Below are 57,671 nucleotides of genomic sequence, written 5' to 3' on the forward strand. Positions count from 1 at the left end.
GTCCGCTTCACGCCCTGAGACATTCGACAAGCTTTTTTATGGCTTCAGTAAGGGCGACTTTCGCGCTTCCAGTGCCAGCAAATACTTCGCTTCATCGTACTGGGTCTTGGTCTTCCAGCAGCGGTAAATGATCCTTATCCATTTGAAGGCCAGAGCCCGGATTGCAGACTGGTGAGATTTTCCTTTTTCTCGCAGTCCCCGATAATAAAGTCTGGCCCAGTATGATGAGTTAACCGTCTTGGCAGCCCATTCAACAAAGGTTTGCCGGACGAACTTGGCACACTGCCATCGCCAGTGAACCCAGGATTTCTGGCCACTTCGTTCTGTCACCGGTGCAATACCTGCGTAGTTTTGAATTTCTTCAGCGCTGTTAAACCGGTCACGGTTATCACCAAGTGCAGCAAGCATTCGTGGTCCCAAACACGGCCCCATGCCCGGAAGTGATTTGAACAGCCCCGAATCTGGCAATGTGTCAAACAGCGTTTCGATTCGTTCGTCATAGGTTTTGATGATTTCACTCACGACTTTAATTTGTGTCGCCAGTGCTGTTGCCATCAAAGCATTAGCCTCTATAACACTCGGGTCTGTCGTCAACGGAATGGCGTTATCAATACTCACAACACGCTGCTCGGTAAGGGCCATTGCGCGGCCACCTTTGGCATTGAGAAAGTTGCGGATCGTGTCTCGCCTGGCTCGTTTTAGTTGTTGCAGACTGGGCCATCGCATAATCAGTTCACACAATAGCAAGCTACCCCGATGTGAGAACCACTCCAGGGGCTGAGGATAATACTGTTTGAGTGTGTTGATTAGCCGGTTCACAAAACGGCGCTTATCTTCAACCAACTGACGACGCTGCTCAACCAGTTGCTGGAGTAACCGGATATCGGCATTGTCGGGTTCAATGGCTTTTATCTTTTGGGGATAACGCAGCATTAACTCTAATGCCAGCTCGGCATCCTGCGGGTCATCTTTAGCACCGCTGGGCGAGAAGGCTTGCCGGTAACGAGCCAGAGACAAAGCGTGGACGGGGAAAACGGTGATAAATGGATATTTCTGAAGAGCATACACCACGGGACCTTTCTTCAGCTCAACGGCGATAGCGATCCTGCCTTTTACCTTCTGGTGTAACTCGGTAAGCCAGACATCAAGCGCTTCCGGCGTATGTTCAATCACATGGAATGTGCGTTCACCGTTTTTAAACTGAACACAGACATCGTGCTTTTTATCTGCCCAGTCCAGACCAACGTGCGCAGCAAATTGATTAGTCTCAGTCATCACCAACTCCTTTTTATCGGGGATTGGTATGCATTCCACGCTCTTCGAAAGAAATATAGCCAGCAGTTATCTGCATGCCCTGAGTATTCGTTAGCGAACGTGGAGCACCTACTGGCTCGAAAGAAAAGCGGCGATCATCGCATGATTCTCGCTCAATATTCGTAACCAGTAAGCGCATACCCTGAATCACTTCAAAGTGTAATTCTCAGGGTGCGAATGACTATATTTCGCTCATAGCGGACCGTTCCTGCGCACATGTCTGCTATGTGGTAGAGGCAGACAATACTTACAGCACAGGGCGTTAATAAATACGGAACAGATCAACCGCAGATGCCTCCTCCTGAATGTATTAATTTTGCTATCTCGTCGGCAAAATCAGGGAACAAGTCTGGATATGGAAGCGCCTGGCAGCTGAAAGTATGAATAATAACGCCCTGACAGGATATTTTATTGCACCCTGTCAAAAGTCATACATTCTTTCCCGGTTTTTGCTTTCTCATACCGGATAACTCTATTTAAGGCTTAAGGATAACCTTCGTCCATCCTTCATCCCGCTCATCGAAGTGCTTATATCCGGCAGGAGCCTCTTCAAGCGAAAGACGATGAGAAATTATTTTGCCCGGACTGGCTTTATCGTGATGGATGAGGCGAGACAGCTGACGGTTATAGGCCTTAACGTTCGCCTGGCCGGTACGGATTGCCTGTCCTTTAAACCAGAAACTCCCAAAATCAAATGGCATCTTACCCTCTCTGGCAAGCTCCGATTCAGCCCCCGGATCCTGAGGAATAAAGACGCCAACCACACCAATTCCCCCGGTTGCTTTCGTCGACGCAACAAGACTGTTCATGGTAACAGAGTTATCTTCATGGCCATGTTTGTTACAGCACTGATAGCCAACACATTCGCAGCCACAATCCGTACCGCGTCCATCCGTCAGGTCGAGAATTTTTTGTACAGCTTCATCGCCAGTAGCATTGATGCCCGTCGCCCCCATTTTTTCAGCCAGAGCCAACCGGTCTGTGTGCGTATCAACCACAAACACCTGTGAAGCACCTTTAATGATCGCCGAATGAGCTGCCATCAAACCGACCGGCCCCGCGCCATAAATGGCCACGCTTTCACCAGGCTTCAATCCGGCAAGTTCTGTTGCATGCCAGCCGGTAGGAAAAATGTCAGAGAGCATCACATAATCATCTTCTTTTTCTGCCGCATCAGGGGGAAGAACAAGGCAGTTAAAGTCGGCAAATGGCACCCGAAGAAGTTCCGCCTGACCTCCCTCCCAGGGACCCATTTCAGCAAAACCATAAGCTGCGCCTGCCGTACCCGGATTGGTAGTGAGACAAAAGCCGGTCAGACCTTTTTCACAGTTTTCGCAAAAACCACATCCCACGTTAAACGGCAGACAAACATAGTCGCCCACCTTAATACGTTCAACGCCTGAGCCAATTTCGACCACTTCACCCAGGTTTTCGTGACCCAGAATCCGTCCCTGTTCAAAGCTGGTCCGGCCCTCATACATGTGCAAGTCCGACCCACAAATGTTGGTGGTGGTGATGCGGACGAGTACATCCGTGGGGCGGACAATTTTCGCATCCGGTACGTCTTTTACTTTTACATCATAAGGACCGTTGTAAATTACTGCTTTCATGATCTTCTCCTTCTTGCGTGCGGAAAGGAAATGCTGCCCCGCGGATTGGGGTATCAATCGAGTTTAGCTGCCATAACAGATCTCGCGATCGGCGAAAGGACGATTAGGATGTTTCTTAACTAAGTGCATTGAAGTCTGTAAGACAGGTACTTACCGATGAAGGCTGCCTGGAAAACGTAAAAACATCACACGTTAATCCGGTTTTTTTAAGCAGGCAAGGGATTACGGACAGCTTTGAGCGAGAAGCGGATAAAGTAAATCTATCTCATTTCTGCATTGTGCCAGAAGTAGACATAGGTGAATTAGGTAACCCTAGAGATGCACTTTGAATCAATGATATGAAATGCTGAAAAGGTAATTAACTAATTCAAAATTTGAATAATCAGTTATCTCTTCCATGCTTAATACGTAACCTTAGCTAAGGAGAAATTATGTTAGACGAATACAAAAAATGCATCGAAGCCTGTTATCTATGTGCAACGGCATGTGATAACTGTGCGGCTTCGTGTCTCGACGAAGAGAATCTGGAGATGATGCGCGAGTGCATAAAACTGGATATGCAGTGTGCAAATATCTGCCGTCTTGCAGCTCAATTCATGACACTAAATAGCGGGTCTGCCCAGGATCTTTGCCGTCTTTGCGCTGATGTTTGTCAGAAGTGCGGTGACGAGTGTGGAAAGCATGAACATGACCATTGTCAGGATTGCTCAAGCGCTTGTCATCACTGCGCCGAACAATGCAGAAAGATGGCCGCCTGAGAAAAACTCAAATTACCAAACCCGCTTCGGCGGGGTTTTATATTCCCGGTAATAAGTCGTAGAAGGATGAGATAGATGAGTTTAAGAGTACGGGCGGGAAATAGATCTACTCGAAAGTACTAGCCTCAATGACAAATTCTGGCACAGATTATTTGATTGGCTCAATGTCCGTTTTCGCTGACAGCGGACTGCACCCCGCCGGGGTGACCGCTTCGTGCCAGAATTGGACGTTTCCAAAATCTGCATGCACTAATCGGTGGAGAGCAGATCTCACTGCATAGCCATGCAGACGCGCAGAAATCATCAGGGGCGTTTGAAAGGTGCCGGAAACAGGCGGGAGGCCGCAGAAACGTGCTGAGGGCGCCTGCGGCGGTGCGCCCAAGGGTTGTTATGTTTAATATGGCAGAACTTTCCTGTCGCTATCATTTTGACGCCCGCTATTCGCTCATAGATATGCCTGTCGCGTTTGCGGCTTTACTTGTTATACCCAACCTGCCTGATTTTTATCGCCAGCATCCCGGAATTGAAATTATCCTGAGCAGCTCAGACCGCCGACGGAATATGCTGCATGATGGCCTGGACTGCATACTGAGGGTGGGGGAGCTGGACGATGGCGACTATATCGCAAAGGAGGTGGGAACCGTTAAAATGACGACCTGCGCCAGTCCTGCGTATCTTGATCAACACGGCACCCCGGAAACAATGGACGAGTTGCAGCAGCATCAGGCCGTCAACTGGATTAACAGCAGCAACAGACAAGTTATGCCCTGGACATTCGGGACGTCAGAGGGCTCCACCGAAATTGAACTTCCAGGCAGGCTTGTCGTGGATAACTCAGAAGCCTACATTGCAGCAGGCCTGGCGGGGCTGGGAATACTACAGGGCATGAATATTTTTTTGCAGCCTTATCTCGATCGCGGGCTGTTGGTAGAGGTTCTGCCAGATAATACGTCCCCGAATCGCAAACTGTAACTTCTGTATCCGCACCGCCATCTCTCCCGAAAAGTACGGGCGTTTACCGACTGGCTGGAAAGTTTATTGTAAACGCCTGGGGGCCTGCAGCCTGCTGGTACGTGCGCTGCCTTTTATCGGCCCGCCAGCTTCTGTATGGCTTCACGGACAGGAGCATCGCCAGACGTCAGCTCAATGATGACGCGGCTGACGGCAGGTTGCTCAATGAGTTCAGCCAGCGTAGCCGCCACGTCATCACGGGGCACGTTACCATACGGGATGGCCAGGCCGGCACGTACATAACCCGTACCAGTCTTATCCTGCAGCGCGCCGGGGCGCAGGATCACCCAGTCAAGCTCGCTTTGTGCTAGTTCCACATCGGCCATTTTTTTAACACGCATATAATTTTCGAATGATTCAGAAGTGGTTTCTCCCCGTGCGGACTCCGGGAATGCAGAAACGAGCAGAAAGCGAGACACACCGGCACTGAGGGCGGCAGCTACCGACTTTTTCAGCCCTTCGCCGTCGACCGCATTGGTCATCTCCTGTCCCCCCTTACCGCCGGCACCGGCAGTAAACACCACTGTATCACTACCTGCAAAGTGCATCGCCAGCGCAGCTGCATCCAGCTCTGTCAGGCTCCCACTGACGGGCTCAGCACCCAGCTCGCCTAGCAATGCCTGCTGCTCTGGCTTACGGTAGAGGGCACGAACAGCATGCCCCCTACCTGAAAGGATCCTGCACAGACGCTGGCCGATTTTGCCTGCACCACCGATAATGAAAACATGAACCACAGTTGTCTCCTTCTGGGGTTATGATGTGTCCGAAATTATAACCTGACATCAGGTCAGTTCCTTTGAGCCTGACCGATTGCACTGCATGCTGCTGCCAGCACCAGACAGCTGGTCAGATACTCAGTTGTTCTTATAGCTGAGAACAACAGCCGTACCGATTTAGCTCTCCCGTCACGATGAGAACTCCTGAACCGGTTACACGCAATGCCGGCCAATATCTTCCGTTATATTCGAAAGATCCACGCAAGTTACTGAAGTGCGAGGGACGCAATGTGTACCTTGAACGAACTGAAGTCAGCGGAACCCTGAAGGTTCGATTCCATAGCGTTCAGAAAACTGCTTGCTGAAGCTCGATAGTGAATTGTAACCCACCCGCCCCGCGACCGTTTTTACCGGCAGCGTCGATGTCATCAGCAGGCGGAGAGCCTCCGCGATACGTGCATCGGCGATAACTGAGCGTAAGCTGGTTGACTCACTGGCCAGGTGGCGCCGAAGCGTGGGGCCACTGAGTCCCGTCAGATCTTCAATTTCAGCAGCACTCCAGGGATGAGCCGGTTTGTCCGCTACCATCTGACGGATTTTCATGGCCAGACTTGGCTGCCGGGCTCGCAGCAAAGCATGGTATCCCATGCCATAAAGCCAGAGCACCACTTCAACCATGGCGTGCAGGGAAAGCGGACGCTTCCCTTCCCGCATTGCGGCTGTCCAGCGGTTAAGGGGTGAAAGAAGAGCTGATACGGAAATGGCTGCGATGCTGCCGGTGTCCTGTGGTGGTGGTGCGGCAAGTAACAGCCTGGCTGCTTCAAGCTGTTCCTCCGCGAGCACCACGCTCAGGGCAACAAACTCACCACTTTGTTCTGAAGGGGCATATTCTATATCGATGCTACGGGCATTCGGGACGACCATAATCTCGCCCGGGATCACCCGGTGCCATTTCTCATTTTCACGATACCGGAATTCTCCTTCCAGCGGGAAGGAAAGGGTCGCACCTTCCACCTCGAACTTCTTTACCTGATGCGTCTGTTCTGCGCGAAGGCAATCGCAGGGAAGTGGAAAACGGGAGCGTGCCAGGGTAAGAAGCTCAGCGAGGAGATCATCAACGGGAGAATCGGAAAAGCTGACTGTTTGCATATTCATCCGGAATTTGACTTTGACCGCTATTATACGTCGCCATATACAAAAGCATACAGCGACGCGTGCGGTTGTCTATTCCCGGATGACAAAAATCAGGCCGATTATAGTTATTGCCATACCCACAAGCATGGGCAATGTAATGGCCTCTCCAAACAGCAACCACGCTTCAGCTGCCGTGAGAATGGGAACCAGGTAAAAGTAAGTAGCGACTTTGGTTGCTTCACCGCTTCGTATCATAAAAATCAGCAACATAATCGCCAGAACCGATACGCCAATAACCAGCCAGCCCAGACCCAGCGCAAATGATAAGCTCCACTGCGTCGGAGCAGATTCGAACATCAGGCTAATTGCACCCATCGATATTGTCAAAGTGACGTACTGTAAAAACGTGTTCGCAAAGATATGTCCATCTCCCTGAGCACGGCGCTGATAAAGCGCTCCGATCGTTACGCCAAATAACCCCAGCATGACCGACCCAAAAGCCACAGGATCCAGTGCAAAACTATGCTGGCCTGGCGAGAGCACCAGGAAAACGCCCGCAAAGCCAATCGCAATACCCAGCCATTTCCGGGGATGCAGGGACTGACGGTGCATGAGTGAAACCAGTATTGCAGTCAGTACCGGCTGCAGGCCGGTGATGAGCGCCACAATGCCTGACGGCATGCCACGATGGATGGCATAAAAGCATCCGCCCAGAAAGAAGCTCTGCAGGAAAAGTCCGACAATCAGGTTGCGAACCATTCCTCTGCCGGACGGAAAACGGGCCCTGAACCCCAGTGTAAGCAGCAGAAGGACCAGACAGGAAAATGCGCCACGCAGGAATAAAAGATGAAACGGCGCGCTGTACTGCACGGTAAATTTGGCTGCGACAAACCCTGACTCCAGAGGAATACAAAAAGCCAGGGCGCAAGAGTAATGAGCCATTTTTTTGTGAGGCAGTGATATTCATAGTATTGCAGGTGGGTTCTTGTCGGGCGATATGAAAGGGGATCTTCCCGGTCACTATTGTGTGCACCGGGAAGGAAGGTGATCAGACTGCGGGTGACCACAGGTCGTAATTCAGTGCGAAGCTGTTACCTTCACGGATAACCTTACCGGTAGTAGGCAGGTTGAAGTGCATACCACTGACAGCCAGGTTATCGCTCGCTGCGCGGTCAAGCACTTTGCTACGGATGGCCGCCGCCGCCGCAGGATCGCTGTCGAACGCGATAGTAACGTCAGGCTGAGCAACCTGAATGTGCGGGAAGTGAACAATATCACCCCAGATGAGCAGCGACTCTTTTTCATCACCCAGCAGATAACCGGTATGTCCTGGTGTATGGCCGAACAGCGGTACAGTCTGAATACCTGGTAAAATCGCTTCCTCGCGGAATGGCACCAGTTTGTCGTCATAAGCGCTGAAGGCGTTCCTTGCTACTTCAAAGAACGGCTTGAATGCGTCAGGCGCGCCAGCGGAAATGGTTTCATCACGCCAGAAAGCGAGTTCTTTCTCATGCACAAACAACTGCTGAACATTGCGGAAAACGGGAGTCTGCAGGGGGCCTGCAAGCCCGCCGATATGGTCAGGATGCGCGTGAGTCAGGAGAAGGGTATCAATCTGAAGCGGGTCAATGCCTGCCGCGGCCAGGGCTACCTGAAGCCGACCGCCCCAGCCATTGATACCTCCGGCACCACTGTCAATCAGGATGGTTCGCTCAGGCGTCTGGATAACGTAGACGTTGATATTAATACGGGGTACTGCTGGCACACCGCGCTTCTGCAGTAAATCCTCGGCACGTGAGCCGTCAATACCAGACAGCAGCTCAAAAGATACGTCCAGATAGCCATCACTCAGCATGGTCACAGTCATGTCACCTACTTTTTTGCGATTGATAGCCGGGGCCTGCCAGTTCAGTTGTGAAGTCATATTGGTCTCCGTTACGATTAGAGGTCATCAGGTTTTACTTTAGCAATAGTAACGAAATTTCTGGTTCGAACTGCTCATCCTGCTACGTAAACCGCTCATTCTTAAAATCCGGAGCACAGCAGGTTATATTGCTTTTGCCTTTCTCATGTAAGGTGTCGGTATTATCTTTACCGGAGCCTGTAATGGACATTATTGGAATTATCATGTCGGCGGGAAAAGCCTCTGACCAGTCCTCAAGCACCCGACAATAGTGTCCCGCCTCAATCCCCGCCAGGGCAGAAGACTCCGGCAGGTAGGCCAGGCCGTAGCCATCTTTTACTGCCTGAAGCATTGGATAAATGCTTGAAAAAGTAAGCTGCCCGTCCACTTTTTTCACAATCTCCCCCTGCCTGACAAATTCCCAGCCATACAGCGGGCCTGTGGGTGACAGACGTATATTGATGCAGTCATGTTTTTCCAGCTGAGAGGGATGTAGCGGCAGACCTCTTTCTGCAAGATAGGTGGACGATCCAATGACGACAAACCGTATGTCCGGTGCGATTCGGACGGCCACCATATCCTTTAATATGTCATCACCAATTCGGACTCCGGCATCAAAATTGCCCTCAACAATGTCGACAAAACCGTTCTGCTGCGACATTTCCACCTTGATATCCGAATATTTTTTTAGTAACGGTGACAATCGTGGCCAGAGACATTCATGAATCATGTGATCTGATACCGTAAGTCTGACCAGCCCAGCCGGTGTATGGCGCAGTCTCTGAAGAGCTGTCACGCCCGCTTCAATGCGCGCAAGACCGGGTTCAAGCGTCAGTAATAATTGTTTACCGGCTTCGGTGACAGCCACCCGCCTGGTTGTACGCATAAGTAACGGCATGCCAACGCGCTCCTCGAGACGACGTATCGTGTGTGAAAGCGTGGATGCCGAGATCCCGAGGCGGACAGCAGCCCGTGAAAAACTGCACTCCTGTGCTACTGCCATGAATGCAACATAGTCATTAAAATCGTGACGCATACCGTTCCCGTTCAGGATCTCCGATAACATTATCAGAACCATTTAGGTTCATGATGCCGATTCTGTGAGCCATCAGGCAACCCCCCCGTTCCGCTCATCCGATCATAATTTTTATAAATCTAGATATTGGTAAATCTCAATATGTGGAATAAAGTGTCGTGGTTCTGCGGCTACATCGGCCGAACGACGACATGCCAGGTCGTAAATGCTGAGACATGGCGTTTCAGTGATATTGAAAATTCGCTATATCAGGATATGTAATGAAGACGAAAAACCTGTTCTCTCCCACCAGACTAGGTCCCTACACCCTGAAGAATCGTGTTGTACTTCCGCCTTTAACCCGCTCACGGAGCTCACAACCGGGTGATATTCCGAACGAACTGATGGCTGAATATTACGCACAGCGCAGCAGTGCCGGGTTTATGGTGACCGAAGGAACACAAATCGAACCTCGTGGGCAGGGTTATGCGTGGACCCCGGGGATCTACAGCTCACGGCAAGTGGAAGGCTGGAAGAAAGTGACGCGGGCAGTGCATGAAAAAGAAGGCATCATTTTTGCCCAGCTCTGGCATGTCGGAAGAGTATCCCATAACTCCCTGCAGCCATGTAACGCCTCGCCTGTCGCTCCGTCGGCGATACCGGCAGGGGAAAACGTTAAGGTATTCATCGAAACCGGGCCGGGAGAGGGTGCGCTGGCTACCGCTTCCTGCCCCCGCGCACTGGAAAAAGAGGAAATTAGTGAGATTGTCAGGATGTACGCCGGGGCAGCTCAGAACGCCCTTGATGCCGGTTTTGACGGTGTGGAAATTCACTGTGCAAATGGATACCTGGTTAACCAGTTCATGTCATCCCATAGCAACAAAAGAGAGGATGAATATGGTGGCTCATTACATAACCGGCTGCGGTTTCTGCGCGAAGTGACGCAGGCTGTCGCTGATGTGGTCGGTAAAGACCGTGTGGGAGTCCGTTTTGCTCCGCTCTTTCAGACCACGGATGAAGTAAGGGTCTATCTTGGCCTGGTGGAAGATGATCCCCATGAAACCTATACCGAAGCCGTTAAAATTCTTGAAGAAATCGGAATAGCCTATATTTCTCTTGCTGAAGCCGACTGGGATGATGCTCCCGAATTGCCTGAAGCATTCAGAGCTGAAGTCCGTAAGTTATTCAGCGGTGTAATTATGTATGCCGGGCGATATACGCAAGAAAAAGCCGAACGGATTATCGGTGCTGGCTGGGGAGACATTATCGGATTTGGCCGCCCGTTCATAGCTAATCCGGATTTACCGCAGCGCCTTTATCATGAATGGCCACTGAATCCGGTCGATCCAACAACCATGTATGGTGGAACGGCAAAAGGCTACACAGATTATCCCGCCTTTGGCTAACCATTCTTATGAGCATCAGCTTTTCAAAAGCTGATGCTTAACGTAGAGAAGTATCGTAACATTGCAATTCCTCAATGCGACAAGTGACAGAGTTTATGCCTGATATTGATTTGAATGACGTGATTAAGGCGCTGGGAAACCCTGTTAGAAGAAAAATTCTGCATATGCTCAAGGAACCGAAAATACACTTCCATCAGCCTTATGCTGATGCGGACGAGTTCGGTGTGTGTGTCAGTATCATTCAGGAAAAGGTCGGGCTCTCACAGTCTACCGTTTCTCTTTACCTCTCAGCTCTTCAACGGGCACAACTTGTTACTTCTCAGCGCATCGGTCCCTGGACGTACTACAAACGTGACAATGATAAAATAAGGGTTGTTCTTGAGTTGCTGAAAAATACAATCTGATACAGGACTGAGCACATTCAGTGTAACAGTACCGGGGGTTCGTACTTGCGATCCCGGCAGGCATTCCATGAAAGCGCACTAATTCCTCAATATCAGGCTGCAGACCGGTCATAAGAGGCTAATAGTTTTGCAAAATATCCACCAGTTTGGGTCAAATCACTCTGTCGGTTGGTGTGCATACTCGGTGCAAGGACCTGCAGATATTTAAGATGGCGGATAGCTTGTTACAGTGCCGCTGATGACATTCCGACCCTGTTGCCGTCCGGGTAAGATAATACCTCTGACAGCGGTCATAAAAGCCCAACATAATTGTCTTTCGAGCCATATATTAATCGCTCATCGCGCTCTCTTTTTCGAAGAGGTGTCACTTAATCATGATCGGTCAGTACAAAAAGACAGTGCTTTTCCAAATTCCGGACGGTTGTATGCGAAAACGGTGAAGCTCAACAAATGGTGTCATCGCTGTGCAATGCTCTGCGGGCTCATTCTTTCAGTTAACTGTTTGGTTACAGCTTCAATGAAGTATTTCAGTTAATTCACAGCGAGGGTTTGAGGAAACCACGCTGTGATTACCCAACGCTCATCCGGAGCATCCGGATTGAACTGTCGCTGGAGCTTGTTGGGCGACACGATACTGGCCTCGCCTTTACATGCCCTCGGGCTCCGGTATCCGACCTGAGCCTTTATCCCGACACGTTTCATCAGTCGCCAGACTCTGTTCACTCCGCACTGTTGCCCGCTGTCCCGCAGATCCAGATGGATTTTGCGATAACCATAGACGCATCCCGATTCCAGCCAGAACTGTTTAATCTGTCCTGTCAGTCTCAGGTCTGCCTGATGGCGTTGTGAATGCGGCTGCTGAAGCCAGGCGTAAAAACCACTGGGATGTTCATCCAGCACCCGACAGAGCAGGCGAACAGGCCAGCAATAGGTGTTGTCACGAATAAAGGCGTACCTCAGTCGGACAGCTTTGCGAAGTACGCCGCGGCTTTTTTTAATATGTCCCGTTCGTCGGTAACCCGCTTCAGCTCTTTCTGAAGACGGCGGATCTCGGCCTGAGCATCTGACTGTTCTTTATTAGTGGAAGAATCCGGACCGTAGTTCTTTATCCAGGCGTAAAGGCTGTGGGTGGTGATATCGAGACGCGTTGCAACGCTGGCAACAGAATAACCGCGATCAACAACCTGTTTGACTGCTTCAATTTTAAACTCTTCAGGATAACGCTTACCGCTCATGGGCACCTCTCTTTAAGTCATCTTAAATGACTCTGAGGTGTCTGTTAAACCTGTGGCGATTCACCTCGCGTCCTTCCGTTCAGTATAGCCTCAGTCCCTGACACCACCCGAGAACGGAATGACGTCCCCTTTCTCCCTCCCGGTGTTGCGTTCAAGCTCCCTGACATACTGCTGTAAAAGTATAAGGTTATGTAACAGCTCTACATTTTCAGCCATCATCTTTTTGATTTCTTCCCTCAGCTCATTTCTCTGACGGCGATACTTTTCTTTCAGCTTGATCTGCTGCTCAATGCCCTGCTCATCAACCGGCGCGGTGCCCTGGCACGTTTTTTTCAGACTGCGGATAGCCTCCCTGACCTGCCTGTACTCAGGACAGTTATAATTCAGGGTGCCGTTTGCCAGCCCCGCTCGTTTTTCCACAGCATACTGGCTGATACGCTCCCCTGATAACATCAGTTCCCTCAGGGCCTGCTCTGCTCTTGCCTGTGTTTTTTTAACCCCCGACTGTTCGTTCGTCATGCTCTATTCATCCTTTTCAAAAAAACGGACAGCATCTGCATAAAAATCTCTCTCAAGCATCAGAAAATCCCTGTCAGCCTGAGGAGCATTATTTCGCACGGCAATCTCCAGAAGGTTGTCATAATGAGCCATCCTGCGTTTCCACACGGGAACAGAATCAGCTCCGGCCAGCATGTTCTCACATCCCGGATTGCAGGACGCTGACTGAACAACCGCCTTAAACTCGCAGTCATGGCCATTCATGCAATAAAAACCGTTTCCAAGAGATACCAGTTTTTGCCCGCCTCGTTTAGCCATGCTCATCGCTTTTTTCAGTGTAGGAAACGTCATCTGATGTAAGTGCCCACCTCTCTGGGACATCAGTAACTTCCCGCCTTCGCCATAAAGCAGGCCTTCATGCTGATAAGAAACAGCCCTGGAAGCTGAGAGTTCGGTATCAACCCTCTCAATCTCGGCAGCGAATGCCTGAGGGATCGCCCGGCTAAAATGCGAAGCGTTGAGTGCACCGGACATATACCACTCCGTCATGCCTCTGATTAAGTGCTTAAACTGCCGGATAAGATCATTAGTAGAAATCAGATCAAGACGCCTGAGGTGTACAGCAAGTGAACGGCGAAACTGATGGGTTCGCAATGGCCAGAAAGCCCCCTCCCGAATCTCCATCGCAACGCGTTCATCATCACGTATGTTTGGATTTAAAAGCCTGAACTCATCAATATGGTCACGTCGGATGAACAGATGGTGTCTTTTCACAAATTTCTTTGCCCACTCAGTCTGGCGCTGCGTCCCCATAAAAGAGAGTTTTTGCTCCGAGAACCACGACCTGATATTTAAAGACAATGGAACATTGTCCAGCGTCTTCCCGTCCAGGCCTGTCATGATTTGATTAATTCTGCGTAAATGCTGAAAAGGCTTTTCCACATAGCGACAAACAACCCAGTCTTCGTGACTTCCACCTTCCGGGGCGAACTTATGCAACACCGAACGAAGTCCCAGGATATCACCATCATAAATCAGTGAACCGTGCATCACGCCAAGCACTTCGCTGTGTCTCATCCCCGACATGGCCTGTATCACATTCATGACTTTTAACGTCAGCTCAAAATGCCAGGTGTTCAGCTTTATGTGATCAACGCCAATAAAATCAGATCTCCAGCGCTTATTTTTATGTACCGAGAACCAGCCCTGCATCCCGGGGCCAAGTGTCGCGAAAAGCGCCCGAATTTCCCCGGCAACAATATTGTAGTAATACGCGGCCCGGTAATCCGGTATGCTTTTTGCTGTCCCTCTTTTACGGGCTTCCAGCATCGACGTATAGTAAGGCGAATCATAAAAACCGTTTATGATAGCGCACAGCCGGGAAAACCCGTCAAAATCGAAATCACTGATTTCAGCATCCAGTTCAGTAATCAGCCCTTCCCAGACAGACATCATAAGACTGAAAGGCATACAATATGTCTGGTTTGAATCATCCACACTGTTGTAACTGTCGAAGCTAATATCAGGAAAGTAACCGTATTTTCGAAGACGGGTATGACCTGTCAGCGAGATATCCGCCAGGTCCATAAAGTAATTACGTAATGTTCTTTCAGAACGCTTCCTGCCGTGCTCATCCTCCTCCTTCATCTTTACAATGAAAGCATTCCGGACAAGCGGAAAACGAAGCTGAAACAGACTGCGATACCCCATAGACTCAATAATACGGGCTCCCGCCACAATGTTTGCACATTTCCGGATCAGGGACTGCGTCTTCGCGGTCCTGCCGACAATCCAGAGCAGGCTGGCTGAGATGATTTTGGCTTCAAGACGCAGTTCAGGATCCCGTATGCCTGAAAAATTAACGGTTCTTAACGTTTCACCAATATGGGTTCTGACATAGCGATTGGTCCAGACATCATCCCTGAAATAAATATTCAGCGTCTCCTCATTGATAAAACGCATATCATGTTCATCTGAGCTGGCGATAACCAGGCAGTTATTCAGACGTTCAAAGCTTTTGTTTTCTAGTGCCTCACAGATGATATCCTCAGTCGGAAACTCATCCCCTGAACGAAGCGGCGTTCCGGCAGGAAACTCCGCCATTCGACTACGGCTTACCTCTTTTTTCTTCAAATCTGCCATACCGGAGCCACACCTTCTCGCTGAAGTTTAACGCGCGCTTTTTTCAGGATCGCCTCATCTACCAGCCCAAGCCGTAAATCAATCTTCAGGAGTAACGTTTCATAACGCTCCACAGCATTGACCGAACCGATGTACAACGGTTTTCCATACTCGATAGCATGCCTGAATGACAGCAGGAGCCATACAGACTCCAGCGTTTCCACAACGCAACTTTTTGAACATTCGACACAATGAGAAAAATCCGCACAAGCCTTTGGTGTCCGGCCAAATCGTTTTTGCTTTTTTATAAAGCGCAATTCAATATCTGTAGGCGGCTCCTGCGATCGACATCCCAGGCCATTCAATAAAAGATCCACACCCTCATCGCTTCCACGCAGATCGATCCCCAGCTCATCAGCAACTTTTACCCGCTCGGATAACGCACGTGTCGCAATCCCCTGATTCATAAGCGTATCAAGTGCAGCACTGAAGTTTTCCTTCGCCCCCTGTGGGTTACCTGCAGCATAATTCCGCCTGTAAGTGCCCCAGTTATGCTGTGCTTTTTCCGCCGTAATCAGACCATTCTTTAATGTTCTGTCCGTATACTGCTCAGACGTTTTGCGCAAGCCAGAAACGGTAATTGATGGAAGCGAGGGATTAAGCTGCCGCATCGTGGCCCACGCCCCCTCAGAGTTAGAAAATTTAGTCAGATGACTGGGATTAAGAGAATAAAGCTTACGGAATTTCACCTGCGGCTCACTCAGAAACAGCGCCTGTACCGGAGGGAAGTTATCTGCGGAAACCAGATAGTTAACGATGTCGTCCCTGAGCCTGATAAAAGACAGAAACCAGTAATAGCCCGCACGTTTGGTCACATACTCCGATTTACCTATCGTCAGACGTATATACTTATTCGCTCTCCCCTTATAAACATAATCAGTGCTGATACCCTTTTCATCCAGATGTATATCATCCCGCGTCAGACCCAGAACCTGAGAGGTGTTTCCCCATGTGTGGTAACAGAACAGAAAAAAAGAAGTAAGAAAGTAATTTTCCAGAACGTCCCTGATGATGATCTCTGCCCTGCTGACCCCGTTCTCTCCCGGATACCGGAAATACGCTTCATAAACAGGTGCCAGCAAAGACGGTGAGAAATGCCGCACCCCTTTTTCCGATTTAGCGATATGCTCCCGGATACATCCCGCAAGGAACTCATTCATGGATGACAACTGCCTCAGGATCTCGGAAAGTTCATTCCTGGTATAGCTATCCCTTCCCTGCTGCTGATACGTTCCTTTCGGTAAGAATTCATATTCATACCGCCTCTGAATCTGCCCGCCCGTAAGCAAAAACCGGTTGACCACGGACAAGTAGTGTCTTGCCATCCTGACTGAAATTTTTCGCCGACGAATATCGTTCATGAGATGTTTAATATACATTTCAACGCCTTCAGCCGTGCCATAGTCATACTGATTGACTGACTGCCATATAAAAAACATATTGAGATAACGGAAAATGGTTAACCTTCCGGCGGGACGGTAAGACAGAAGAAATCGTTTCAGAGAGGCAATAAAATCGCGTTTTTCAGGGCGGGCAAGATGCGAATGTTCACTAAACCATCCGGGGAGCAACACATAATCTGAAAAATGAGCCTGAAGATAAACGTCAAGTAAATAATATCGGTTCAGATCCCGCTGAGTGATGTGTCCGCTGACCGTCTCCCATGACAGCACATTTTCGGCCATCCACGTTATCTGCGTTTCACTCCGGCTCATATATGGCTCCATCGCGACCTGCAGCACCGTCAATCAATGCGTCCATGACCCCGGCGACTGCATCAGAAATCTGGTTTTGCTGAAGAAAGACGATGTATTTCATCGTCGTATTTTCGCTTTTATGGCCCATCCAGTATTTTACTGTACCCAGCGCATTTGCGGCCTGATCGGGATAGCAACTCAGTGCCGAGCGTAAAAAATGGGTCGCAAACGTTGCCCGCAAATCATGGGGTTTATGTCTGAACACATTTCCCGGAGCAGACCGGGCCAGGCGATGGCGAAAACTGTACCAGCGGGAGTAAAAGGCTTTTTCAGACATCCGTTTCCCGTTTGCCATTAAAAATAAAGGCTCGTGCCGCCCTTCCCCACCCTGTCGTGCACGCCATTTTTGGATCTTCTTTTCATACTCCTCATCCGCCAGATAATCCAGAACCTGCTCGTACAATCGTCTGGTGATGAAGAGTTCTCGCGTCATCCCAAACTTCGTATGAACTCCGCATCTCGGACCAATATGAAGCCCCCTGATGGTCAACTCAGATACAGGGACACTGGCAAGGTACTCTTCAGTAAAGAGTGACGACGGCAGGGTCAGCATTTCATCCAGCCGTAACCCACAATTTTTCATCAGCACAATCATTAAACTGAACAACCCGGACTCAGATTTCAGTGCCTCATCCAGGATATGAACCTCTGCATCATTCAGTGGGTTGATTGTCCTTTTTGTTGTGCTGGTTATCCTGATGGCAAGATCCGAACTTATCACCTTGCGTCGCCCGTCAACGACTTTTTCGACCAACGTAAAAAATGAGCTGGCAGCCAGCTCACCACACTTGCCCAGAAATACGTAAAACCGTCGGATAACGCTGATGTACACCGCCGCGGTGGATGAGGCGATGCGCCCCTGCCTTACGGCCCCCAGAAGATACTCCCTGAAGCCATATGTAGGGCTTTGGTATTTCAACGTTCCCGGGGTGAAAGGGTCAAGTCCGTTATCCTCCAGCCACCTTATCCAGCGTAAAAATGCCCGGGCTAAAGGCTTTAAATCCCTGGCCTGCAGGATAGCTTTATCCATAAGATAAAAGTGTACATATCGGCTCAGTTTTCGATTCTGGATGCCGCTAATATAAGGTATTTCAGCATACAGAAATCCGGGTTCAAATTTCAGTTTCGGCTCTGTTGCATCCAGTTTGCTGACACGCCCATAACGCGCATGAATGTTAGTGATTATCCTCACAGTCTGTCGCCCTGAAACGCCACCTCATGCCTACACTATAAATCCGGAAGAAGAAAAAACAAACAACCAGGTTGCCGGGAGTGAATATGCAAATCAGGAGGAAAGTAAAAGATGTAACGACACCATCACGATGCAATACATTGACCTCAACACGTTACCCGGACCATACGTGATAAACATCACAAATCCTTTGAGTGAAGAACTTAAGATGTGATTTTCATTTCCCGGCACAAACCGTGCCCTTAAAAAACAGGCAACGGATACATCTTAATGCCAGAAGTAAACCTTAATTGATTGAATACAGCCTGAGTCCATTGCAAAAATAACACACAGGGTAAATTCGCATATACAGAACCCAACGAAAAGCAAAAGAAACCTGTAACACATTTCGTTTACCTGTCACTTTCAATTGTAAAAGCCAGCAGAAAAAGCGCATATAACTATATTTATCCCTGCGGGGACTTTTGTTTGTGCTATATATTTTTTACAGAGAACCGCAACGCGTCCAAACACAAGAATATATTTACCTCTGGAAAATGGTCTGACTCCCTTTCACGTGGTTGTAGTGACCTGTTCTGTGATTCATGTAATGTCTTTTCTGGATGAGGAAAATATGTCATCACTGATATTTTATACAGACGAAGCACAAGCACTGATTGTAACAGATACCCTTGCCGTCACCGATAATGGGGAGCCGTTATCTTTTGTTTCCAAAGCAGGTTACATCCCCCAGCTAAGAACCATCATAGCAGGTACGGGGGCAGGTGGATTTTCTAACACCTGGTTGCTTGAAGCATCAACCAGAATGGTCGTATCAGGTATACAAAATCTCAATTATCATACATCGGCCTGTCTAAGGAGGCTGTGGAAACAATACAAGCATGACCATGCAATTCCCTCTTCTTCAACGGTGACAACCAGTGTTTATCAGTTCGCAATTTGCGAGGAAACAGGAAATATCGTTTCGTTCGCCTATCGCTCAGTCCATGATTTCGAATCAGAGCAATTACAATACGGAACAGGAGTAAAACCTGAGTGCCAAATCCTGGATGGGGATTTGTTGCAGACAATTCCTGTAATGATGAATGAACAAAGGGCTATACAGGCGACATACTCACACCCGGAACGGATCCATATTGGCGGTGAGATGATTGCGCATTATCTGACATCATCTATGTATCAATGCTTTAAGATTGGGGAATTTGAGGATTTCAGAACTCAGGGAGAGTATATATTGAGCAGGATTTAGGCAAAACGCGGTTCAGATAAAGTGCTTTTAACAGGCTTGCTGAACATTAAAAGGATATCTCTCAATTACGATGAATAGCTTGAATTCTAAAAATAGAAAAGTAGAGTTTAACTCTAAATACATAAAAACAAGAGTAAAGGAGCAGCCGCCGAAGCAGCCGCGCATGATGTTTATTGAGAAACGGATCATCTCATACGCCGGGATTCGGCTCTCGCCGTATGCCGGATGCGGCACGCGTTTGTACGGCAGCGCGAAGACGCTGTCCATCTCTTCGGTGGAAAGCGGGATGGCCGGCGGGTTGATCCAGATAAAGCGCTCGCCGTGCTTTTGCATCAGCGCACGCGCGCAGCCCGGGTTGGTTTCGTGGTGCAAAATACGGGACGCATGCGCGTAGAGCACTTTATCGGCTTTGACCTTCTCAAAGGAAGGCAGCAGCACGTAGGTTTTTTCCCACGGTTTCGGGCGCGGCGGCTGAACAACGATAGCTTTCGTTTCGGCTTTCTTTGGCTCTACCGGCTTGTTATCCGCACACGGCAGATCGTCGCCGTACGGGTGCGGGATCGGGTCGATTTTACCCGGCATATCAATGATACGGGAATCCACCCCGCTCCAGCCCGGCAGCGCCTCTTTCACCATGATCGCGGTGTTGCGCACGTCGCGGATGCTGCTCACCGGCTCACCCTGTGAGAGACGGTGCGCCACTTCCACCAGCGGACGTTCACCGTTACCGTAAATCAGCATATCGGCTTTGGAATCCACCAGCACCGAACGGCGCACGGTGTCTGACCAGTAGTCGTAGTGCGCGGTACGGCGCAAACTCGCCTCGATGCCGCCCAGGATAACCGGCACGTCTTTCCAGGCTTCTTTGCAGCGTTGGGTGTAGACCAGCGTCGCGCGGTCAGGACGTTTACCCGCGACGTTATCCGGCGTGTAGGCATCGTCATGACGCAGCTTACGGTCGGCGGTATAGCGGTTGATCATCGAGTCCATGTTGCCTGCGGTCACGCCGAAGAACAGGTTGGGTTTCCCCAGACGCATAAAGTCGTCTTTGCTGTTCCAGTCAGGCTGGGCGATGATCCCCACACGGAAGCCCTGCGCTTCAAGCATACGGCCACAGATAGCCATGCCAAAGCTCGGGTGGTCGACATAGGCATCGCCCGTCACCAGAATGATATCGCAGCTGTCCCAGCCCAGTTGGTCCATCTCTTCCCGGGACATCGGCAGGAACGGTGCCGGTCCAAAGCAGGCCGCCCAGTACTGGGGCCAGGAGAAGAGGTCACGATCCGGCTGGATCAGGGAAATTGCGCTCATAGTGCTTCCGAAGAAAAAATAGACAAAAGGAGCGGGATTATACGCTGTTAGTCCGCCGGATTTGAAGAAAAGGATGCAAGAAGTAAACAGAAAATCCTGGAAGCCGTTAAAATACAGCGCACTGTTAATTTTGGATCATAATATCCACTATATCTTGCGGTAATCAGTTACCGGGATGCATTCTGGCACGGAGTTTCTTTGTGAAGTTCAACGATTCGTTACATGTGTCCCAGCTGCGGGTTGTGCTTCACCTCTGCGGTTTTCTGGTTCTTCTGTACAGCCTGTCCATGCTGCCGCCGATGGTTATCGCCCTGCTGAATAAAGAGCGAACCTACTTTGCTTTTTTAACCACCTTTTTGACCTTTTTCACTCTTGGTGGACTCACCTGGCGGGCAACACGTCATTCCGGTATACAGCTGCGCACCCGTGACGGTTTCGTGATTATCGTTCTGTTCTGGCTGCTGTTTTCATTGATTAGCGCCATGCCGTTATGGATGGATGACGGTCTGCAACTCTCCTTTTCCGATGCGCTCTTTGAAGGGGTCTCAGGGATCACCACCACCGGGGCGACGGTGATTGGAGACGTCAGTGCCCTGCCGAAGTCGTACCTTTATTACCGCGCTCAGCTCAATTTCATTGGCGGATTAGGGGTCATCGTACTGGCCGTCGCGGTCCTGCCGCTGCTCGGTATCGGTGGCATGAAGCTATATCAGTCGGAAATGCCTGGGCCGTTCAAGGAGGAGCGCCTGACGCCCCGACTCGCCGATACCGCGCGTACGCTGTGGGTAACCTATCTGGCGCTGGGACTGGTCTGCACGCTGGCGTACTGGCTGGCGGGCATGCCCTTTTTTGACGCCGTCTGTCACGGGCTTTCCACCGTCTCATTGGGTGGGTTTTCAACCCGAAGTGAGAGCATCGGGTTTTACGACAGCCACGCGATTGAGCTTGTCGCCGGGGCTTTTTCACTGCTTTCCGCGTTTAACTTTACCCTCTGGTATGTCGTCATCGCGCGCCGCACGCTGAAACCGATTCGGCGCAGCCCGGAGGTGAAATTCTTTCTCGGTGCCGCCACCGTCATTATCGCCATCACCGCCTGGCAGGTGTGGCACGCGGGGATGTACAACGGCACCGACAGCCTGGTACATGCCTTCTTTCTGGCCAGCTCCATGATGACCGACAATGGTCTTTCGACGGCCGATTACGCTCACTGGCCTCCCCACACCATTTTCCTGCTGTTGAGCGCCAGCTTTTTTGGCGGCTGCGTCGGCTCTACCTGCGGCGGGATCAAAGCGCTGCGTTTTCTCATCATGTTTAAGCAGTGTATTCAGGAGATGAATCAACTCGCGCATCCGCGCGCGCTGCTGAGTATTAAGGTCGGCAAAAGCGTCGTGAATGAACGCGTTCTGCGCTCGGTGTGGAGCTTCTTTTTTCTCTACGTGATGATAACGGGCTTTTTCGTCTGGGCGCTGAACCTGCTGGGATACGATCTGTTCACGTCATTTGCCACCGTTGCGGCCTGCATTAACAATATGGGGCTGGGGTTCGGCGAAACGGCATCGACCTTCGGGACGTTAAAAGACGAGGCCAAGCTGTTGATGTGTGCGGCGATGATTATGGGACGTCTGGAAATTTATCCGGTGCTGATCCTGTGCTCACGCTTTTTCTGGCGGGCATAAACATTCCCGGCGAACCGGGAATCGTATCGTGGTTTAGGGTGCCGGGTTGACCAGCATCTGGCCGACGGATCCCCTGTCCATCATCTCCAGCGTCTGGCTGTGGAACAGGAACGGGAAGTGCGGCCACGAAGGCTGTCCGTAGTAGACCAGCAGTTCGACCTGCCCATCCACCCAGACGGTATCCTTCCAGCCCCTGTCTTCAGGGAACGGCATCGCGCCATTGACGTTGCGGATCAGGAAACTCACCCCTTCGATATGGAACGACTGCGGCATGTCCGAGCGAACCGTCCAGCGCTCCCAGGTACCCTGCTGCGCGGTAATATCGATACGGTTAACGTCCCACAGCGTGCCGTTGATCCCCGGGTCGTCGCCCAGGCTGATATCGCGGCTGCGCACCGGCGAACCGCTCATGATCTCCTGCGGAAGCAGGCGCATCGGCAGGCTATCGGTCACCAACGGCAGCAGGCCGGTAGGACGCAGGGTCAGCACCAGGGTGGAGACCAGAATACTCGACGGCTCAAAGAAACCGCGAATGCGGTCCACAATGCTGGCCGCTTCGCCACAGGTGATCGACACCTCATCACCATTGGTCATATCAATAAGGATTTCGCGGCGTTCGCCTGGCGACAGCGCCAGCTGCTTCACGGAAACCGGGGCCGGTAAAAAGCCCTGGTCGCCGGAGATGACGTGTAGCGCGCGACCATCGCTCATTTGCAGCTGGTAGCGGCGCGAGTTAGAGGCGTTCAGCAGACGCAGACGTACCCATCCGCGCGACACTTCGACATACGGACTTTGCGCGCCGTTAACCAGCAGCGTATCGCCAACGAAGCCACCGCTGCCCGGCTCGCTGTATTCCGGCGTGCCGAAATTATCCAGCCGTTTGTCCTGAATAATGACCGGAAAATCATCCACGCCATAGTGGTTCGGGATTGGCAGGGATTTACTGATTTCATCTTCCACCAGCCACATGCCGGCCAGGCCGTTATACACCTGCTGGGCCGTGCGGTTAGGGGTATTGGCATGATACCAGAGCGTCGCCGCGCTCTGACGAATCGGCAGAACAGGCGCCCAGTCAGCGTTAGGCGACATCATGCGCGCCGCGCCGCCAAGCAGCGGGCCAGGCACCTGTAAACCACTGATGGTCATGGCGACATTTTCTGTCGTACGGTTACTGTAGATCAGCTTAACGTCATCGCCATTCCACACGCGTATGGTCGGCCCAAGGTAACGCCCGTTAATGCCCCACACCGGCGCACGCGTCCCCTGGGTAAAGGACCAGTGGCTGCGCTGTAGCGTCAGGAAAAGCGGCTGCCCGCGACGGGATTCTATTAACGGCGGAATGGGCAGCGGCTGTTGCTGCCCGGCGGCGTTGGCTGTCAGCGGCAGCGCACCCGCACAAAGGGCGATCCCGGAAGCCTGAATAAACTGACGCCGACTGAATGACATATAAGCTCCATCTGAAACGACTAACAACGCGGGAATTCGTTTTCCCTTTTAACGCCGGCTTACTTCTTACCGGCGGCTTCTCTCTCTGCGACTTCTTTGTCGAGCAGCGCAATATGCTGAGCCATCAGTTCACGGCAGTGTGCTGCCAGCTCGCGAACCTGATCTTTACCGTATTTGCTGGTATCCACCGGCGGCAGCATTTCGACAATCACCAGCCCGTTATTCAGGCGGTTAAGATTAATCTTATTAGAAGTATTGGAAACACACACAGGAATAATTGGAACACCTGCCGCAATTGCAGCATGAAACGCACCGGTTTTGAACGGCAGCAGGCCACGACCACGGCTGCGCGTCCCTTCCGGGAACATCCAGATTGAGATCCTGCGCTTTTTGAAGTGATTAACCACTTCAGCAATAGTGCTGTGCGCTTTCGCGCGGTTGTTACGGTCAATCAGCAGGTTACCGGTCAGCCAGTACAGCTGGCCGAAAAAAGGGATCCACAGCAGGCTCTTTTTGCCCACGGTCACGGTCGGTGGCAGAACAATGTTGGAGGCCGTCACCATATCGTAGTTGTTCTGATGGTTAGCGATAAAGATGGCGTTACCGAAGTTCTCAGCCCCTTCCGGCAGGCGTTTTTCTACCTTCAGGCCAAACAGTGGCGCAAGGCGGCCGAACATATGGCCGAAGGTGGCGACATGTTTCGGATTGCGCGGACTGAACAGGCAATAAATAGAGCCGAAAATACAGACCAGAATGCAGTAAATAATGGTAAGAATTAAACGAACAATGAATAGCATAGCGACCTCTGAAGCCCTGACAGCTGACAATTATACTTCACCTGTGGCCAGGTAAGGACTTTATTACGAGCGCGTATTGTTAATCGCAACGCACGAATTAACAACGATTTTACGGGAAATTTTATTGAAATTCCCCCTCCGGAACAGAGGGGGAGATAACGGCGTTACTCTTCGCTGTCGCCCGCGGTACTGCGCGCAGGAGAGTCAATCTCCACGCGGTCAATACGCTGCAGGCCGCGCATCAACGAGCCGCGTCGACCGCGCTCGCCCACCACTTTCTGCAACTCTTCCGGTCGAAGCTTGATTTTACGTTTGCCGACATGAATGGTCAGCGTGCTCTGCGGCGGCAGAATAAAGAGGTGCGCCAGACCATCTACCCCTTTCGCCGCTTCCGCTGACGGGATGCTGATGATCTTGTTGCCCTTGCCTTTTGACAATTCCGGCAGGTCGCTGACCGGGAACATCAGCATACGTCCGGCGGCAGTGATCGCCAGCAGCATATCGCTATCGTTTTCCACCACCAGCGGCGGCATCACATGCGCGTTGTCAGGCAGGCTGATCAGCGCCTTACCGGCACGGTTGCGGGAAACAAGATCGTTAAAGGTACAGATAAAGCCGTACCCCGCGTCAGACGCCAGCAGCAGTTTCTGGTCATCGGCTTCCATCAGCATATGGTCAACCGTCGCACCCGGCGGCAGCGTCAGCTTACCGGTAAGCGGTTCGCCCTGTCCGCGGGCAGAAGGCAGCGTGATCGGGTCGATGGCGTAGCTGCGCCCCGTCGAGTCGATAAAGGCGACCGGCTGGTTGCTCTTACCTTTCACGGCGGCTTTAAAGCTATCGCCCGCCTTGTAGCTCAACCCTGGCGCATCGATATCGTGACCTTTAGCACTGCGCACCCAGCCGCTCTGAGACAGCACAATGGTGACCGGTTCTGATGGCTGCATGTCGTGCTCATTCATCGCCTTCGCTTCTTCGCGCTCATGCAGCGGAGAACGACGGTCGTCACCGAATGCATCAGCGTCAGCCTGCAGCTCTTTCTTAAGCAGGTTGTTCATCTTGCGTTCGGACGCGAGGATCGCCTGCAGCTGATCGCGCTCTTTTTCCAGTTCGTTCTGCTCACCGCGGATCTTCATCTCTTCGAGTTTGGCGAGATGACGCAGTTTCAGCTCAAGGATTGCTTCGGCCTGGGTTTCACTGATGCCAAAGCGCGACATCAGCGCCGGCTTCGGCTCGTCCTCGGTACGGATAATCTCAATAACTTCGTCGATATTGAGGAACGCCACCAGCAAACCTTCAAGGATGTGCAGGCGTTTAAGCACTTTTTCCAGTCGATAGTTCAGACGTCGGCGAACGGTATCGCGGCGGAACGTCAGCCATTCGCTCAGGATCTCCAGCAGGTTTTTCACTGCCGGACGACCGTCGAGGCCGATCATGTTCAGGTTGATGCGGTAGCTTTTTTCCAGATCGGTGGTGGCAAACAGGTGGTTCATCACCTGCTCCATGTCCACGCGGTTGGAACGCGGCACGATCACCAGACGCGTCGGGTTTTCGTGGTCGGATTCGTCGCGCAAGTCATCCACCATCGGCAGCTTTTTATTGCGCATCTGGGAGGCAATCTGTTCCAGCACTTTCGCGCCGGAGACCTGGTGCGGCAGCGCGGTGATGACCACTGCGCCGTCCTCTTTGGTCCACACCGCACGCATGCGCACGGAGCCGCGGCCGTTCTGGTAGATTTTGCGGATTTCCGCGCGCGAGGTAATGATTTCGGCCTCGGTCGGGTAGTCCGGCCCCTGCACGATATCCAGCAGATCGTCCAGCGTGGTTTTCGGCTGTTCAATCAGGGTGATGGCGGCTTTCGCCACTTCACGCAGGTTGTGCGGCGGAATGTCCGTCGCCATACCCACCGCGATACCGGTAGTGCCGTTCAGCAGGATGTTCGGCAGACGCGCAGGCAGCATTTTCGGCTCCTGCATCGTACCGTCGAAGTTTGGCACCCAGTCCACGGTTCCCTGACCCAGCTCACCCAGCAGCACTTCAGCGTAGCGGGAGAGACGGGATTCGGTATAACGCATCGCTGCGAAGGATTTAGGATCGTCCGGCGCGCCCCAGTTCCCCTGACCATCCACCAGCGGATAACGGTAAGAGAACGGCTGTGCCATCAGCACCATCGCTTCATAACAGGCGCTGTCGCCGTGCGGATGGTATTTACCCAGTACGTCACCGACGGTACGGGCGGATTTTTTGAACTTGGCGGTCGCATTCAGCCCCAGCTCGGACATCGCATAGACGATGCGGCGCTGAACGGGCTTCAGGCCATCCCCGATAAACGGCAACGCCCTGTCCATGATGACGTACATGGAGTAGTTCAGGTAGGCGTTTTCCGTGAATTCATGTAGCGCGAGGCGCTCTGCCATATCGCTCATTATGTGTGATTCCTCAACTCAGAAACCGAAAGGTTTCAGGCAATATTGCCGCAGATACTACCTTATCTGGCGTGTTGAGTCACAAAGAAAAAGGGCCGCATCCGCGGCCCTTTCGGGGTTATTTGTTCAGTTTGATAACCTGCTTCACGTCGATTTCAAAATCGTTCCACTCTTTATCGACTTTACCCTGAATTTCCACCTTATCCTGCGGGGTTACGGTCACGCCGTTCCAGCGCTTGTGGTCAATCTCCACGTTAACCGTACCGGTCTCATCGCGGAAGGTGTAGCGGTCATCAGACAGGCGCTGAGTGATGTTCCCGCGCAGCTTCACCCAGCTGTCGTCCTTCATGTCCTTCACTTTCACCGCGGTGGTGAGGTTCGCGTCATTATCGACAAAACCGCCCGCCTGCGTCTGGGTCTGGGTTTGTGCGGCAGAGGGGCCGTTAAATCCGCCCTGTGCAGCAAAAACAGGGGCAGTGGTCATCATCATGATGGCGGCAATCGCAGCGAATTTTTTCATATTAACTCTCCCTTTAATGTGGTTTCGCAGTCCATTTAACAGGGTAAACCTTAACAACTTCTTAAGGGAAAAATTTATTTATTATTACTGTACAGCAGGCTGATGCAGAGGGTTTACTGACGTTATCAAGGAGGGAACATGCGCATTTTACTGGTTGAAGACGACAAGCTGATTGGCGATGGTATCAAGGCGGGTTTAAGCAAAATGGGCTTTAGCGTGGACTGGTTCACCGACGGAAAAACCGGCCAGACCGCGCTTCATTCTGCACCGTATGATGCCGTAGTGCTGGATCTGACGCTGCCGGAAATCGACGGACTGGAGATTCTGCGCGCCTGGCGCGAAAGCGGACGCCGCGAGCCGGTATTGATTCTGACGGCGCGGGATGCGTTGAACCAGCGTGTCGAAGGGCTGCGTCTGGGGGCGGATGATTACCTGTGCAAGCCCTTTGCACTGATCGAAGTGGCTGCCCGCCTTGAGGCGCTGGTGCGCCGAAGCCACGGCCAGACCCGCAGCGAGTTGCACCACGGAAAGGTCACGCTCGATCCCACCAGTCTCGTGGCCACGCTGGACGGCGAAACGCTGACGCTCAAGCCGAAAGAGTTCGCCCTGCTGGAGCTGCTGATGCGTAACGCGGGCCGCGTGCTGCCGCGCAAGCTGATCGAGGAAAAGCTCTACACCTGGGACGACGACGTCTCCAGCAACGCCGTTGAAGTCCACGTCCACCATCTTCGTCGTAAACTGGGCAGCGAATTTATCCGCACCGTGCACGGTATCGGCTATACCCTGGGTGACGCATGAAACTGACCCAACGCCTGAGCCTGAAGCTGCGCCTGACGCTCCTCTTTTTAGTGCTGTCGCTGACGGCGTGGTTTGCCGCAAGCCTGGTCGCCTGGCAGCAGACCACCCACACGCTGGATAAGCTGTTCGATACGCAGCAGATGCTGTTTGCCAAACGCCTGTTGACCATGGATCTGGATGAGATCCGGGCCCCCGAACGGATGCGTGAGATCCCCAAAAAAGCGAAGCACGGTCGTCTGGATGACGACGCGCTGGCCTTCGCCATCTACGCCACCGACGGCAAGATGATGTTAAATGACGGCGAAAACGGGCGGGACATTCCGTACCACTATCGCCGCGACGGGTTTGATAATGGACGGCTACAGGGCGACAACGACGAGTGGCGTTTTTTATGGCTCACCTCACCCGACGGGAAGTACCGCGTGGTGGTCGGCCAGGAGTGGGAGTATCGCCAGGAGATGGCGGTAGATGTGGTCAGCTCCCAGTTGACCCCGTGGCTGGTGGCGCTGCCCCTGATGCTGCTGTTGCTGATCGTTCTGCTGAGCCGGGAACTGAAACCGTTAAAAAAACTGGCGCAGACCCTGCGCTCCCGCTCACCGGATGCCACCGACGCGCTCCCGACTCAGGGGGTTCCCACTGAGGTGCGCCCGCTGCTCGACTCGCTGAACCATCTGTTCACGCGAACCCAGGAGATGATGACCCGCGAGCGTCGTTTTACCTCAGATGCCGCGCACGAGCTACGCAGCCCTCTCGCGGCCCTGAAGGTGCAAACCGACGTGGCGCAACTGTATCAGGACGATCCGCAGGCGCAGCAAAAAGCGCTGGCGCAGCTGCATGCGGGTATCGATCGCGCATCCCGGCTGGTGGATCAGCTCCTTACGCTGTCGCGTCTGGACTCGCTGGATAACCTCGACGATATCGAACCGATCGTGATGGCCGATCTCCTGCAGTCGGCGGTGCTGGATATCTGGCATCCGGCACAGCAGGCCGGGATTGATATTCGTCTGAACATTCATGCCCCACAGGTCACACGTCAGGGCCAGTCGCTGCTGCTGAGCCTGCTGGTGCGTAACCTGCTGGACAACGCCGTGCGTTATAGCCCGCATGGCAGCGTGGTGGACGTCACGCTGGACACCCGGCGTTTTACCGTGCGTGACACCGGCCCCGGCGTTTCCACCGATGCGCTGGCGCGTATTGGTGAGCGTTTTTATCGCCCACCGGGACAGGATGCAACGGGTAGCGGCCTGGGGTTATCTATCGTCAGGCGCATTGCCGCCCTGCATGGTATGCGCGTCGCGCTGGGCAATGCGGCAGAAGGCGGCTTCGAAGTGAAGGTCAGCTGGTAAGGGATTATTGCGTTTAATGCAAAAGACTTTGCACATTTTGCTCATTTAACCGCATCGCTCGCGCGCGTAAAATCCTCGCCATACTTTCATCTTCGAGGACACCTCATGAGCAACATTCTGATTATCAACGGTGCAAAAGAATTTGCGCACTCTAAAGGCCAGCTGAATGACACCCTGACCGAGGTCGCGGACGGTTTTCTGCGCGACGCCGGGCATGATGTTAAGGTCGTGCGCGCGGACAGCGATTACGATGTCAACGCGGAAGTGCAGAACTTCCTGTGGGCTGACGTGATTATCTGGCAGATGCCTGGCTGGTGGATGGGTGCCCCCTGGACCGTGAAAAAATACATGGATGATGTCTTCACCGAAGGCCATGGCGCACTGTACGCCAGCGACGGTCGCACCCGCTCCGACGCATCCAAAAAATACGGTTCTGGCGGCCTGATTCAGGGCAAAAAATATATGCTGTCCCTGACCTGGAACGCACCGCTGGAAGCGTTCACCGAGAAAGATCAGTTCTTCGAAGGGGTGGGCGTTGACGGCGCATATCTGCCGTTCCACAAAGCTAACCAGTTCCTCGGAATGACGCCGCTGCCAACCTTTATCGTTAACGACGTCATCAAAATGCCTGACGTCCCGCGCTATATCGCAGAATATCGCAAGCATCTCGCGGAAATTTTTGCTTAACTGGTAACCTGGAATTAGAAGGAGTTAACCATGCTTACTGTTATTGCTGAAATCCGTACTCGTCCAGGCCAACATCACCGCCAGGCGGTGCTGGATGAGTTCGTGAAAATTATCCCCACCGTACTGAAGGAAGAAGGCTGCCACGGCTACGCGCCGATGGTCGACGCCACCACCACCGCCAGCTTCCAGGCTACTGCCCCAGACTCGATCATTATGATTGAGCAGTGGGAAACCGTGGCCCATCTTGAAGCCCACCTGCAGACCGCGCACATGAAAGCGTGGAGCGACGCGGTGAAGGGCGATGTGCTGGAAACGCATATCCGCATTCTGGAGCAAGGGGTGTAAGTTTACCCTGTTCCTGATTCCTGCCCTCCCCCTTTCGGGAGAGGGTCAGGGAGGCATATTACCAGTACAACTTCCAGCTTTGGGTAAACCTGACCAGCGCCTCCACGTAGAAGTAGTCTCCCCAGCTCGCGCACTCGTCCACGCCTTTATTGCTTGCCAGATGATAAACGGAGTGCTTCAGCAGCCCAGTTCCCTTCTCATCTTTGCCCATCAGGTAGTGTTTCGTCAGTGACGACATCATTCCTTTTGCCCATTCAGAATACCGCTCGCGATCCGGATCGGTCACCGGCAGGTGCTTCACCAGCTCCAGCAGGCCACATACCGCAATCGCCGCCGAGGACGCGTCGCGTAGCGCATCCGTGCCGACCAGCGCCAGATCCCAGTGGCAGACGTAATCTTCCGGCAGACGGTTGAGGAAGTAGTTCGCCAGCCGTTTCGACAGGGCAATCATCGTCGCATCACCGGTATAGATGTAGCTCAACAGGAAGCCGTAAATTCCCCACGCCTGCCCGCGTGACCAGCAGGAGTCATCGGCATAGCCTTGCTGAGTATTGCCGTAGCGCGGCGCGCCGGTGTGCACATCCATATAGTAGGTGTGGAACGTTGAGGCATCTTCACGGATAAGGTACCTCGCTGCCTGCATCACGTGCGCTTTGGCGGCATCGGCAAAGCGCGGATCGCCCGTCTGTTCGCTCGCCCAGTAGAGCAACGGCAGGTTCATATTGCAGTCGATAATCATCCGCCCGGCCTGTTCCGGGTCAGCCAGATCGCCCCACGCCTGAATAATTTTTGCCTTCTCGTGGAAGCGATCCAGCAGCGCCTCTGCCGCCAGCAGCGAGAAGCCACGCGCCTCACGGTTACCGGTCAGTCGCCAGGCCGCCACGCAGGAGAGCGTATACAAAAAGCCCAGATCGTGGGTGTTAGTGTCGTGGCGCCCGGCGATACGCAGGCCAAACGAGCGCACATGTTTTTCCGCCATCGCGCGGAATTTCGCTTCGCCGCTCATCTCCCACGCCAGCCACAGCTGCCCGGTCCAGAAGCTGGTGGTCCACTCCACGTTGTCGGTCAGCGGATAAAAACCCTGCTGGCAGGTTTCCGCCGGGAACTGCTCACCAAACGCCGTTAAATGGCGGCTAATCAGCGCGAGGACATGGTCGCGCGCTGAACTCAGTTCATCGCGGAATACGCGCGAATCAACGGGCACGGGGATAGCGGGCAGGCGTTCCTCTGCGATACGACTTAACATATTTCGGTTCCTTCTTTGACGGCTTAATTATCGTGATGAGGGTTCTGCCACGTTCAGCGCGCGGGGGCCGCGCCATTTACTCTGGCAGGCAGATAACGTAAAGGCAGAAATAAACGTGAAGATCAGCGCCGTGGCGCCCATGATGATATAGGTGTTCTCGAAACCGATGCGGTCATACATATAGCCGGCAGGCGACGAGACCACAACATTGCCGACGTACAGCATCGCCTGATATCCCAGCAAATACATGGTGGCGTTAACGCGCTTATCGAAATGTTCGGCAATATATTTAAAGACGGAGACCAGCAGCAGACAAATTTCCAGACCGTACAGCGGCTTAAGAATGGAAATTAACAGATGTGAATCACACAGACCGGAAATAATCAGACGCGCACCGACCACCAGCCCGACAATTAACAGCCCACGTTTGGCGCCAATAGCGTTCACCAGCAGCGGGATCACCATATACATGACAAACTCCATTCCCGACTGCACGGTCCCCAGATAACCAAACACCGCATTGCCCTGGTGAATATCATCAAAGAAGGTCACGAAATAGCGCGAAAACTGCTGCTCGGCGATAAACATCATCCACGCCACACCGGCCACGTACAGACAGAAGGCCCAGAATTTACGGTTACGCAGCAGCGCGTAAACGTCTGACGGGGCAATTTTCTCTTTCGTCAGCACTTCGCCGACATGTGCGGAGTTAGTGTTCACTTTCAGGCTCAACAGGACAATCAGCATCACCACCGATGCCACGCTGCCCATAATAAAGTTATACGCTGGCGAGAGATTAAACAGCAGGCCGGAGAAGGAGGACGCCACTGCCCAGCCAAGGGAGCCCCACATCCGGATCTGACCAAACTCCATGCCGTTTAAACGGCTAAAACGGTCAGAATAGGATTCGCACGCCGCCACGCCCGCATACCAGGCAAAGCTTAAATAGAGTGCGCCAATAATAATCCCCAGCAGCGTGTTGGACATTAACAGCGGCTGATAGACATAAATAAAGAACGGCGCCATCAGGGCAGACATTGCCACCACAAAATAGAGCAGGTATTTGCTCATGCCGATCTTATCGAGAATATAGCCATAGATGGGCTTCAGAATGACGGAGAAAATCCCGTTCACCGCAAATACGGTACCAATCACCGAACCACTGAGGTTCGCTTTCTGGCCTAACCAGATAGCCAGCAGGCCAATACTGGCAGACCAGGTAAAGAAATAGAGAAATATAAAACTGCTGATTTTGTAATATTCAGTTCTGTTTGTTGTAGCGGTCTTTTTCATATCATCCTCGCCGACGTGTAGGGTCAGAGTTTTTATAATGAGAACGACAGCTGTCGCTCACTGCCAGGCTCGCGGATAACAACCCGGTTCTCGCTAATATTCAGTTGCGGGACTGCCATAACCGGCTGGCTTTCGCCGGCGACGGCAGCACAACAGAGCCAGCTCTCCCCCTGCGCAAGCGTGGTTTTCAACAGCGGAATGGCAGCGCATTCCGGGAACATGATGCTGCTGTTCGGCGGTGTGACAATGCTGTCCGGTTCACGGTTAACCACCGGAGAGAGATCGACCAGCACGCTGGTGCCGTTACCGGCGACAAGCCAGCATCCGTTCTCACGGATCTGCGGTTCGGTGTTCATCACCGCAAAACCGCCCTCCGCCGTATTCAGTCGACGGGCGCTGTTGATACGGTGCAGGCGCAGGTGCCACTCACCAAACGGCACTTGCCAGGTTTCGATATGGACGTCATGCCACGGAGACCAGCGTGAGTAGAGATAATCGTCAGTGACCCGCACCGCTTCACATTCGCGGCGACCGCGGAAATAGTTATCCCCGTCTGCCAGCAGCAGCATGGAGTCGCAGGCGGCATGTTTCAGGCCAAACCGTCCGCGCTCAATCGTGAAACCAAAGCGGCTGGAGTAGGCAAATTTGGTGTATTTGGCTTCCGTATTCACGTAGTTATTCAGCTCAAGCTGCCCGGCGGTAAGCAGGGTGACGTGCTGCGACTGACCGGCATGCATCAGGATCTGCTGTGCATGCGGGATGACGCGTTTTTCCGCAAGCGCGGGCAGCGGCTGCTCTTCAGCCTGCCAGAACGGATGGTCCTCCGGCATCGCCAGAATCAGGTAGGTTTTCAGCGCCCAGTATGGCGAGCCGGGGGCGTTATAGTCCTCACACATCGCCAGGTTCGGGTAAGCAAAACCGAGGGTCAGAATGCCGTCCCGATCGGTGATGGGCTGTTGCTGCCACCAGCGCAGATGGCGCAGCACGATGCCCTTCACAATCCCCGGCGTGAACACCTCCAGACCGGAAAAGGCGACGGCACTCCAGAAGGCGACCATTGCAAAGCGATAGGTCAGGCTGCGACCAAACGGTACCGAGGCACCGTCGGCGGCTGACCAGTAGATAAAGTCTTCGGCGAATAGGCGCGAACGTGCTCGCAGCACCTGCGCCCTCTCCTCGTCACCGCTCAGGGTGGCGTAAATCAGGCCGTAGAAATGGAATGCCATCGAGATGTAATAGTCTTTCGGCCGCCCCGGCCCGTCGGAATACCAGCCATCGCCAAGGTAATAGGCCTCCATCATCGCAAACCGTCGGTCAATCGCCGTCTGGTCATACGGCAGCCCGGCGCGCTTAAAACCGAGCTGCACCATAATGGCAAAGTAGTTCCAGTTGCTGTCCGGCATTTGCGCATGGGCGATCTGGTTGAGCCATGCGTGCAGGTTCATGACCTCGCGCCCGGTGAAGTGCGCGGTGAGTTTATCCCCCAGCAGGGCAAGCCCCAGACCGTAGGCCGCCATCTCGACCAGACGCTGATCGTAGGGGCCGGTTTCGCCCCAGTAACCGTCACTGTGCGGATCGGTGCCGAGTTTGATCGCGGTAAGGTATTTTTCGCAAAAGGGGCTGGCATCACCGGATGCCAGCAGCGGAAACAGCCCCCATAGCGCACGTGAGAGTCCCTCCATCTGCGCGATATCCGTGCTGTAATGCGCACAGGTTTCACCCAGCGAAAATCGTGAACTGCCCGGCGCAAACGCCTTATCCAGCGCACTCAACAGAGTATTCAGTGACGCCACGATATCCTGGCGTGAAGACAACGGATTTGATTTTTCTTTATTTGCCGCCCACATACGCTCACCCTCGTAATCAACTGCGGCAAAGCATAGTGAATCCACACGGGGCAGAAATGTTAGCCATGTCACAGGTACGAGCGATGAATAAACCCGCAGTTAAGAAAATTTAAAAAGGTGGTTTATAAAGAGATTCTGACGGCAAAAAGTTGAGTTTTATTGCACTATGCGCGACACACCAACATCCGATCATCTGGAGCTGATTACCTTAAATGACACCGTAGTGTCGTTTAGCCGCCTGTTCGCCAACACGGTGCGCTATCACCACTGGCATCAGTGTCTGGAAATTCTCTATGTGGAAGAAGGCTTTGGCGTGGCGATTGTCGATAACCGTCATTACACCATGCGCCCCGGGCGGCTGTTTTTCTTCCCACCGTTTACCCTGCATAAGGTGATGGTGGACGAGAAGGCAGAAGCCCTTTACAGGCGCACCATTATTCATCTCGACCAGCATGCCGTATTGAAAACCCTGCGTGATTTTCCGCAGGCTCAGCAGCGTCTACAGAAGCTGTCTCGTCGTGGCGGCGAGGCCTGGGTCGCTGACCTGGCGCATTGCCAGAAGCATATCGATTATCTTCTTGGCTGTTATCAGCCGCCGCTGAACAGCGAAAACATTGCCGGGCTGTTGATTAGCCTGTTTGCCATGCTGCCGGATGATAACGACGGTGCCCCGGGGAGCAATCAGGGGGTGGCAAGCCAGGTGATGTACTGGCTGGATGAGCATTATCGGGAGAAATTTCGCCTGGATGCGCTGGCGGCTGAGCTGGGAAAATCACGCAGCTATGTATCGCGAAAATTTCATGCAGAAACAGGCGAGAAGATCCACGACTATCTGAATACGCTACGGCTGCGAAAAGCCTGCGAGTACCTGCTGCACAGTGATGCCAGCGTGCGTGAGATTGCCGCGCGGGTGGGATTTTCAGATGTGACGTGGTTTATCAGCGCCTTTAAAAAAGGGATTGGTGAGACGCCGCTGCAGTACCGGAAAAATCATGGCGCGGCGTGAACCCCTCACCCGCTCTTCTTGCCCGGTTTTAACCCGCGATGAAATTCGTTAATGCGCTTCATCGACCTGATGGTGCGCTGGGGCTCCGTTGACGCTACAGATAAAATAATCATCTCCAGACACAGCAGCACCGTGCCGTGGAGCGGAATTTTGCCCTTTTCACCGCCGCGCGGAACGTGGATCACCACGCTGGCCTCTTTGCTGAAGCGCGAGTCCGTAGCATTGGTCAGCAATATCGTGGGAATACCCAGCCGTTTCGCTTCACGCAGCGTGGTTTGTCCTTCCCGGTGGGCCGATTTTTGCGCCATCATCACCAGCACATCGCCGCGCTGTAAGGCAATCAACTGCTCTGCCAGACCAATGCCGGTGCGGTTGAGCGCAATAGCGGGCAGGCCGATACGGCTGAACAGCCGGGAAGTGTACTCGGCAAGAATGCCGGAAGCCCCAATCCCAAAGATCGCGACCTGACGTGCCTGCGCCAGCAACGACACCGCCTGCGCCATTGCGTAGCGGTTGTGCGGCTCGGATAGCACATCACAGGTATGCTGATGCCCTTCCAGCACAAAATCGATGCTCGCGTTCACGTCGCTGGTGAGCGTATTCACCGTGGTGGACATTTTTTCGCTGGAGGAGACCACCGGCCCAAACCACTGCTCCAGAGTCTGCTTCAGATCACGCAGCCCGGCAAAGCCAAGAGCCTGAATGGCGCGTACCACCGTAGCGTCCGAGGTTTTCAGCAACGCGGCAATCTCCATCGCCGTCTGCTCCATCACCGCTTCGCGGTTTTCATTGATGTAACGCGCAACCTGCAGCAGGCGCGGCGTGAGCTGGTGCCCCCGCGAGCGAAAGCGGTCGCCATAGACATCAACCCGGGCTTTGTCTTTTCTGATCACTGTGACGCCTCCGGCAGCGGTCGACCGGCAATCTGCGACTGCACCTGGGCGGCCATCAGGCCTAAGGAAGCAAAGGAGTTCGAGATGGCCTCTTCACGGGAGATCAGTACGTAGTGGCCGGTGCGACAGGCATTGAGGAACTGACACCAGCCAGGCATCACGGCATCCATCGCTGCCAGCTCATCCTGCGGTTTGCCGCCGGTATCCCCGCGCCAGGTGGCAAAGACAAAATCTGCATCCAGCTCGGGCAGACGCTCGGCGCTGACGTCAATTCGACCGCCGTCAGGGATGGACTCAATCAGCGGCGGGAATGTGAATCCTGCGTCGCGCAGCACGCGCCCCAGCGAGTGGTAGCTGTGCATGGCGTTGATTTTGCCCTGGTTGGCCTGTATCACCGACACGGTAATGTTGCGGGTGTCGATGGTCGCTTTCAGGGCGTTAATCTGCTCCTGATAGCGACGTTCAAGGATCTTCAGCCGGGCTTCGGTGCCCGTGAGCTGTGCGAGCTTGCGGTAGATCTCCGGCGCGCCGCCATCGAGATGATCGATACTCACCGTCGGGGCAATTTTCTCCAGCTGTTCAACCGGCGTGTTACGGGTCGGTTCGGTGATGATCAAATCCGGCTTTGCAGCGGCGATGGCCTCGATGTCGATATCCGCGGAGCCGATAAATTTGATGTCGGCGTTATCAAAATCAACGCCCGTCAGCATGCCGCTGGCGCGCAGAAAATGGCTACCGTCCGGCCGCGTGCGCCCGTGGCTTGCCACTGGCGGCACGCCGAGCTCAATCAGCGGAATGGTGATATCCAGATCGTGCAGCGAGACAATCCGCTTCGGGTGAAGGGGCACAGTCACCTTGCGGTTCAGATCGTCGGTAAACGTCTGCGTCGGCTCCGCCGCACTCACGGTAAACCCCACCAGCAACAACATCGAAAAAAGTATACGCATCACCATCCCCTAAAATCTGTCCCGTCGCTGCCAGAGCAGCAGCAGGAAAAACGGTCCGCCAATCAATGAAATGACTACGCCTGCCGGCAGCTGCAGCGGCAGGAAAGCCAGACGTCCGACGTTATCTGCCAGCAGAACCAGCAGCGCACCCAGCACGGCACTTCCCGCCAGCAGCGCGGTTTGTCCGCCGCGCAGCAGCAGGCGTGCCATATGTGGCGCAATCAGTCCCACAAAACCGATACTGCCCACGCAGGAGACGCAGGCCGCGGTCAGCACCACCGGGGCAAGCACGCGCAGCAGCGCCAGCCGTGAGGTGTGTACGCCAAGCCCCGTTGCGGTGGGGTTGCCCATCAGGGCCACGTCTGCGGCGCGCGCGGTCAACAGCAATAGCGCAAATGCCGGCAGCGTCCAGGCTGCCGCAATGCCTACCAGCGTCCAGTTTGCTGCATGCAGGCTTCCCGCCAGCCACAGCATCGCCGTCTGCACGTCACGCACGTCGGCGGTGGTCATAAAGACCCCCATTGCCGCGGCAAACGCCCAGGAAACGCCGATCCCCGTCAGGATAAATCGCGGCCGCGAAATATCGCGCGCCAGCGCCACCACCAGCAGCGCGGTGAGTATGCCCCCCGCCATTCCCGCCAGCGGTCGCCAGGCCAGGCTGAGCGCCGGGAACTGAAAAATCAGCACCAGCACCGCCGCGCTACATCCCTCTTTCACGCCGATAAGCCCCGGGTCGGCAAGGCCATTACGGGTGACAGACTGCATCGCTGCCCCCGCCATGCCGAGCATGGCACCGCATAACACCGCCATCAGCAGACGCGGCAGACGGATATCCATCACGATGTAGCGCGTATCCGCCTCCAGATTTTGCGGATACAGCAGCGCCCGTCCGATGGCCGACGTCGGGATCGGCAGCGAGCCGTGCGTCAGGCCAAACCCGAGCAGGATAAAGGCCGCGAGCGAAATCAGCGCAAGGCAGGCCAGCGCCCTCGGGCGTACCAGCGTAGAAAAAGTGCCTATACGCAACGCGCGCAGTCCGGCCCGGCTCATTTGAACGCCCTCGAGGCCATAAAGATAAAGACGGGAGCACCGACCAGTGCGGTCATAATGCCGGTCGCCAGTTCATTAGGGGTAAACAGCGTGCGGGCGGCGAGATCCGCCAGCAGCAAAACCAACCCTCCACACAGGGCTGAAAGCGGCACCATCACGCGCAGATCCACCGTCACCAGACGCCGTATCAGCTGTGGCACCACGAGGCCAATAAAACCAATCGGCCCGGCAACGGAGACTGCCGCGCCGCACAGCAGCGCGATTGCCAGCAGCGCGAACAGGCGCGTCCTGAGAAGCGATACGCCAAGCCCCTGGGCCATCCGGTCTCCCAGTGCCAGCATATTGAGTGATGGCGACAGCCAGAGCGCAAGGGCGAAACCCGCGCCAGCGGCCCACGAAGCGCTGCGAAGCGTCCCTTCTGTTATCCCGGCCAAATCCCCCGCCAGCCAGGTGCGTAAGGCGAGAAGCGTCTGCTCATCGAGGATCAGGACCGTGGCGGTAATCGAGGAGGCGAACGCCGACATCGCCACCCCGCACAAGGTGACTTTCATCGGCGTCAACCCGGTGCGTCCCGAAGAGGAGAGCATCAGTACCAGCAGAAAGAGTGCGGCGGCGCCGGCGGCGGCAATCAACGGGCGACCAAACGGCAGGGTGAACCCGAGTGCACTTGTCAGCACGACGGCCAGCGCGGCGCCGGCATTCAGCCCCAGAATATGTGGCTCACCCAGCGGGTTACGGATAACGGACTGCAGCAAGACGCCTGCCACGCCAAGTGCAGCGCCGGTCAGCATGGCCGCAAGGAGGCGTAACAGGCGCAGCCTGATAATGATGTTATGGTCGAAATTGCGCGGGTCGAAATCGACAAAAGCCTGCACGACCGTCAGGGGAGAAATAACGCGCGCGCCCGTGCCCAGGTGTGCAATTGCGCCCATCACCAGCAGTAGCGCAAAGAGCAGAAAAGCCAGTGACGTTCGCATCATGATTTTTCTGCGACCTGGCGAAACGGCATGAAGAACGGTTTGCCGGTGAGCGGATTAACTGACATATGTACGTCAACCTCAAACACCGCTTTGATCAGTTCCGGCGTACAGGTATCGCCCTCGTGAAGCACGCCCTCTACTTTCCCCTGGCGTAAAAAGACCAGGGAATCACCGTAGTTCACCGCGAAGTTAAGATCGTGCAGCACCACCACGACGGTGCGCCCGTGTTGGCGGGTCAGCGTATGCAGCAGTTCAAGGATTTCCACCTGATAGCGGAGGTCAAGAAACGTTGTCGGCTCGTCGAGCAGAATATAGGGCGTTTGCTGCGCCAGCGCCATCGCAATCCAGCAGCGCTGACGCTGGCCGCCGGAAAGGCTTTCCACCGACAAATGGGCAAACTCCGCCGTACCGGTCAGGCGCAGTGCCTCTTCCACGGCCTGCTCGTCTTCGTCACTCCACTGGCGCATAAAATTTTGCCAGGGGAAACGCCCGCGCGAAACCAGCTCAAACACGGTTAACCCTTCCGGCAACAGCGGTGACTGCGGCAGAATGCCCAGCTGACGGGCGACCGCTTTGGTTGGCTGTTGATGAATGGCTTTGCCATCCAGCAGCGCAGCTCCCCCGAGCGGTTGCAGCAGACGTGCGATCGTGCTCAGTAGCGTGGATTTTCCACAGCCGTTCGCGCCCACCAGAACGGTTATTTTCTGTGGGGGGATCGCAAGCGAGATCTCATCGACGATGATTTTTTTCTGATAGCCAGCAGAGAGGTTCTCAAGAACCAGCCCTGACTTATTCGTGTTGTGAGCCACGTGAACGCCAACTTAATAAAAAACTAACAAATAAAAATAAAACTCATTCTCTTTTGAGAGTTTGCCGCTGCGCCATGTAGTAGTCAAGAGAAGAAACACCCTTAAAACCCCAGGGTTATCGTGCAGAAACGGGAAAACCGCTAAACGCATTAATTAATTTATTTTCAACAGGTTAATTACTTACCTCGCTAAGCATCAGAGGGGACGTACTGCTGTAGTCGATTTTTGCTTTTTTCCATTTACTACTACATCAGCGCATGATTGAATGATTCTCAATTACATGTTCGATGCCAGAGATGGCTAACGAGCAGACCGTAAAGGGCAATGACTCACACATTCTTCCGTGACGCTTCATTCGCGGGATATTTCGGGAAAATAGATGTAATGGCTACGTTCACTCCTTCACTCTCTGGGGTAAAAGGGCGCGCGCTCTTTTCACTGCTGTTTATGGCGCCGCTGGTGCAGGCAGCAGACAACACCGCGGCTCAGGACGGCGAAACGCTTACCGTCACCGCCGATCCTAATGCCGTGGCCGATGCCACCAACGGCTATCAGCCGCTGAACACCTCCACCGCCACGCTGACCAACATGCCGATGCTGGATATCCCGCAGGTGGTAAATACTGTCAGCGATAAAGTGCTGGAAGATCAGCATGCTACCACGCTGGATGAAGCCCTCTATAACGTCAGTAACGTGGTGCAGACCAACACGCTGGGCGGCACGCAGGATGCGTTTGTACGCCGTGGATTTGGCGCGAACCGCGACGGCTCAATCATGACCAACGGCCTGCGCACCGTGCTGCCGCGCAGCTTTAACGCGGCCACCGAGCGTGTGGAAGTCCTCAAGGGACCGGCCTCAACGCTGTACGGCATCCTCGATCCGGGAGGGCTTATCAATGTGGTCACCCGACGTCCGGAAAAACAGTTTGGCGGTTCGATCTCGGGCACCTCCTCAAGTTTTGGCGGCGGTACCGGCCAGCTCGATGTCACGGGTCCCATTGAAGGAACGCGCCTGGCTTACCGCCTGACGGGCGAGTACCAGGACGAAGATTACTGGCGAAGTTTCGGCAAGGCGCGCAGCACCTTTATCGCGCCCTCGCTGACCTGGTTTGGTGATGACGCCACCGTGACCGTGCTCTATTCACATCGTGATTATAAGACGCCGTTCGATCGCGGCACGATCTTCGATCTCACGACCAAACAGCCGGTGAATGTTGACCGTAAAACCCGGTTTGACGAGCCGTTCAACATTACCGATGGCCAGTCCGATCTGGCGCAACTCAACGCGGAATACCGCCTTAACAGCCAGTGGACGGCGAAGTTCGATTACAGCTACAGCCAGGATAAATACAGCGATAACCAGGCGCGGGTGATGGCCTATGACGCGAAAACCGGCAACCTGACCCGTCGTGTCGATGCGACGCAAGGATCAACGCAGCGCATGCATTCCACCCGTGCAGACCTGCAGGGGAACGTGGATATCGCGGGCTTTTACAATGAGATCCTGACCGGCGTGTCGTATGAGAATTACGACCTGCTGCGCACGGATATGATTCGCTGTAAGAATGTAAAAGATTTCAATATTTACCATCCGTCTTACGGCAATCTAAGCAAGTGTACGACCGTTTCCGCCGCGGACAGCGATCAGACGCTCAAGCAGGAGAGTTACTCCGCTTATGCTCAGGACGCCCTGTACCTGACGGATAAATGGATTGCCGTCGCGGGGCTGCGTTATCAGTATTACACCCAGTACGCGGGCAAGGGCCGGCCGTTCAACGTCAATACCGACAGCCGCGACGAGCAGTGGACGCCAAAGCTGGGGCTGGTCTACAAGCTCACGCCATCCGTCTCGCTGTTTGCGAACTACGCCCAGACGTTTATGCCGCAATCGTCCATCGCGAGCTACATTGGCGACCTGCCGCCAGAAACGTCCAATGCCTACGAAGTCGGCGCTAAATTTGACCTGTTCAACGGTATTACCGCCAACATCGCGCTGTTTGATATCCACAAGCGCAACGTGCTGTACACCGAAAGCGTGGCGGGTGAAAACATTGCTAAAACCGCTGGCCGCGTGCGCTCGCAGGGCGTGGAAGTGGATCTGGCTGGCTCTCTGACCGAGAACACCAATATTATTGCCAGCTATGGCTACACCGATGCGAAAGTGCTGGAAGACCCGGATTACGCCGGCAAACCGCTGCCAAACGTGCCGCGCCATACCGGTTCGCTGTTCCTGACGTACGATATTCACAACGTCATCGGCGGGAATACCCTGACAATCGGCGGCGGTGGACACGGCGTGAGCCGTCGCTCCGCGACCAACGGTGCGGATTATTACTTGCCAGGGTACGTTGTTGCTGATGCCTTTGCGGCCTATAAAATGAAGCTACAGTATCCGGTGACGCTGCAGGTCAACGTGAAGAACCTGTTTGATAAGACCTACTACACCTCGTCGATTGCGACCAATAACCTCGGCAACCAGCCAGGCGATCCACGTGAAGTGCAGTTTACGGTGAAGATGGAATTTTGATGTAAAAAAGCCCGGTGGCGCTAGCGCCTACCGGGCCTTCGTTCCATCCCCTCTCCCGGTGGGAGAGGAGTAAAGAGAGGGCATCAGGCCTCAATATCCGCCATATCGCCTTTTTCCTGCAGCCAGTTGCGTCGGTCTTCCGAACGCTTCTTAGCAAGCAGCATATCCATCATGGCGTTGGTTTGCTGTTCGTCTTCGTCGCTGATGGTCAATTGCACCAGGCGGCGGGTGTTTGGATCCAGCGTGGTTTCGCGCAACTGCATCGGGTTCATCTCGCCCAGCCCTTTAAAGCGCTGCACGTTCGGTTTGCCCTTCTTACGCTTGAGCTGTTCCAGTACGCCCGCTTTTTCCTCTTCCGTCAGCGCGTAGTAGACCTCTTTGCCGAGGTCGATACGGTAGAGCGGCGGCAGCGCCACGTGGACGTGACCGTTTTTCACCAGCGTCCTGAAGTGCTTCACAAACAGCGCGCACAGAAGCGTAGCGATGTGCAGACCATCGGAGTCCGCATCCGCGAGGATACAGATCTTACCGTAGCGCAGCTGGCTCAGATCGTCGCTGTCCGGATCGATGCCGATCGCAACGGAGATATCATGCACTTCCTGCGAGGCCAGCACTTCATCCGACGACACTTCCCAGGTGTTCAGGATCTTACCCTTGAGCGGCATGATCGCCTGATATTCACGATCGCGCGCCTGCTTGGCAGAGCCCCCTGCCGAGTCCCCTTCCACGAGGAACAGCTCGGTGCGGTTCAGATCCTGCGCGGTACAGTCCGCCAGCTTGCCCGGAAGCGCCGGGCCACTGGTCAGTTTTTTACGCACCACCTTCTTGGCGGCACGCAGACGACGCTGGGCGCTGGAAATGGCCATTTCTGCCAGCATCTCGGCGGCCTGCACGTTCTGGTTCAGCCACAGGGTGAAAGCATCTTTGACCACGCCGGAGACGAACGCCGCACACTGACGTGAGGACAAACGTTCTTTGGTCTGACCGGCGAACTGCGGATCCTGCATCTTCACCGACAGGACGTAGGCGCAGCGATCCCAGATATCTTCCGCCGACAGCTTCACGCCGCGGGGCAGAATGTTGCGGTATTCGCAGAACTCGCGCATTGCATCCAGCAACCCCTGACGCAGACCGTTGACGTGCGTACCGCCAAGCATGGTCGGGATCAGGTTGACGTAGCTTTCGGTCAGCAGCTCGCCGCCTTCCGGCAGCCACAACAGCGCCCAGTCCACCGCTTCCGTATCACCGGTGAAATTACCGACAAACGGTTTTTCCGGCAGGGTTGGCAGGCCGTTAACGGCTTCGCACAGATAGTCGTTCAGACCGTCTTCATAGCGCCAGGTCTGTTCGGTGTTGTTGACGTTATCTTTAAAGGTAATTTCCACGCCAGGGCACAGTACCGCTTTGGCTTTCAGCAGGTGCGTCAGGCGTGAAACAGAGAAACGAGGACTGTCGAAGAAGCTTTCGTCAGGCCAGAAGTGGACGCTGGTTCCGGTATTGCGCTTGCCGCACGTGCCGACGACCTGCAGATCCTGCACCTTCTCGCCGTTTTCAAAGGCGATGTTATACACCTGACCGTCGCGGCGGACGTTGACTTCCACGCGTCTGGACAGGGCGTTAACCACGGAGATCCCCACGCCGTGCAAACCACCCGAGAACTGGTAGTTTTTGTTGGAGAACTTACCGCCCGCATGAAGGCGACAGAGGATCAGCTCAACGGCTGGCACACCCTCTTCCGGGTGGATATCCACCGGCATGCCGCGTCCGTCGTCGATGACTTCCAGCGACTGATCGGCATGGAGGATGACGTCAACGCGTTTGGCATGGCCAGCCAGCGCTTCATCCACACTGTTATCAATAACTTCCTGGCCCAGATGGTTTGGGCGTGTCGTATCGGTGTACATCCCAGGGCGGCGGCGAACCGGCTCAAGCCCGGTGAGTACCTCAATGGCATCAGCGTTATAGGTTTGCGTCATGATTTAAACTAGCAGTTCGCATTGATTGTCAGTGGCTGTGCAGTCCAAGAAAATCGACAATCTGGGTGAAATGATTCTCAAAGCCCGTGAAAGCATGGTTTCCGCCTTCTTCTATAGTCTGGCGGCAGGATGCGTAATACGCCACTGCCTGGCGGTAATCCAGCACTTCATCACCCGTCTGTTGCAGCAACCAGATAAGATCGGGCGCTTCAAGCGGGTCTACCTGCATAACTTTGAGATCGTAAATATGGCGTGACTCTAGCACATATTGTTGGCCGGTGTAGGGGTTCTCGTTTTGCCCGAGAAAGTCCCGCAGCAGCTCAAATGGCCGAACCGCCGGGTTAACCACCACCGCAGGCAGCATAAAACATTGCGAGAGCCAGGTGGCGTAATATCCGCCCAGCGAAGAACCGACCACGCCGAACGATTCGCCGCCGTGTTCCATCACTACCGATTCCAGCATTTCTGCGGCTTCCGCCGGGTAAGGCGGCAGTTGAGGGATAATCATCTCAACGTGCGGGTGATGTTCGCTCAGCCACTGGCGAAACTGCGTCGCTTTCGCAGAACGTGGCGAACTGTTGAATCCGTGCAGATAGAGGAGCGTAGACATCAATAGCCTTCTGAAGCGGTGTCCGGGCGGAATTTTGCGCCGGTTAAACGGCAGACTTCCGTGGTGAGCAGGCCATCGGGATGCAGTTCGAGCCAGCGCCAGCCCGGTGCGATGGTGTCCAGGGTAAAGTTTGCGCAATGCGGCTTGAACTGAACGCAGGTCGAGGGCGTGGCCAGCAGTCGGCGGCCATTCCAGTCGAGATCCTGTTCCTGATGAATGTGTCCGCACAGGAGATTCTGCACCCGCGGGAATTTCGCCAGCACTCTGTCCAGCGCGGCAGAGTTGCGCAGGCTGTGTTGATCAAGCCAGCTACAGCCCGCCGGCAAAGGATGATGATGCAGCAACAGCAGCGTATGACGTTCAGGTTCGGCAGACAGTTTGGTCTCAAGCCAGTCGAGTTGAAAGTCGCTTAACTCACCGTGTGGGACGCCAAAGACCTGGCTGTCCAGCAGCAGGATCTGCCAGTGGTCACCCACAAAAACACATTTTGCCGGAGAGATCCCCGCATCCTGCAGCGAGCTGTACATGGCAGGCTGGAAATCGTGGTTTCCCGGTAGCCAGACGCAAGGCACGCTAAAACTCGCGATGCCTTCAGCGAAATGCTGGTAGGCCGCGGAGGATTGGTCCTGCGCCAGATCGCCCGTCGCGACAATCAGATCGCATGGGCGATTTTCAGCGTGAATGGCGCTAAGTACCGCCTGATAGCTCTCCCAGGTATTCACCCCAAGCAGAGTTTCATGCTTTTCGGCAAAAAGGTGGGTATCGGTGATTTGTAATATCCTGACTGGTGCCCCACCAGCAACAGTCAGGTTCAACAGGCTTTCCAAATGGTGTCCTTAGGTAGGTTTATGACGCTAACAAACCGGAATCGCCATTGCTCCATGTGCTAAACAATATCTTAGCCAGTCGGCTAAAAACTGGTTAATTTGATGCTTTTCGTCGCGTTGATGCAACTTTTTATTCGGATAATCATACCGCGCTTTGAAGCGAAAGATCTGCTGGCTTGAACACACTTCAGCGACCATCGCGTCATGGTAAAGGCGCACCGTCATCGACGGCAGGCTCCAGTAGCTAATGCTGGGCGCCGTTTGTTCAATTTCGACAAGCGTAGTGTAGCGCGTTGATTCTGTTATCGTTAATCGATACTGCGCGTTGCTCACCTGATAGCTCACCGTTTCGCCGGGTGCGTCGTTTTTCGGCAGCAGGCGGCGCAATTGTGCGAAATTGGTTTCGCACAGGCGCATCATTTCTGGGAAGTCAGGTGTATAACGCTTCATTTTTTCCACTCGTTTCGTAAAGTCTGATAATGCAGTTGCAGCCATTGCAGAGCGATGACAGACGCTGCGTTGTCGATTTTCCCCTCTTCTACCCACTGATAAGCCTGCTCCCGACTCACCACATGAACCCGAATATCTTCGTTTTCATCTGCCAGACCGTGGATCCCTTCCGCCGTCGTGGCGTCCACTTCGCCCACCATAATGGACAAGCGCTCGCTGGTGCCGCCTGGGCTTGCCAGATAGCTCAGCACCGGTTTTGTCCGGCCAACCACCAGCCCCGCCTCTTCCAGCGCCTCGCGGCGGGCAACATCTTCGACCGATTCGCCCTCTTCAATCATGCCGGCCACCATCTCCAGCAGCCAGGGGCTGGCGCTGACGTCATACGCGGCAATACGGATCTGCTCCACCAGCACGACTTCATCACGCACTGGGTCAAAGGGTAGCAAGACTGCCGCATGCCCGCGCTCAAAAATTTCGCGTCTGATTTCACCGCTCATTTCGCCGTTAAACAGGCGATGCCTGAAACGGTAAAGTTCCATTGAAAAAAAACCGCTATAAAGCGTTTCTCGTGCAATAATTTCTACATCGTTTTTCGCGAATGTCACGGGCAAGTTTTCTGGTTTTTGCATGAGTCGAGTCCTGGTAGCAATGGTGATGAAATTATGAATTTCAAGGCTGTTTGGCTGCCGTTTGTAAGGCTATATGGTAGATTGGTGCAAATTACCGCCAGATGGCACGTAACGCCAACCTTTTGGTATGGAAGATTCTGTTAGAATCGGCAATTATTTTTTAATTAGATCAGCGCTAATACTGCTTCACAACAAGGAATGCAAATGAAGAAATTGCTCCCCATCCTTATCGGCCTGAGCCTGACGGGCTTCAGTGCAATGAGCCAGGCGGAAAACCTGTTACAGGTCTACCAGCAGGCACGTCTGGGCAACCCTGATTTACGTAAATCAGCGGCCGATCGTGATGCTGCGTTTGAAAAGATTAACGAAGCGCGTAGCCCATTGCTGCCACAGTTAGGTTTAGGTGCAGATTATACCTACAGCAATGGTTTCCGCGACGCCAATGGCGTTAACTCCAATGCTACCAGCGCCTCACTGCAATTAACACAGACGCTGTTTGATATGTCCAAATGGCGCGCCCTGACCCTGCAGGAAAAGAGCGCGGGCATCCAGGATGTGACGTATCAGACCGATCAGCAAACGCTGATCCTGAACACCGCCACCGCATACTTCAACGTGCTGAGCGCAATTGACTCGCTCTCCTACACCGAAGCGCAGAAGCAGGCGATTTACCGCCAGTTAGATCAAACCACCCAGCGTTTCAACGTGGGTCTGGTGGCAATCACTGACGTTCAGAACGCCCGTTCACAATACGATAGCGTCCTGGCCAACGAAGTGACCGCACGTAACAACCTCGATAACGCGCTGGAATCCCTGCGTCAGGTTACCGGGAATTACTACCCTGAGCTGGCGTCGCTGAACGTCGACAGCTTCAAAACGGATAAACCGCAGGCCGTTAACGCCCTGCTGAAAGAAGCGGAAAACCGCAACCTGACGTTACTGCAGGCGCGTCTGAGCCAGGATCTGGCCCGCGAGCAAATCCGTCAGGCACAGGACGGCCACCTGCCGACCCTGAGCCTGAGCGCGTCTACCGGCGTGTCTGATACCACTTACAGCGGTTCTAAAACGAACACCTCCCAGTACGACGACAGCAACATGGGTCAGAACAAAGTGGGTCTGAACTTCTCGCTGCCACTGTACCAGGGTGGCCAGGTGACCTCTCAGGTGAAACAGGCGCAGTACAACTTTGTTGGCGCGAGCGAACAGCTGGAAAGTGCCCACCGCAACGTGGTACAGACCGTTCGTTCGTCCTTCAACAACGTGAATGCCTCTATCAGCAGCATCAACGCCTATAAACAGGCCGTTGTGTCTGCACAGAGCTCTCTTGATGCCATGGAAGCGGGTTACTCCGTGGGTACGCGTACCATCGTTGACGTCCTGGACGCAACGACCACGCTGTACAACGCGAAACAGCAGCTCTCCAGCGCACGTTATCAGTACCTGATTAACCAGCTGAACATCAAACAGGCGCTGGGTACGTTGAACGAGCAGGATCTGCAGATGCTGAACAGCACCCTGGGTAAACCTGTCTCTACTTCTCCGGAAAATGTTGCGCCAGAGAACCCTGAGCAGGTTGCCGCCGTTGATAACTTCAACGGTAACGGTGCTGCACCTGCCGCGCAGCCAGCTGCCGCACGTACGACTGTACCCGCCAGCAGCGGTAACAATCCGTTCCGCAATTAAGCATGTCATCGGGCCCACTGCGGCCTGATGCCCTCGCCATACCCCTCTCCTTTCGGGAGAGGGCGTATGCAAATCACACCTGAACGTAAGCCAACGTAAAGATCCCCCTCATTCCGGCCATCATCGCTTCATTTTCAACCACTCATCCTCTATCCTGAGCGTTATTACCACTGGGTCCAGGAAGACAACGATGAAACGGACAAAATCTATCAATCACGCTTCGTTCCGCAAAAGCTGGAACGCGCGTCATCTCACTCCTGTTGCGCTGGCCGTCACGGCTGTCTTTATGCTGGCAGGCTGTGAGAAAAGCGATGAAACAGTTTCGCTTTATCAAAACGCGGACGACTGTTCTGTTGCAACCGGCAACGCCGCAGAGTGTAAAACGGCATATACCAACGCCCTGAAAGAGGCGGAACGTACTGCTCCGAAATATGCTTCACGTGAAGACTGCGTGGCAGAGTTCGGTGAAGGTCAGTGTCAGCAGGCACCGGCTCAGGCAGGCACAGCCCCTGAAAACCAGGCACAGGCCCAGTCCAGCGGCAGTTTCTGGATGCCGCTGATGGCAGGTTACATGATGGGCCGCCTGATGAGTGGTGGTGCGGGTTACCAGCAGCAGCCGCTGTTTAGCTCGAAAAACCCGGCCAGCCCGGCTTATGGTCAATATACCGATGCCAGCGGCAAAGGCTATGGCGCAGCCACCCCTGGCCGCTCCGTAACCGTACCGAAAACGGCGATGGCTCCGAAACCTGCGACCACCAGCACCATTACCCGTGGCGGGTTCGGTGAGTCTGTGGCGAAACAGACCAGCATGCAGCGTAGCGCGTCAGGCACGTCCACTCGCTCAATGGGCGGCTGATCATGGAACGAGTCAGTATCACCGAGCGCCCGGACTGGCGCGAAAAAGCGACCGAATACGGTTTTAACTTCCACACCATGTACGGCGAGCCATACTGGTGTGAAGACGCTTACTACAAGCTCACGCTTGCCCAGGTTGAGAAACTGGAAGAGGTGACCGCCGAGCTGCACCAGATGTGCCTGAAGGTGGTGGATAAAGTCATCGACAGCGACGCGCTGATGGCGAAGTTCCGCATTCCGAAGCACACCTGGAGTTTCGTCCGCCAGTCGTGGAAAACCCACCAGCCTTCGCTTTACTCACGTCTGGATCTGGCGTGGGACGGCGTGGGCGATCCTAAGCTTCTGGAAAACAATGCTGATACGCCAACCTCGCTGTATGAAGCGGCGTTCTTCCAGTGGATCTGGCTGGAAGACCAGGCCAATGCCGGCAACCTGCCGCAAGGCAGCGACCAGTTCAACAGCCTGCAGGAAAAGCTGATTGAGCGTTTCGCCGAACTGCGCGAACAGCATGGTTTTAATCTGCTGCACCTTGCCTGCTGCCGCGACACGGAAGAAGACCGTGGCACGGTGCAATATCTGCAGGACTGCGCGGCCGAAGCTGAAGTGGCGACCGAGTTCCTCTATATCGAAGATATCGGCCTGGGTGAGAAAGGTCAGTTTACTGACCTGCAGGATCAGGTGATAAGCAACCTGTTCAAGCTCTACCCGTGGGAATACATGCTGCGTGAAATGTTCTCCACCAAGCTGGAAGACGCCGGCGTGCGCTGGCTGGAGCCGGCGTGGAAGAGCATCATCTCCAACAAAGCCCTGCTGCCGATGCTGTGGGAGATGTTCCCGAACCATCCGAATCTGCTGCCGGCTTACTTTGCGGAAGACGATCACCCGCCGATGGAGAAATACGTCGTTAAACCGATCTTCTCCCGTGAAGGGGCGAACGTGTCGATTATTGAAAATGGCAAAACGCTGGAAGCCGTTGAAGGGCCTTACGGCGAGGAAGGAATGATCGTCCAGGCGTTTTATCAACTGCCGAAGTTTGGTGACAGCTATACCCTGATTGGCAGCTGGCTCATCAACGATCAGCCAGCCGGGATTGGCATCCGCGAAGATCGCGCGCTGATCACGCAGGATCTGTCACGGTTCTATCCGCACATTTTCGTCGAGTGATCGGGTGTGCCGGGGTGCGAGCGGAAGCCCTCACCCCGGCCCTTTCTCTTTGGGAAAGGCATGCATACGTTATCCAATCTGCACCGACAACATACTTAAGCTTCCCATCTCAATGCCATCGACCGGTATGCTGATCGGCTCCTGACCATCCCACGCGCCCAGTACATACAGCAACGGCAGGAAGTGTTCCGGCGTCGGGTTAGAGAGTGAACCGCCTTCGTGATCCAGATAGTTCACCAGCGGATGCTCCTCAACCGGCCCTTGCCAGGTCAGATTCGCTTTCACGTAATCGTTAAAAGATGTCGCCCACGGATATGGCGTGTTCTCACCGTGCCAGCGCGCTGTACGCAGGTTGTGTACCGCGTTGCCGCTTGCGATCAGCATGATACCCTCGTCGCGTAAGGTCGCCAGTTTTCGCCCCATCTCCAGGTGCCAGGCCGCCGGTTTAGTGCTGTCGATACTCAACTGCACCATTGGGATGTCCGCCTCGGGATACATCTTTATCAGTACGCCCCACGAGCCATGGTCAAAGCCCCAGGCTTCGTTATCCAGCGCCACAGGCACAGGCGCGAGTAATTCCACCAGCTGTCGGGCCAGCGCTGGCGAGCCGGGTGCCGGATAGTGCGTGTCGTACAACGCCTGCGGGAAGCCGCCGAAATCATGAATGGTTTTTGGCGTTTCCATTGCAGTCACGCCCGTGCCCCGGGTAAACCAGTGCGCAGACACCACCACAATCGCTTTCGGACGCGGTAGCGTCTCGCCCAGATGACGCCATACTCGGGTATAGACGTTGTCTTCCAGAACGTTCATTGGGCTACCGTGGCCTAAAAACAGTGCTGGCATACGGGAAGAAGTCATGGTGATATCCTTACAGAAGGTGTCAATTTAATGGTTCTACATTACGCGCAATCTCGCCCGGATGAACGCTGATAAGCGTGAAGATCATCATCAGGAAATTTGAATGTAAGGAATGTGTAAAGCAGGGTTTCGCCTCTCGCTTTGACCGAAATGAACCATTAATATTAATGATAATCATTATCATAAGGAGCAATGCATGTCAGTCCCCTTGATCCTGACTATACTGGCGGGCGCCGCAACGTTCATCGGTGCCATTCTCGGTGTGCTTGGTCAAAAGCCGTCTAACCGCGTGCTGGCCTTCTCATTGGGCTTTGCTGCCGGGATCATGCTGCTCATCTCTCTGATGGAGATGCTCCCTGCCGCACTGGGCACCGAAGGCATGTCTCCGGTGCTGGGGTATGGCATGTTTGTATTCGGCCTGCTTGGCTACTTTGCCCTCGACCGCATGCTGCCGCACGCGCATCCGCAGGATTTAATGCAAAAAAGCGTGACCCCGATGCCGCGCAATATTAAGCGCACGGCCATTCTGTTAACGCTCGGCATAAGCCTGCACAACTTCCCGGAAGGCGTGGCAACCTATGTCACCGCCAGCAGCAATCTGGAGATGGGCTTTGGTATCGCCCTGGCGGTAGCTTTGCACAATATTCCTGAAGGACTGGCGGTGGCCGGGCCGGTTTATGCCGCCACGGGCTCGAAACGGACCGCGGTCTTCTGGGCGGGGATCTCGGGGATGGCCGAAATTCTCGGCGGCGTGCTGGCGTGGTTGATTCTGGGCAGCCTGGTCTCGCCTGTGGTGATGGCCGCTATCATGGCCGCCGTGGCCGGGATAATGGTGGCGCTCTCCGTGGATGAGCTGATGCCGCTGGCGAAAGAGATCGATCCGAATAATAACCCGAGCTATGGCGTGCTGTGCGGCATGTCGGTGATGGGCTTGAGCCTGGTGCTGCTGCAAACGGCAGGGATCGGCTAAGACAATAGCGCATTAACGTCTCACAACAAAAAAGCCGGGTTTCCCCGGCTTTTTCACATCAGCCCTTTCAGCTGGCTTTGCGCGCGTGCGCCTGGCGATACTCTACCAGATCTTCAATCGTCACCACGGGCATATTATGCAGACGGGCAAAGGTGATGCACTCCGGCGCACGTGCCATGGTGCCATCGTCGTTGGTGAGTTCACACAGTACGCCCGCAGGTTTAAAGCCTGCCAGGGTCACGAGGTCAATGGTCGCTTCGGTGTGACCGCCACGGGTCAATACACCGCCGGCCTGCGCACGCAACGGGAAGACGTGGCCTGGACGATGCAGGTCTGATGGCTTCGCATCATCGGCAATCGCGGCACGTACGGTGGTCAGACGGTCAGCCGCCGACACGCCGGTGGTCACGCCATGTGCCGCTTCGATGGTCACGGTAAAACCGGTTCCAAAGGCGCTGGTGTTGTTTTCAACCATCATGGGCAGGTCGAGCTGCTTACGACGGTCTTCGTTGATACACAGGCACACGATGCCGCTACCGTGACGGATGGTCAGCGCCATCTGCTCAACGGTCATGTTTTCGGCGGCGAAAATCATGTCGCCTTCATTTTCACGGTTTTCATCGTCAAGCACCATCACGCCGCGGCCTTCGCGCAGTGCATCCAGTGCATGTTCAACACGTTCAATAGAAGTGCCAAAAGAGGAAAGTAGCGTCTGATTCATGGTAAAAAAACCTCATTAACATTATGGTTACCAGAATCAGGGCAGTCTTAGGAGCGCCGTATAAGCGGCAAAAAGATAACGTGAGCGGGCCAGGCCCGACTTGATCGTTACTCTCTCCCATCCGGACTCTAACCGTCGGCCCCGGAATTACACCGGATCTGCTGTCCTTTGAGTGGTGACCCAAAGCGCTCGCGGGCTTTCAGCGTTACGCTGATTTACCGCCGGTGGGGAATTTCGCCCCGCCCTGAGAATAAGCGAGATAACTATAACGCGATTGATTACCCTGGGCAATGCGCAGACATAAAATCTCCTTTATCCTGAGGCATGACGCGCTACAATGTTCATTAACACCGTCTTATCAAGGGAAGCCACAATGATTGACCCGAAGAAAATTGAGCAAATTGCGCGTCAGGTTCATGAGTCTATGCCAAAAGGCATTCGTGAGTTTGGGGATGACGTAGAGAAGAAAATCCGCCAGACGCTGCAGGCGCAGTTGGTTCGCCTTGATTTAGTCAGCCGCGAAGAATTTGACGTGCAGACGCAGGTTCTCCTGCGTACCCGCGAGAAGCTGGCCCTGCTGGAGCAGCGTCTGAATGAGCTGGAAAACCGCAATACGCCAGCGGAAGTAAAACCGGCACCGGCCATTCCACCGGTTGATGAAGCAGAATAACAGCCGCGTATAACGGGCTGTTTGCGAAGATACCCCCTCCTGCAAAGAGAGGGTGAAAAAAAACGGGCCAGATGGCCCGTTTTTTATTTGCTGACTTTATTTGCTGTCTTTCTGGATCTTCTTGATGATGTTGGTGGTTGAGCACCCGTCCTCAAAGTTGAGCACCATCACTTCACCGCCATTAGCCCAGACCTCTTCGCTGCCTGCGATTTGATCCGGTTTGTAATCGCCGCCTTTCACCAGCAGATCCGGCAAAATACCGGCAATCAGGCGCTGCGGGGTATCTTCTTCAAACGACACCACCCAGTCCACCGCTTCCAGCGCACCCAGCACGATCATGCGCTGCTCCAGCGGGTTCACCGGACGCGTTTCACCTTTAAGACGTTTCGTCGACGCATCGCTGTTCACCGCCACAATCAGACGGTCGCCCAGCTTACGCGCATTGGCCAGATAAGAGACATGACCGGCATGCAGGATGTCGAACACGCCGTTGGTCATCACCACTTTTTCACCGCGTTTACGGGCGGCGGCAACGGCCACTTTCAGCTCATCTTCGCTCATCACGCCAAAACCGGTATCGGCACGACCACGCACCGCGTTTTCCAGTTCGATAGGCGAAACGGTGGAAGTCCCCAGCTTGCCGACGACCACGCCTGCCGCAGCATTAGCGAAGTAGCACGCTTCTTCCAGAGAGTTCCCTGCCGCCAGCGTCGCCGCCAGAACGCCAATGACCGTGTCGCCAGCACCGGTCACGTCATACACTTCCTGCGCCTGGGTCGGCATATGCAGCGGCGCTTTGCCAGGCTGCAGCAGCGTCATCCCCTGCTCGGAGCGGGTCACCAGCAGCGCAGAGAGTTCGAAGTCAGCAATGATCTTCATGCCGCGCTCAACGAGCTCTTCTTCCGTCTTACATTTGCCCGCCACCGCTTCAAACTCAGAGAGGTTTGGCGTCAGCAGCGTTGCGCCGCGATAGCGCTCAAAGTCAGTACCTTTCGGGTCGATCAGCACGGGCACATTGGCTTTACGCGCGAGCTGAATCATCTGCTGTACGCTTGCCAGCGCACCTTTGGCGTAGTCGGACAGCACCAGCGCGCCGATAGTGCTCAGCGCCTGGTTAATGCGCTCGTGCAGCGGCTCAGGATCAACGCCCTCAAAGCCTTCCTCGAAGTCGAGGCGGATCAGCTGCTGGTTACGCGACAGAACGCGCAGTTTGGTGATCGTCGGGTGTGTCGGAACCGAAACGAAGTCGCACTTCACGTTCACGTCCGCCAGCGACTTGCTCAGCGCACGCGCCGCATCATCAATGCCGGTTAAGCCAACCAGACGCGACTGCGCGCCCAGAGAGGCAATGTTCATCGCCACGTTTGCCGCGCCGCCAGGACGCTCTTCAATGGTGTCGACCTTAACTACCGGTACCGGTGCTTCCGGAGAGATGCGGCTGGTCGGCCCGTACCAGTAGCGATCCAGCATGACATCCCCGACAACCATAACTCCAGCACGTTCAAACTCTGGCAGTGTTACTTTCATTCCTGACTCCAGAAAGATTCACAATTTGCGCGCGATAATATCACACTTGTTTTGTTACGCACGGTTCCACCAGCCACTTCTGCCAGCTGGCGGTGACCTGCGCGCGTTCAGTGGCGAAACAGTCCAGCGCGACGTGGCCAGGCTGCTCCTGTAAGGCCAGGTGGTGCAGCTCGTCGCGCAGCGTGGTATAGGCGCGCGTTAAGGCCTGCGCCTCCTGCTCATCCATAATGTCGTTTTGCGCCAGCAGTTCCAGAATACGCACATTATCAGACCAGCGGGTCAGCTTCGGTTTAGCGTGCGCATGGCGTAGCACCAGATATTGCGTAATAAATTCAATATCGGTAATGCCGCCCTCATCCGCTTTAATATCAAAGCGATCGCGATGCTTATTGCCCAGGTGCGCGCGCATTTTCTCGCGCATCTCACGCACGTCGGTCTGGAGCGTGCTGCCGTCACGCGGGGTCGTCATAATCTCCCGACGAATGGCATCAAACTGCGTTTTCAGCGATGGATCGCCGTACACCACGCGGGCACGCACCAGCGCCTGATGTTCCCACGTCCAGGCTTCATTCTTCTGGTACTCAGCGAAGGACTCCGTTGAGGTCACCAGCATGCCGGCCGCGCCGGAAGGACGCAGACGCGCATCCACTTCATATAAAATGCCGGATGACGTGCGGGTGCTGAACAGATGCATAATGCGCTGGGCCAGACGCAGGTAGAACTGACGCCCGTCGATTTCACGCTCGCCGTCGGTCATGACGTCTGCCGGGCAGTCATGCAGGAAGATTAAATCGAGATCCGAGCTGTACCCCAGTTCCCATCCGCCGAGCTTACCGTAACCCACAACGGCAAAACCGCGGCCTTCGCGGTCAGCAAGGTGTTTCGGCTGGCCGTAGCGCGCCACCATCTGAATCCATGCCTGATGCACCACCGCATCAATGATCGCTTCTGCAAGCCAGGTTAAGTGATCGCTCACTTTCATCACTGGCAGCGTTCCGGCGATATCTGCCGCCGCCACGCGCAGCATTTGCGCCTGCTTAAACTGACGCAGCGCCTCCAGCTGTTGCTCTTCGTCCTCTTCCGGTACGCGCAGCAGATACTGACGCAGCTCGTCACGGTAGGCGTCCGTTGCCGTCGGCTGGTAGAGCGTATTGGGATCGAGCAGCTCATCCAGCAGCAGCGGATACCGCGCCAGCTTGTTGGCCACCATCGGTGAGGCGGCGCAAAGCGTAATCAGATGCTTTAGCGCGCCCGGGAACTCGCTCAGCAACTCAAGATAGGTCGTACGGGTGATGATGCCGCTCAGCAGCGGCATCATACGCGACAGCGGGACCGGCGCATCCGCACGCGAGCAGACGTTGCTCAGCAGGTGCGGCATCAGATGATCCAGCACCTGACGACC

48 protein-coding genes, 3 pseudogenes and 1 riboswitch (1 of these 52 running past the window's edge) are annotated in these 57,671 nt (G+C 54.2%); of the genes and pseudogenes, 17 read left to right on the forward strand and 34 right to left on the reverse strand.

The features are described from left to right. Window positions 1-36 precede the first annotated feature (36 nt). Both F8561_RS07805 and F8561_RS07810 read right to left on the reverse strand, forming a co-directional pair. A complete protein-coding gene (locus tag F8561_RS07805) occupies window positions 37-1,275 on the reverse strand; it encodes an IS110 family transposase (RefSeq protein ID WP_012291449.1) in 1,239 nt (412 codons plus the stop codon). Window positions 1,276-1,790: 515 nt separating this feature from the next. Further along, window positions 1,791-2,924 carry a glutathione-independent formaldehyde dehydrogenase gene (locus F8561_RS07810; protein ID WP_022651297.1) on the reverse strand — a complete coding sequence of 378 codons (1,134 nt, stop codon included), beginning with the start codon at window positions 2,922-2,924 and terminating at the stop codon, window positions 1,791-1,793. A 431-nt stretch (window positions 2,925-3,355) separates the two neighbouring features. Here F8561_RS07810 and F8561_RS07815 point away from each other — a divergent pair, with 431 nt between their 5' ends. Further along, a complete protein-coding gene (locus F8561_RS07815) occupies window positions 3,356-3,682 on the forward strand; it encodes a four-helix bundle copper-binding protein (RefSeq protein ID WP_022649401.1) in 327 nt (108 codons plus the stop codon). Between the two features lie 447 nt (window positions 3,683-4,129). After that, window positions 4,130-4,726, forward strand: a pseudogene (locus tag F8561_RS07820) (LysR substrate-binding domain-containing protein); the annotation flags it as partial. 41 nt (window positions 4,727-4,767) lie between these two features. Here F8561_RS07820 and F8561_RS07825 read toward each other — a convergent pair. The 5 genes from F8561_RS07825 to F8561_RS07845 all read right to left on the reverse strand — a co-directional run bounded on the left by F8561_RS07825 (window position 4,768) and on the right by F8561_RS07845 (window position 9,482). Continuing rightward, window positions 4,768-5,427, reverse strand: coding sequence for an SDR family oxidoreductase (locus tag F8561_RS07825; RefSeq protein WP_007897903.1), 660 nt, complete (start codon window positions 5,425-5,427; stop codon window positions 4,768-4,770). Between the two features lie 294 nt (window positions 5,428-5,721). Then, complete coding sequence (locus tag F8561_RS07830) at window positions 5,722-6,558, reverse strand: helix-turn-helix transcriptional regulator (RefSeq protein ID WP_023279881.1); 837 nt, start codon at window positions 6,556-6,558, stop codon at window positions 5,722-5,724. A gap of 75 nt (window positions 6,559-6,633) precedes the next feature. Beyond that, window positions 6,634-7,485 carry a DMT family transporter gene (locus tag F8561_RS07835; RefSeq protein WP_023279882.1) on the reverse strand — a complete coding sequence of 284 codons (852 nt, stop codon included), beginning with the start codon at window positions 7,483-7,485 and terminating at the stop codon, window positions 6,634-6,636. A gap of 106 nt (window positions 7,486-7,591) precedes the next feature. Beyond that, window positions 7,592-8,467, reverse strand: coding sequence for an MBL fold metallo-hydrolase (locus F8561_RS07840; protein ID WP_017384065.1), 876 nt, complete (start codon window positions 8,465-8,467; stop codon window positions 7,592-7,594). A gap of 82 nt (window positions 8,468-8,549) precedes the next feature. After that, entirely contained in the window at window positions 8,550-9,482 is a 933-nt protein-coding gene (locus tag F8561_RS07845) for a LysR family transcriptional regulator (protein ID WP_158002126.1), read from the reverse strand. Window positions 9,483-9,742: 260 nt separating this feature from the next. On the opposite strand from F8561_RS07845, the gene F8561_RS07850 reads away from it, so the two are divergent. Both F8561_RS07850 and F8561_RS07855 read left to right on the forward strand, forming a co-directional pair. Then, window positions 9,743-10,867 (forward strand): alkene reductase, encoded by a 1,125-nt coding sequence (locus tag F8561_RS07850; RefSeq protein WP_023279877.1) that lies wholly within the window; start codon window positions 9,743-9,745, stop codon window positions 10,865-10,867. A 95-nt stretch (window positions 10,868-10,962) separates the two neighbouring features. Continuing rightward, window positions 10,963-11,271, forward strand: a complete 309-nt coding sequence (locus F8561_RS07855) for an ArsR/SmtB family transcription factor (protein WP_032415288.1) — start codon at window positions 10,963-10,965, stop codon at window positions 11,269-11,271. A 546-nt stretch (window positions 11,272-11,817) separates the two neighbouring features. Here the strand turns inward: F8561_RS07855 and F8561_RS07860 are convergent. The 5 genes and pseudogenes from F8561_RS07860 to F8561_RS07880 all read right to left on the reverse strand — a co-directional run. Continuing rightward, window positions 11,818-12,506: pseudogene (locus tag F8561_RS07860) on the reverse strand (IS3 family transposase); the annotation flags it as partial. A 90-nt stretch (window positions 12,507-12,596) separates the two neighbouring features. After that, window positions 12,597-13,025, reverse strand: coding sequence for a hypothetical protein (locus F8561_RS07865; protein WP_017384060.1), 429 nt, complete (start codon window positions 13,023-13,025; stop codon window positions 12,597-12,599). Window positions 13,026-13,028: 3 nt separating this feature from the next. Beyond that, window positions 13,029-15,146 carry a hypothetical protein gene (locus tag F8561_RS07870; RefSeq protein ID WP_017384059.1) on the reverse strand — a complete coding sequence of 706 codons (2,118 nt, stop codon included), beginning with the start codon at window positions 15,144-15,146 and terminating at the stop codon, window positions 13,029-13,031. Next, window positions 15,134-16,900 (reverse strand): hypothetical protein, encoded by a 1,767-nt coding sequence (locus F8561_RS07875; protein ID WP_032607906.1) that lies wholly within the window; start codon window positions 16,898-16,900, stop codon window positions 15,134-15,136. Before F8561_RS07875 ends, F8561_RS07870 begins: the two co-directional genes overlap by 13 nt. Further along, window positions 16,887-18,134: a tyrosine-type recombinase/integrase gene (locus F8561_RS07880; protein ID WP_007897923.1), complete on the reverse strand. Its 1,248-nt coding sequence runs from the start codon at window positions 18,132-18,134 to the stop codon at window positions 16,887-16,889. Before F8561_RS07880 ends, F8561_RS07875 begins: the two co-directional genes overlap by 14 nt. Window positions 18,135-18,747: 613 nt before the next feature. Between F8561_RS07880 and F8561_RS07885 the strand changes: the two genes are divergently transcribed. After that, window positions 18,748-19,383, forward strand: coding sequence for a hypothetical protein (locus F8561_RS07885; RefSeq protein ID WP_023279901.1), 636 nt, complete (start codon window positions 18,748-18,750; stop codon window positions 19,381-19,383). Window positions 19,384-19,518: 135 nt separating this feature from the next. Here F8561_RS07885 and F8561_RS07890 read toward each other — a convergent pair. Next, a pseudogene (locus tag F8561_RS07890) lies at window positions 19,519-20,694 on the reverse strand (YgiQ family radical SAM protein); the annotation flags it as partial. Window positions 20,695-20,894: 200 nt separating this feature from the next. Between F8561_RS07890 and F8561_RS07895 the strand changes: the two are divergent. Then, window positions 20,895-22,370 (forward strand): TrkH family potassium uptake protein, encoded by a 1,476-nt coding sequence (locus F8561_RS07895; RefSeq protein ID WP_014171619.1) that lies wholly within the window; start codon window positions 20,895-20,897, stop codon window positions 22,368-22,370. 33 nt (window positions 22,371-22,403) lie between these two features. On the opposite strand, the gene ftsP is transcribed toward F8561_RS07895, so the two are convergent. From ftsP to F8561_RS07915, 4 genes are all read right to left on the reverse strand, one after another. Continuing rightward, complete coding sequence (gene ftsP, locus F8561_RS07900; protein ID WP_020883655.1) at window positions 22,404-23,816, reverse strand: cell division protein FtsP; 1,413 nt, start codon at window positions 23,814-23,816, stop codon at window positions 22,404-22,406. Window positions 23,817-23,875: 59 nt separating this feature from the next. Then, window positions 23,876-24,613: a 1-acylglycerol-3-phosphate O-acyltransferase gene (gene plsC, locus F8561_RS07905; RefSeq protein ID WP_020883654.1), complete on the reverse strand. Its 738-nt coding sequence runs from the start codon at window positions 24,611-24,613 to the stop codon at window positions 23,876-23,878. A 164-nt stretch (window positions 24,614-24,777) separates the two neighbouring features. Then, on the reverse strand, window positions 24,778-27,036 hold the full coding sequence (parC, locus tag F8561_RS07910; RefSeq protein ID WP_032678970.1) for a DNA topoisomerase IV subunit A: 2,259 nt from the start codon (window positions 27,034-27,036) through the stop codon (window positions 24,778-24,780). 118 nt (window positions 27,037-27,154) lie between these two features. Next, window positions 27,155-27,556 carry a YgiW/YdeI family stress tolerance OB fold protein gene (locus F8561_RS07915; protein ID WP_059306217.1) on the reverse strand — a complete coding sequence of 134 codons (402 nt, stop codon included), beginning with the start codon at window positions 27,554-27,556 and terminating at the stop codon, window positions 27,155-27,157. A gap of 138 nt (window positions 27,557-27,694) precedes the next feature. On the opposite strand from F8561_RS07915, the gene qseB reads away from it, so the two are divergent. The 4 genes from qseB to F8561_RS07935 all read left to right on the forward strand — a co-directional run bounded on the left by qseB (window position 27,695) and on the right by F8561_RS07935 (window position 30,732). Further along, the gene (qseB, locus tag F8561_RS07920; RefSeq protein ID WP_040018828.1) at window positions 27,695-28,354 is read left to right on the forward strand and encodes a quorum sensing response regulator transcription factor QseB; all 660 of its coding nucleotides are present in this window, start codon (window positions 27,695-27,697) and stop codon (window positions 28,352-28,354) included. Further along, window positions 28,351-29,700, forward strand: a complete 1,350-nt coding sequence (qseC, locus tag F8561_RS07925; RefSeq protein ID WP_151887317.1) for a quorum sensing histidine kinase QseC — start codon at window positions 28,351-28,353, stop codon at window positions 29,698-29,700. The genes qseB and qseC overlap by 4 nt, the downstream gene beginning before the upstream one ends. A 105-nt stretch (window positions 29,701-29,805) precedes the next feature. Beyond that, entirely contained in the window at window positions 29,806-30,387 is a 582-nt protein-coding gene (locus F8561_RS07930) for an NAD(P)H-dependent oxidoreductase (RefSeq protein WP_014171626.1), read from the forward strand. A gap of 30 nt (window positions 30,388-30,417) precedes the next feature. Beyond that, window positions 30,418-30,732: a putative quinol monooxygenase gene (locus tag F8561_RS07935; RefSeq protein ID WP_014171627.1), complete on the forward strand. Its 315-nt coding sequence runs from the start codon at window positions 30,418-30,420 to the stop codon at window positions 30,730-30,732. A 58-nt stretch (window positions 30,733-30,790) separates the two neighbouring features. On the opposite strand, the gene F8561_RS07940 is transcribed toward F8561_RS07935, so the two are convergent. From F8561_RS07940 to F8561_RS07950, 3 genes are read right to left on the reverse strand one after another with little or no spacing between them, the layout of a single operon-like run. Next, window positions 30,791-31,978, reverse strand: a complete 1,188-nt coding sequence (locus F8561_RS07940) for a glycoside hydrolase family 88 protein (protein ID WP_151887318.1) — start codon at window positions 31,976-31,978, stop codon at window positions 30,791-30,793. A 27-nt stretch (window positions 31,979-32,005) separates the two neighbouring features. After that, window positions 32,006-33,271 (reverse strand): oligosaccharide MFS transporter, encoded by a 1,266-nt coding sequence (locus F8561_RS07945; protein WP_047743658.1) that lies wholly within the window; start codon window positions 33,269-33,271, stop codon window positions 32,006-32,008. A 32-nt stretch (window positions 33,272-33,303) separates the two neighbouring features. Further along, window positions 33,304-35,118 (reverse strand): DUF2264 domain-containing protein, encoded by a 1,815-nt coding sequence (locus F8561_RS07950; protein WP_073396380.1) that lies wholly within the window; start codon window positions 35,116-35,118, stop codon window positions 33,304-33,306. A gap of 166 nt (window positions 35,119-35,284) precedes the next feature. Between F8561_RS07950 and F8561_RS07955 the strand changes: the two genes are divergently transcribed. Further along, complete coding sequence (locus tag F8561_RS07955; protein ID WP_134179693.1) at window positions 35,285-36,124, forward strand: AraC family transcriptional regulator; 840 nt, start codon at window positions 35,285-35,287, stop codon at window positions 36,122-36,124. Between the two features lie 5 nt (window positions 36,125-36,129). Here F8561_RS07955 and F8561_RS07960 read toward each other — a convergent pair whose 3' ends face one another. Genes F8561_RS07960 through F8561_RS07980 form a run of 5 tightly spaced genes read right to left on the reverse strand, consistent with a single transcriptional unit; the run spans window position 36,130 to window position 40,803 of the window. Then, complete coding sequence (locus F8561_RS07960) at window positions 36,130-37,017, reverse strand: MurR/RpiR family transcriptional regulator (protein ID WP_014171632.1); 888 nt, start codon at window positions 37,015-37,017, stop codon at window positions 36,130-36,132. Then, window positions 37,014-37,964: an iron-siderophore ABC transporter substrate-binding protein gene (locus tag F8561_RS07965; RefSeq protein WP_073396560.1), complete on the reverse strand. Its 951-nt coding sequence runs from the start codon at window positions 37,962-37,964 to the stop codon at window positions 37,014-37,016. The genes F8561_RS07960 and F8561_RS07965 overlap by 4 nt, the downstream gene beginning before the upstream one ends. Before the next feature lie 9 nt (window positions 37,965-37,973). Continuing rightward, on the reverse strand, window positions 37,974-39,014 hold the full coding sequence (locus F8561_RS07970; RefSeq protein ID WP_134179691.1) for a FecCD family ABC transporter permease: 1,041 nt from the start codon (window positions 39,012-39,014) through the stop codon (window positions 37,974-37,976). Next, window positions 39,011-39,994 carry a FecCD family ABC transporter permease gene (locus F8561_RS07975; RefSeq protein WP_134179689.1) on the reverse strand — a complete coding sequence of 328 codons (984 nt, stop codon included), beginning with the start codon at window positions 39,992-39,994 and terminating at the stop codon, window positions 39,011-39,013. Before F8561_RS07975 ends, F8561_RS07970 begins: the two co-directional genes overlap by 4 nt. Next, a complete protein-coding gene (locus F8561_RS07980; RefSeq protein ID WP_047743667.1) occupies window positions 39,991-40,803 on the reverse strand; it encodes an ABC transporter ATP-binding protein in 813 nt (270 codons plus the stop codon). The genes F8561_RS07975 and F8561_RS07980 overlap by 4 nt, the downstream gene beginning before the upstream one ends. Window positions 40,804-41,187: 384 nt before the next feature. Here F8561_RS07980 and F8561_RS07985 point away from each other — a divergent pair, with 384 nt between their 5' ends. Then, the gene (locus tag F8561_RS07985; protein ID WP_047355865.1) at window positions 41,188-43,329 is read left to right on the forward strand and encodes a TonB-dependent siderophore receptor; all 2,142 of its coding nucleotides are present in this window, start codon (window positions 41,188-41,190) and stop codon (window positions 43,327-43,329) included. An 83-nt stretch (window positions 43,330-43,412) separates the two neighbouring features. Here the strand turns inward: F8561_RS07985 and parE are convergent, their stop codons facing one another. From parE to nudF, 5 genes are read right to left on the reverse strand one after another with little or no spacing between them, the layout of a single operon-like run. Continuing rightward, on the reverse strand, window positions 43,413-45,305 hold the full coding sequence (gene parE / locus F8561_RS07990) for a DNA topoisomerase IV subunit B (protein ID WP_020883640.1): 1,893 nt from the start codon (window positions 45,303-45,305) through the stop codon (window positions 43,413-43,415). Between the two features lie 28 nt (window positions 45,306-45,333). After that, entirely contained in the window at window positions 45,334-45,915 is a 582-nt protein-coding gene (gene yqiA, locus F8561_RS07995) for an esterase YqiA (RefSeq protein ID WP_025203008.1), read from the reverse strand. Next, window positions 45,915-46,742, reverse strand: coding sequence for a 3',5'-cyclic-AMP phosphodiesterase (gene cpdA, locus F8561_RS08000; RefSeq protein WP_014171641.1), 828 nt, complete (start codon window positions 46,740-46,742; stop codon window positions 45,915-45,917). Before cpdA ends, yqiA begins: the two co-directional genes overlap by 1 nt. A gap of 27 nt (window positions 46,743-46,769) precedes the next feature. Continuing rightward, on the reverse strand, window positions 46,770-47,192 hold the full coding sequence (locus tag F8561_RS08005; protein WP_014833293.1) for a DUF1249 family protein: 423 nt from the start codon (window positions 47,190-47,192) through the stop codon (window positions 46,770-46,772). Further along, complete coding sequence (gene nudF, locus F8561_RS08010) at window positions 47,189-47,821, reverse strand: ADP-ribose diphosphatase (protein WP_014171643.1); 633 nt, start codon at window positions 47,819-47,821, stop codon at window positions 47,189-47,191. Before nudF ends, F8561_RS08005 begins: the two co-directional genes overlap by 4 nt. Window positions 47,822-48,025: 204 nt before the next feature. On the opposite strand from nudF, the gene tolC reads away from it, so the two are divergent. The 3 genes from tolC (at window position 48,026) to F8561_RS08025 (ending at window position 51,523) form a co-directional block, all read left to right on the forward strand. Continuing rightward, window positions 48,026-49,504, forward strand: coding sequence for an outer membrane channel protein TolC (gene tolC / locus F8561_RS08015; RefSeq protein WP_151887319.1), 1,479 nt, complete (start codon window positions 48,026-48,028; stop codon window positions 49,502-49,504). Between the two features lie 190 nt (window positions 49,505-49,694). Continuing rightward, complete coding sequence (locus F8561_RS08020) at window positions 49,695-50,360, forward strand: DUF1190 family protein (protein ID WP_138278311.1); 666 nt, start codon at window positions 49,695-49,697, stop codon at window positions 50,358-50,360. Window positions 50,361-50,362: 2 nt separating this feature from the next. After that, window positions 50,363-51,523 (forward strand): glutathionylspermidine synthase family protein, encoded by a 1,161-nt coding sequence (locus F8561_RS08025; protein WP_014171646.1) that lies wholly within the window; start codon window positions 50,363-50,365, stop codon window positions 51,521-51,523. A gap of 69 nt (window positions 51,524-51,592) precedes the next feature. Here the strand turns inward: F8561_RS08025 and ygiD are convergent, their stop codons facing one another. Further along, window positions 51,593-52,381, reverse strand: coding sequence for a 4,5-DOPA dioxygenase extradiol (gene ygiD, locus F8561_RS08030; RefSeq protein ID WP_151887320.1), 789 nt, complete (start codon window positions 52,379-52,381; stop codon window positions 51,593-51,595). 196 nt (window positions 52,382-52,577) lie between these two features. Between ygiD and zupT the strand changes: the two genes are divergently transcribed. Next, on the forward strand, window positions 52,578-53,351 hold the full coding sequence (gene zupT / locus F8561_RS08035; RefSeq protein ID WP_014171648.1) for a zinc transporter ZupT: 774 nt from the start codon (window positions 52,578-52,580) through the stop codon (window positions 53,349-53,351). Between the two features lie 67 nt (window positions 53,352-53,418). Here the strand turns inward: zupT and ribB are convergent, their stop codons facing one another. Next, window positions 53,419-54,072, reverse strand: a complete 654-nt coding sequence (gene ribB / locus F8561_RS08040; RefSeq protein WP_014171649.1) for a 3,4-dihydroxy-2-butanone-4-phosphate synthase — start codon at window positions 54,070-54,072, stop codon at window positions 53,419-53,421. A gap of 105 nt (window positions 54,073-54,177) precedes the next feature. Further along, a riboswitch (FMN riboswitch) is annotated at window positions 54,178-54,328 on the reverse strand. Window positions 54,329-54,445: 117 nt separating this feature from the next. On the opposite strand from ribB, the gene ubiK reads away from it, so the two are divergent. Next, a complete protein-coding gene (gene ubiK, locus F8561_RS08045) occupies window positions 54,446-54,742 on the forward strand; it encodes a ubiquinone biosynthesis accessory factor UbiK (RefSeq protein WP_020883634.1) in 297 nt (98 codons plus the stop codon). Between the two features lie 96 nt (window positions 54,743-54,838). Here the strand turns inward: ubiK and hldE are convergent, their stop codons facing one another. Both hldE and glnE read right to left on the reverse strand, forming a co-directional pair. Further along, complete coding sequence (gene hldE, locus F8561_RS08050) at window positions 54,839-56,269, reverse strand: bifunctional D-glycero-beta-D-manno-heptose-7-phosphate kinase/D-glycero-beta-D-manno-heptose 1-phosphate adenylyltransferase HldE (protein WP_020883633.1); 1,431 nt, start codon at window positions 56,267-56,269, stop codon at window positions 54,839-54,841. A 40-nt stretch (window positions 56,270-56,309) separates the two neighbouring features. Beyond that, on the reverse strand, window positions 56,310-57,671 hold the end of the coding sequence (gene glnE, locus F8561_RS08055) for a bifunctional [glutamate--ammonia ligase]-adenylyl-L-tyrosine phosphorylase/[glutamate--ammonia-ligase] adenylyltransferase (protein WP_131494708.1). Its footprint extends 1,497 nt past the window's final position; 1,362 of the gene's 2,859 nt are visible here — the last part of the coding sequence; the start codon falls outside the window, past its right edge — the gene reads right to left on this strand; its stop codon occupies window positions 56,310-56,312.

Source organism: Enterobacter sp. 198 (assembly GCF_009025585.1).
GTDB lineage: Bacteria > Pseudomonadota > Gammaproteobacteria > Enterobacterales > Enterobacteriaceae > Enterobacter > Enterobacter ludwigii.

Excerpts from the sequence above, each read along its gene's own strand:
- F8561_RS07805 (WP_012291449.1), bottom strand. The coding sequence starts at position 1,275 with ATGACTGAGACTAATCAATTTGCTGCGCACGTTGGTCTGGACTGGGCA.
- F8561_RS07810 (WP_022651297.1), bottom strand. The coding sequence starts at position 2,924 with ATGAAAGCAGTAATTTACAACGGTCCTTATGATGTAAAAGTAAAAGAC.
- F8561_RS07815 (WP_022649401.1), top strand. The coding sequence starts at position 3,356 with ATGTTAGACGAATACAAAAAATGCATCGAAGCCTGTTATCTATGTGCA.
- F8561_RS07830 (WP_023279881.1), bottom strand. The coding sequence starts at position 6,558 with ATGCAAACAGTCAGCTTTTCCGATTCTCCCGTTGATGATCTCCTCGCT.
- F8561_RS07835 (WP_023279882.1), bottom strand. The coding sequence starts at position 7,485 with ATGGCTCATTACTCTTGCGCCCTGGCTTTTTGTATTCCTCTGGAGTCA.
- F8561_RS07840 (WP_017384065.1), bottom strand. The coding sequence starts at position 8,467 with ATGACTTCACAACTGAACTGGCAGGCCCCGGCTATCAATCGCAAAAAA.
- F8561_RS07845 (WP_158002126.1), bottom strand. The coding sequence starts at position 9,482 with ATGCGTCACGATTTTAATGACTATGTTGCATTCATGGCAGTAGCACAG.
- F8561_RS07850 (WP_023279877.1), top strand. The coding sequence starts at position 9,743 with ATGAAGACGAAAAACCTGTTCTCTCCCACCAGACTAGGTCCCTACACC.
- F8561_RS07855 (WP_032415288.1), top strand. The coding sequence starts at position 10,963 with ATGCCTGATATTGATTTGAATGACGTGATTAAGGCGCTGGGAAACCCT.
- F8561_RS07865 (WP_017384060.1), bottom strand. The coding sequence starts at position 13,025 with ATGACGAACGAACAGTCGGGGGTTAAAAAAACACAGGCAAGAGCAGAG.
- F8561_RS07870 (WP_017384059.1), bottom strand. The coding sequence starts at position 15,146 with ATGGCAGATTTGAAGAAAAAAGAGGTAAGCCGTAGTCGAATGGCGGAG.
- F8561_RS07875 (WP_032607906.1), bottom strand. The coding sequence starts at position 16,900 with ATGAGCCGGAGTGAAACGCAGATAACGTGGATGGCCGAAAATGTGCTG.
- F8561_RS07885 (WP_023279901.1), top strand. The coding sequence starts at position 18,748 with ATGTCATCACTGATATTTTATACAGACGAAGCACAAGCACTGATTGTA.
- ftsP (WP_020883655.1), bottom strand. The coding sequence starts at position 23,816 with ATGTCATTCAGTCGGCGTCAGTTTATTCAGGCTTCCGGGATCGCCCTT.
- plsC (WP_020883654.1), bottom strand. The coding sequence starts at position 24,613 with ATGCTATTCATTGTTCGTTTAATTCTTACCATTATTTACTGCATTCTG.
- parC (WP_032678970.1), bottom strand. The coding sequence starts at position 27,036 with ATGAGCGATATGGCAGAGCGCCTCGCGCTACATGAATTCACGGAAAAC.
- F8561_RS07915 (WP_059306217.1), bottom strand. The coding sequence starts at position 27,556 with ATGAAAAAATTCGCTGCGATTGCCGCCATCATGATGATGACCACTGCC.
- qseB (WP_040018828.1), top strand. The coding sequence starts at position 27,695 with ATGCGCATTTTACTGGTTGAAGACGACAAGCTGATTGGCGATGGTATC.
- qseC (WP_151887317.1), top strand. The coding sequence starts at position 28,351 with ATGAAACTGACCCAACGCCTGAGCCTGAAGCTGCGCCTGACGCTCCTC.
- F8561_RS07930 (WP_014171626.1), top strand. The coding sequence starts at position 29,806 with ATGAGCAACATTCTGATTATCAACGGTGCAAAAGAATTTGCGCACTCT.
- F8561_RS07935 (WP_014171627.1), top strand. The coding sequence starts at position 30,418 with ATGCTTACTGTTATTGCTGAAATCCGTACTCGTCCAGGCCAACATCAC.
- F8561_RS07940 (WP_151887318.1), bottom strand. The coding sequence starts at position 31,978 with ATGTTAAGTCGTATCGCAGAGGAACGCCTGCCCGCTATCCCCGTGCCC.
- F8561_RS07945 (WP_047743658.1), bottom strand. The coding sequence starts at position 33,271 with ATGAAAAAGACCGCTACAACAAACAGAACTGAATATTACAAAATCAGC.
- F8561_RS07950 (WP_073396380.1), bottom strand. The coding sequence starts at position 35,118 with ATGTGGGCGGCAAATAAAGAAAAATCAAATCCGTTGTCTTCACGCCAG.
- F8561_RS07955 (WP_134179693.1), top strand. The coding sequence starts at position 35,285 with ATGCGCGACACACCAACATCCGATCATCTGGAGCTGATTACCTTAAAT.
- F8561_RS07965 (WP_073396560.1), bottom strand. The coding sequence starts at position 37,964 with ATGCGTATACTTTTTTCGATGTTGTTGCTGGTGGGGTTTACCGTGAGT.
- F8561_RS07970 (WP_134179691.1), bottom strand. The coding sequence starts at position 39,014 with ATGAGCCGGGCCGGACTGCGCGCGTTGCGTATAGGCACTTTTTCTACG.
- F8561_RS07975 (WP_134179689.1), bottom strand. The coding sequence starts at position 39,994 with ATGATGCGAACGTCACTGGCTTTTCTGCTCTTTGCGCTACTGCTGGTG.
- F8561_RS07985 (WP_047355865.1), top strand. The coding sequence starts at position 41,188 with ATGGCTACGTTCACTCCTTCACTCTCTGGGGTAAAAGGGCGCGCGCTC.
- parE (WP_020883640.1), bottom strand. The coding sequence starts at position 45,305 with ATGACGCAAACCTATAACGCTGATGCCATTGAGGTACTCACCGGGCTT.
- yqiA (WP_025203008.1), bottom strand. The coding sequence starts at position 45,915 with ATGTCTACGCTCCTCTATCTGCACGGATTCAACAGTTCGCCACGTTCT.
- F8561_RS08005 (WP_014833293.1), bottom strand. The coding sequence starts at position 47,192 with ATGAAGCGTTATACACCTGACTTCCCAGAAATGATGCGCCTGTGCGAA.
- nudF (WP_014171643.1), bottom strand. The coding sequence starts at position 47,821 with ATGCAAAAACCAGAAAACTTGCCCGTGACATTCGCGAAAAACGATGTA.
- tolC (WP_151887319.1), top strand. The coding sequence starts at position 48,026 with ATGAAGAAATTGCTCCCCATCCTTATCGGCCTGAGCCTGACGGGCTTC.
- F8561_RS08020 (WP_138278311.1), top strand. The coding sequence starts at position 49,695 with ATGAAACGGACAAAATCTATCAATCACGCTTCGTTCCGCAAAAGCTGG.
- F8561_RS08025 (WP_014171646.1), top strand. The coding sequence starts at position 50,363 with ATGGAACGAGTCAGTATCACCGAGCGCCCGGACTGGCGCGAAAAAGCG.
- ygiD (WP_151887320.1), bottom strand. The coding sequence starts at position 52,381 with ATGACTTCTTCCCGTATGCCAGCACTGTTTTTAGGCCACGGTAGCCCA.
- zupT (WP_014171648.1), top strand. The coding sequence starts at position 52,578 with ATGTCAGTCCCCTTGATCCTGACTATACTGGCGGGCGCCGCAACGTTC.
- ribB (WP_014171649.1), bottom strand. The coding sequence starts at position 54,072 with ATGAATCAGACGCTACTTTCCTCTTTTGGCACTTCTATTGAACGTGTT.
- ubiK (WP_020883634.1), top strand. The coding sequence starts at position 54,446 with ATGATTGACCCGAAGAAAATTGAGCAAATTGCGCGTCAGGTTCATGAG.
- hldE (WP_020883633.1), bottom strand. The coding sequence starts at position 56,269 with ATGAAAGTAACACTGCCAGAGTTTGAACGTGCTGGAGTTATGGTTGTC.